The organism is Rhizorhapis sp. SPR117 (assembly GCF_021742065.1).
Map to the genome: position 1 here is coordinate 1 of NZ_JAKKIE010000005.1, position 57,671 is coordinate 57,671.

A 57,671-nucleotide genomic window follows, 5' to 3' on the forward strand; every position below is an offset into this window, starting at 1 on the left:
ATCGCTTCAATCCGGCGAACCGCCAGATTTATCGCACGAGCTTGAATCCAATGAATATTAATTTTGAGTCGGACTCTCAGCAATGCTGAGACGCCGTTTGCGCGGATATGTAGAGGACACGCTGCGTCAGGCTGGGTTCAAGCCCGTAGGGAGCGGTATCTGGTGCGCAACTTTCAAGGCCACGTAATTCGCATCGAGGTGACATCATGCAGATCGATCTCACGCCATTGACCGAACCCAGCGGTGATTCGCTCGCAATTGAGATCGTCGAGCGCAAAGGCCTCGGTCACCCCGACACGATCTGCGACCATCTGACCGAAGCGCTGAGCGAGGAGTTGTCCCGCCTCTATCTCGCGGAGGTCGGCCGGATCATGCACTATAACGTCGACAAGGCCCTGCTTTGGGGCGGCTGTTCGACACCGGCATTTGGCGGTGGCCGGGTAACGCAGCCGATGGAAATATATCTGGCAGGGCGCGCCGTCAGCCAGTGTGGCGGCAAAACCATTCCCCTTGACGATACCGTTCGCGCGGTCGTGGAAAAGTGGTTCGAGCAATGCATTCCGGCGGTGGAGCCGCGTTCGCACTTGCGTACGCATTGCCTCGTCCGCCCCGGATCCGCCGACTTGGACGTGCTGTTCGAGCGCAATGCGGCCGGCGCACCGGCTCTCGCCAATGATACCTCGATCGGCGTGGGCTTCGCGCCTCTCAGCCGGCTGGAAGCGACGGCGCTTGCCGCTGAGCATGAGCTTGGGCGCATGGCTGCGGGCGCGCATCCCGAAATCGGTCGCGACATCAAAATCATGGCATTGCGGCAAGAGGAGCGGGTTCGAATAACCGTCGCTTGTGCGTTCGTTGATCGCCATATTGGCGATCTGCAGGCCTACATTGAGGCAAAGGAGTTGGTTTCCGACGCTGTCAGCCGGATTGCTGCCAGGCACGGGATGCGGGCGATGGTCTCTGTCAATACCGCCGACGATCCGGACACCGGGGGCCTTTACCTGACCGTGCTCGGTACATCGGCTGAAAGCGGTGACGATGGTCAGGCCGGCCGGGGCAATCGCGTAAATGGTCTTATCACGCCCTTTCGCCCGATGACGATGGAATCCGTTTCGGGCAAGAATGCGGTGTCGCACGTCGGGAAGCTCTACAATATCGCCGCTGGCCTGATCGCAGACCGCGTAGCCAGACTGGACGGGGTAGATGAAGCCCATTGCCTGCTCGTCAGCGCCATCGGCCGGCCAATGACCGAGCCTCAGACAGCATCCGTCCGCCTCCGTGTCGCAAAGGGCGGCAATCCCGAAGACTATCGCATCGCCATCTCTGCAATCGTCGGTGATGAGTTGGCCCGCTTGTCGACAGCCACAATCGATCTTGCATCAGGGCGGCTTCGGACAGGTGACTGGCCGCTGCGCCGGTAGGACTGATGCGGCAATAGGCCCTTTTTCGTGGAGGGCGATGCCCAGCTGTAATCCATGGGGATTCGGAACGTCTAACGCTCGAAGCCTATCAATTGACAGGAGACCGTGATGAGCATCAGCATGAAACGAGTGAGCGCTTGGGCATTGGGACTGGCGATTGCGAGTGGTTCGCCGCATGTGGCGCAGGCTCAGGATGCGCACGCGGGACATCATCCAGTCGAGGCGCCGGCTACCACCCCCTCCCCAGCACCTGCCGGCAAGCCCGATGGTCCTATGGGCGGCGCCCCCGCTATGGGAGGGCAACATCCTATGATGGGCGGCCGCGACATGCCGATGCAAGGCATGATGGGTGGCCAGACCATGCCGATGTGCGGAATGATGGGCGGCGGCATGAAGATGTCCGATCGCATCAACGAGCGCATTACGACCATGCGCAGCGAGCTTGGAATCACGCCGGCACAATCGCGAGTCTGGGATGCCTACGCGAGTGCCCTTCGCGCCATTGCGACGAATATGGACAGAATGCATGACGAGATGATGTCCATGCCTCAGGGCGCGGCACACCTCTCACCGCTTGAGCGGCTTGACCGTCACGACCGCATGCTCACACAGGCGCAGAACTCCCTCCGGACGCTGAGGCCGGCATTAGCCGGACTTTATGCCAGCCTGTCCGACGCACAGAAGCAGAAGGCCGATGGGTTGCTCGTCCCCGGCTGCGATATGGGACGTGGAATGCCGATGGGTGATATGAAGCCTAGCATGCCAATGGACGGCATGAAGAAGCAATAGCCATGTCAACGGTGCTCTACCTGCTGTTTTGGGCAGCGCTGTTCTTCGTGTTCATGCGGTTCGGTTGCGGCGCCCATATCATGGGCCACGGGCGTCATGGCCAACATCGCCGCCGTAACGAGACCGAAGACAGGTTTAACGAGCCAGCAATGGCGGTTGACCCTGTGTGCGGAATGACGGTCGCCACGCCAGGCGCCAAGAGTACCGTCCATCGAGGCATGGTCTATTATTTCTGCTCCGTGACATGCCGGGACAAGTTCGAGGCCGATCCGCAGGCCTATCTGGGCAAGCCGGGCGCAGTAGAGCGCGACGGCATGCCTCACCGGCATGGAGCGTGATATGGCGAAAACTGACATTCATCTGCATGGCCCGCGCTATCCCCTGATTCCCGTGGTAACGTTCGGCCTCAGCCTGAGCCTGTTCCTGGTGATTTCCTATGTCCTGTGCGTGATCGGATATCTTCTGTTCCCAAGCTTGGCGATCAACCATTCATCGCTAGCGCTCTTCCTTCCGGGCTTCGAGTTGCTCAGTTGGAGGACTTTCTTCCTTGGTCTTGGCGAAAGCTTCGCCTGGGGCTGGTATGTCGCGCTGATCTTCGGGCCGCTCTACAACTTCTTCGCGTGGCGATAGGGGGTGGGAAGTGCCGCAGGGCTGGGAGCCAGGGGAGATCTGACATGGCCATGAATGACGAAAAGAAGAAGCGGTTGAACAAGTTCGACATCGCCTACTTCATCGCAATCATCTTCGTCGTGCTGATCATTCAAGATTTCTGGGCGGGCCAGGGACATGTAAAAACGATCCCCTTCAGCGAATTTCGCGCGCTCGTCGAGAAGAACGCCGTCACCGATGTCGTCATAGGGCCGACGACGATCACCGGGGCATACAAGGGCGCCGGTGATAAGGGCTCCGGTGACAAGGCTGCCGCCAATGGTGCGAGCAAGCCCCAGGAGCAGCACTTTACCACGATACGCGTCGATCCGGGAATTGCAGACGAGCTCCAGAAACGCGGCATCGTCTATCGCGGCGAGACGCCGCCTGGGTTTCTCTCAAGTCTACTGTCGTGGATCCTGCCAACGGCGCTGTTCGTGCTGGCGTGGATGTTCCTGCTGCGACCGATGGCGTCGGGCGGACAAGGCGGCTTGATGGGCATCGGGCGCAGCCGCGCGAAGGTTTACTCCGAAGAAAATGTCAAAGCGACGTTCGCCGACGTGGCCGGCGTCGATGAAGCCAAGCAGGAACTTTCCGAGGTCATCGGCTTCCTGCGCGATCCTGAGACATATGGGCGGCTCGGCGCGCGCATTCCCAAGGGCGTGCTGCTCGTGGGACCGCCAGGCACCGGCAAGACCCTGCTCGCGCGCGCCGTCGCCGGCGAGGCGCATGTGCCCTTCTTCTCGATCACGGGCTCGGAATTCGTCGAAATGTTCGTTGGCGTCGGCGCGGCGCGGGTCCGCGACATGTTCGCACAGGCGCGGCAGCAGGCACCGGCGATCCTCTTCATCGACGAACTCGACTCACTCGGCCGCGCGCGCGGCATCGACTTGCCCGGGGCCGGGCATGACGAGAAAGAGCAAACACTCAATCAGTTGCTCGCGGAGATGGACGGATTCGACCCGAGCGCGGGCATCATCGTGCTTGCCGCGACCAACCGGCCGGAGATTCTCGACCCAGCGCTGCTGCGTGCGGGCCGCTTCGATCGCCAGGTTCTGGTCGACCGTCCCGATCGCAAGGGGAGGATCGAAATCCTCAACGTACATCTGCACAAAATCCGCACCGCGCCGGACCTTGATGTCGAAGCCGTGGCGGGCCTGACTCCCGGGTTCACCGGCGCCGACCTCGCCAATCTCGTGAACGAGGCAGCGGTTTTTGCTACCCGCCGTGGTGCCGAGGCGACGACGCTGGAGGATTTCACGCAGGCATTCGAACGCGTCGTTGCCGGCATCGAGAAGAAAAGCCGGGTGCTGAGCCCGCATGAGCGCGAAACCGTGGCCCACCACGAAATGGGCCACGCGCTGGTGGCGATGAGCTTGCCGGGAACGGATCCCGTGCAGAAAGTCTCGATCATTCCGCGCGGTATCGCCGCGCTCGGCTACACTCTACAACGTCCGATCGAGGATAGGTTCCTTGCAAACCGGAGCGAACTGATGAACCGCATGGCCGCCCTGCTTGGGGGCAGAGCGGCGGAGGACCTCATCTATTCCGATGTGTCGACGGGCGCCGCCGATGACCTGCAGCGCGCAACCGATATCGCGCGAAGCATGGTGGTCAGGTTTGGCATGGCGCCTGAACTCGGCCAGGTTGCCTATGAGCCCGAAACAGGCAGTTTCCTGGTCGGCCAGACCCCCGTCTGGCGTCCCAAGGCCTATGGCGATGGCACTGCGGAAGCGATCGACGAAGCCGTCAGAAAGCTGATCGATCAGGCGTTCGCCATCGCACGCGAAATCCTCGAGTGCAATCAGGCGCTGCTGGAAGGGAGCGCGAAAGTTCTGCTCGCGCATGAGACACTCGGACCTGCGGATCTCGAGCATCTGAAGAAGGACCTCAAGTCGGCCTCTATGGCAGGTCGGCAGACGCAGCCGGCGCTCAATGCCGTGTCGGTGAGTTGATCTTGCCCGATGCGCAAGGAGGGGCGCCGGGTGGCGGCCTCGACCGAACAGAGCGACGCCGGCTGCTTGGCATAAGGGCTTTTGCAGATAAAATTGATCCCGCAATCTACGCGAGTTTCAGCTCGGTCGACGCGAACTCGCGAACCCAGTTCGAGGGGCGAAAGCCCCTTCTTGCCCGCGAACTGCTCTTTTTGAAGGAGTGAAGAAATGACAACAGGATCACGGCATTTTGACCATGCGGTTCAGCAGGGTCACCTCTGGCTAGGAGATCTGGAAGCAGAACTTGGCGACGTGGATCAGGAACACACTTATGCTTTACTACGTGCCGTCCTTCACGTTCTACGCGACCGCTTGCCGCCTGCCGAAGCCGTTCAATTCGGCGGGCAGCTGCCTAACCTTATCCGCGGGATCTATTATGAGGGATGGCACTTTCAGTCTCATCCAACGCGTCTCCACTCGATGATAGAGTTTGTGGAGGCGGTAATGGCCGCCATCGCACCGACGAAGCTGCGTCACCCGAGGCGTGCTGTCGAGGCGGCACTGACAGTCATCGGTCGCCATGTCTCGCGCGGCGAGATCAAAGACGTACAAAGCTGCCTGCCCGAAGACATACGCGCGAACTGGTCCCCAGCTCCCGCCTCTGGGCGGACCACGGACTGAATTCACCACACAATTTCACGTTCGCGTGCCCAATGTTCCACGCATCGACTGGCGTGAACCTGACGTCGGCACCAGAGGATCCCGAAACCAAGGCACCATTCAAGGGGATCAACAGATATGACAGCGGCGTCAGCTGGTATTGATGGCGGTCGTTGCCGGCGGAAACGAAGATCTACGAGGACTGTGCGAGATCGGACGGCGAGTTGAAGGAATCCTTGGCGAGCCATTTGAGCGGTATCGAAACCACTGGCCCCAACATCGGCACCGAACCCACTGCACCGAAGATCTCTTGGGGGTCGGCTTAGCCTTTGGCGGATTCGAGCAAGCCGTCAGGGACTGTGTTTTGGGCGGTTTCAAGGATCCTGACGCGCTCGAACCTGCCTCCGGCTGCCGGAATTGCCAGGAGCGCGCGGATTTCCTCGCCGGACAGAGTCTCATGCTCCATCAGAGCTTCTGCCAGGCGCTGAAGCTCGACCCTACGTTCGGTGAGCAGTTTGCGCGCCCTCGATTCCCCCTCTTCGATGATGCGCCGGATCTCCTCATCGATGATACTCGCAGTGGTTTCCGAAACATTGAGCCGAGCGCTGCCGCCGCGGCCGAGGAAGGTGTCGTGGTCGCCGTCGCTGTAACGCAGCGGACCGAGCCGGTCGCTGAAACCGAACTCGGTGACCATGCGCCGCGCAAGGATGGTGGCCTGGCGGATGTCGTCACTGGCGCCGGTGGTGATCCTGTCCTTGCCGAAGGCCAATTCCTCGGCGACGCGCCCGCCGAACATCATGGCGATCTTCGCCTCCAATTCAATGCGAGCAAGGCCGTAGCGGTCGCGCTCCGGTAGCGACATCGTAACGCCAAGGGCGCGGCCACGGGGAATGATCGTCACCTTGTAGAGCGGGTCATGGCCGGGGACATGCAGCGCAACCAAGGCGTGACCTGCTTCGTGATAGGCGGTCGTGAGCATTTCATCGGCAGTCATCGCCAGGGAGCGACGCTCGGCGCCAAGCAGGACCTTGTCCCGCGCCGCCTCCAGCTCGGCCCTCGAGACGCGTTCGGCGCCGGATCGGGCCGCGAGCAGCGCGGCTTCGTTGACCAAGTTGGCGAGGTCCGCTCCGGAAAAGCCCGGGGTCGCCCGCGCCATGATACGCGGGTCCACATCCGGCGCCAGAGGAACATGCCGCAAGTGGACACGCAGAATTTTTTCGCGGCCGCCGACGTCGGGGGCGGGTACCACCACCTGACGATCAAAGCGGCCGGGCCGAAGCAATGCCGGGTCCAGAACGTCCGGGCGGTTTGTGGCAGCGACGATGATAACGCCCTGATCACCGTCGAAGCCGTCCATTTCGACCAGCAGCTGGTTGAGCGTCTGATCGCGCTCGTCGTTGCCGCCGCCCATGCCCGCGCTCCGATGACGCCCGACAGCATCGATCTCGTCGATAAAAACGACGCAAGGCGCACTCTTTTTCGCCTGGGCGAACAGATCGCGCACACGGCGCGCTCCAACCCCAACGAACATTTCTACGAACGCAGACCCGGACATCGAGAAAAAGGGCACGCCCGCCTCTCCAGCCATCGCCCGAGCGAGCAGGGTCTTTCCGGTTCCGGGCGGCCCTGTAAGCAGACAACCTTTGGGAATCTTTCCGCCGAGCCGCTGGAACTTCTCCGGCCGCTTCAGAAATTCAACGATTTCGCTTAGCTCGAACTCTGCTTCATCGATGCCGGCGACGTCCTTGAAGGTCACGGGCGGTGCATCGGCGTCGACCTGTTTCGCTTGGGCTTGTCCGATGCCGAACACGCCGCCTCCGCTCTTGGCCTGGCGCTTCTGGGACCAGATCACATAGCCCGCGATTGCCACAAGCAAGAGCACCGGCAGCAACAAAAGGCTGAGCCAGCCAGTGGAGATCGGCTCGACGTCGCTCCGGGCAGCGGTTATTCTTACGCGATGATCGAGCAACCGCGGGATGAGGCCTGCATCCTGCGGGACGGTCGTTTGGAAACGCTTTCCATCAGCCAATACACCCTTGACCATGCTGTCGGAGATCACGACCTCGCGAACGTCGTTCCTGTCGATGCGATCGATGAAGTCCGAATAGGCAATCTCAAGATCGGGCGCGACCTTTGCTGCGGGGATATTGGCAGCAGGGTTGCTCACCAGGGCTGTGCTCCAACCGGCATCTGCGACGGCTTGCGATCGCGCCGCGGGGACATAGGCAAGGGTTGAAATGAGCAGGGCGAAGACGATGCCAACTCCTGAAACAGCCAATCTCGGCATAACGTCTGCTCCCATTCGGGCCAAGCGAGCACGCTTCACCAACATATCAATGACGCGACGGCGGCACCCGGCTTACACTTCTTGAGTGTACGTGAAATTCCGTAGATTGATGGAATTTGCCTGGATGGCTTGCGGTTCGACATTGCTTCCTCCATTGAGCCGCCGCGCACAGCCGGAGCAGCTGCACCGCGCGGTGGCCATTTCCCTGACGAATTGACCTTCAGCGAGACGCCAAGGCCAAGAACGATCAAGGGCACTTCAACAGCCTTGGAATGTCGACTTACCCGTTGGCGATCCGGAGGGGGTTCACGCCAACGCTCCAAGAAACAAAGCTTCGCCCCCTCAAGCCTGTCGAGCGGCGACCCGACTCAGGCGCCGCTTACGAAGGGGAATGTGGTCGAACCTTTTGTAAGGCCGCCGCTGCGCATACGTCCTGCAAGTCAGATTGCCTCTTGTCTGACCGGCGGGGGCTGATCGCTTGATTGCGATGTCGCAGCGACAAGGTCCAGGATATGCCCATCGATAGCCAGTTTGAACGCCTTGCCATCGCGCTTGCGATTGGCTTGCTCTTCGGTCTCGAACGTGGCTGGACCCTTCGCGAAGTACCTGAAGGAAAGCGCGCGGCAGGTCTCAGAACCTATGGCCTTTCGGGCTTGCTCGGAGGTATCAGTGCTCTTGTCGCGTCAACCGCTGGAGCGATTTTTCTCAGTTTTGCATTCCTGACGTTCGGACTGATCACTGCCGCGTTCCAATATCTTGAAGCGCGGACCGAACAAGGCTTCAGTGTCACCGGCACTGTTGCCGGACTTTTGGCATTCCTGCTCGGGGCCTATGCAATTCTGGGCGAGATGTCGGTAGCAATTGCATCGGCAGCGGCGGCGACGGCCATGCTCGCATTCAAACAGCCCCTCCATGCGTGGCTGAAAATGCTGACTTGGCCGGAGATCCGTGCATTCGTCATCCTCGTCGTAATGACCGCTCTTGTTGCGCCCATCTTGCCTGACAAGCCGATCGATCCATGGAACGCGATCAATCCGACCGAGATATGGCGTTTCACCATCCTCCTCGCCGCCGTTTCGTTTCTTGGCTATTTCGCGATCCGAATCTTCGGCGAGCGGGCCGGCCTGATCGTATCCGCGCTCGCCGGCGGACTGGCATCGTCAACCGCTGCCGCTCTGACCTTCGCGAAGATGGCAAGGACCCATCCGGACGCCTGCTGGCTCCTTTCCGGGGCTACGCTGATGAGCTGTGCCGTCATGATGGCACGGGTGATCGTCGTCGTCGGCATCGCCAATCCGGCGCTGCTCGGCCTGCTCATGCTGCCGCTGGCCATATCGGGCTCCGCAGTTTTCATCCTGGGCGCCATTCTTATTTTGCGAGCCGGCAAGCGCAATGTGGAGCGACCGCAAATCGCAATGACAAGCCCGCTGGAGCTGGGGACCGCCTTGAAGCTCGCCGGGCTTATCGCCGGGGTCATGCTTATCTCGAAACTTGCAGCGCAGTTCTCCGGTCCCGCCGGCATTTTCGGGCTGTCGGCGATTTCCGGATTGGCCGATGTGGATGCGATCAGCTTGTCCTTGTCCCGACTGTCCAAAGGCGCGCTCGATCCGCAAATTGCCGCAATCGGCATCGGTCTGGCGGTCACAGCGAATACGTTGACCAAGTCCTTTTTGGCTGCACTGACCGGTTCGCCGAAGCATGGGCTCATCGTGGGAGGGGGAAGCGCAGTGGCGCTGATCGCAGCTGGGGTAGCCCTCTTTCTGGCGATTGGCTGACGTCTGTCATAGATGCTGATGGTCGACAGCGCCGCCGCAGGCGCTTCGAGCTGGTTTCTATCGAAAGAGGCTTGTTTAGCACGTTGATTTGGTTGATAGTTTTCAACGATATCCGGCATTTATCATCGCTCAATATCGCTGTCAATCGCTGCTCATCGCTCCCCAATGTGCCGTATTGACGCGACCAGCCTTCTGCGGACCACGTTTCATATGGTCACGACCACGCTTCGCAGATTTGGACTGTTTAGCCTTGGATATTATGCACCACCGAATTGCGGCGCAAGGCATCGTGAGTTAGCCAGCCATTTGCTAGAGGTTTTCATCTATTCCAGGCCTCCCGCCACGCTGCAAACTCGCTCGGCCTGACCTGATACCGTGCAAAATTGCCTTCATGGAGGCTCAGGAGTTCGTTTTCGGCGGTCTCACGGAATTGCTCGCGCTCGGCCTCGTCGATCTTTTCGTGCGTCCAGCCCTTCAAGTGCGCAGTGGCTCGCTTCTTGTCCATGCGACCTCCGATCACCGCACGGATTACTTCGCGCAGTGCCTCGCGGTGTCGCAACCGGAAGGGATCAGGCTCACCGAGTGATTGCTGGACGGCAGCATAACGATCGGCGGATCGTTCATAGGCCCAGATGAAAACGTCCTTCAGCAATTCGACTTTGTTCAGTTCGTAAATTCCGAGCACAGCGTTGGTGTAAGCCTTGCGCGGCACCCCTTCGAATGAGAGCGGCGCGAGATTGCTTTTGATCAGGGGCATGTTTGCAGACAGACGCGACACCCGCTTGTTCACGTCATCGAAGGGCTGCAAGTAGGGAATCTGCACCATCACGAAAAAGGCCTGCTCGAACGGATCGGTGATCGCGGAGGCCGTGGCGAGAATCTGGTCAAAGCACTCTTCGATCTGCTGGGGAACCTCCAGTGGATGAAAGACCGAGCGCTCGATCCCGACGCCGATATGGCGAAGGCTGCCCGCCGCCTGCGGGTCTGCCAGCAGGTTGTTGGCAAGCAGGGCGTGAAGGTTGAGGACCGTATAGCGGTTGAAGCCGATTTCATCGACCTCGCCGATCAGAAACTCGATCGCATCCTTGTGATTGAGGATCATCTGCGCTTCGAGTCGCTGTTTCCCTTCCGCCTCTTCGCCAAAATCAATCAGGCGCTTGGTATCAAGCAGCGAATAGGTATTGCCCTCAAGACGGCTTGAGTTCCAGGACAAGTCAATCAACAACCTGTTCAGGATTTGCCTGGCGTATGTACCGGCAGGCTGCTCCGCGATTTTCGGGGTGCCGACTTCTCGTAAATGCGTCCGTTCGGCCGCCGAGAGATAGAAGCTCTCATTGGGGCGGTACGAATCCAGAAAGGCGCGATTATAACCGACAGGCTTGCGGGCCTCGACGGCCTTGCGGACATAGGCGCGGATGCCTTCACCTTCTTTGGAAAGAGGCAAGAGCGCTTCGCCTTCGGCTTGGGCTTCTGCCCTGGCCGTCGCCTCGCCCGCAGCTTCTACAATTTGCGGCACAAAATAGCGTGCCGCGCGGCCTTCGCCTTCCATGATCAGGCGGCCGTCATCGACGAGGGATTTGAGACGATATTGCAATGTGCGGCGCGGCGGCGCATTCTTCAGTGCATCGGCGATCTGCTGCACCATTGCCCCTTCGGAATGAAGGGCAACGGCCAGTTCGATTGCCTGCAAATCTTCTTCTTGAATGCGCCGTACCACGATCGTCCTCTTAATTGCGCGCAAAACCTTATACGCAACTAAGCCGCATATACGCGCAACTTACAAGCCGTAAGCGCAAAAATGTGTTGCGCGTAAGCCGCCTAATTTGCGTGCAAAGCGCTGCGCGCAAGATCCAGGCTCAGACAGCGGATAGTAACGTCACCTCCACTGCGCCCTACTGGTCATGCTTGCGCAACAGGGTACCTTGCCCCCGTTGTCAGAGCCCGGCGCGTTGCAGAAGTTCCACTTAACCGCTCTGACACGCGGGCATTCTCGCTGTAACGGTTCGCTGTAAGAACTTGCGCGGAGCCACGTCCTTGAGAATGTCAATCCCCGTGATCCCGAAGACCCGCACATGCAGATAAAACCAGGACTCGCCAACCGGACAGCCATCGCCTACTTGCTGAATCACGATCCGGGCGAAGCATCGATTTCGGCGGATGATGGCGCATGACGGAGGCGCATCCCGACGCGGGGAAGCGGTTGGATCCATCGAAGCTCGTCGATGTCGAGGGGTTGATCCGCGCTTATCATGACCGGGTCCCTGATCCGGGCAACGCCGACCAGCGTGTGACGTTCGGCACTTCCGGACACCGCGGCTCGGCGCTCGAACGCAGGTTCAACGAGGCGCATATACTGGCGATTGCCCAGGCCGTCTGCCTGCACCGTGCAAGGACCGGCATAGACGGCCCCTTGTTCCTGGGGATCGACACGCACGCTTTGTCGGGGCCGGCGGCAAGGACCGCGATAGAGGTATTCGCGGCGAATGAGGTGACCGTCGTGGCCGATGCGCGCGAGGGCTTTACGCCGACGCCTGTCATCTCTCATGCGATTCTGTCTTACAATCGCGGGCGTACGAGCGGCCTTGCCGATGGCGTCGTCATCACTCCTTCACACAACCCGCCTGAGGATGGCGGCTTCAAGTACAATCCGCCGCATGGCGGGCCCTCGGAGCCGGAAGTGACGGGCAGTATCGAGGGCATCGCCAACGCGCTACTCGACGCCAAGCTGGGCGGCGTGCGACGTATGTCTTTTGACCGGGCATATCGTTCATCCGCGTTGTCGCGGCGGGATTTCCGCTCGGCTTATGTTGACGACCTCGCCAACGTCCTCGACTTCGAGGCGATCAGCGCCTCGGGCCTGCGAATTGGCATCGACCCCCTCGGCGGCAGCGCCGTCGATTACTGGCCTGCCATCATAGACCGCTATCGGCTCGACGCTTGCCTGGTCAGCGACACCGTCGATCCCCGCTTCGGTTTCATGCCTGCCGATCGGGATGGCCGCATCCGAATGGATTGCTCATCGCCCTATGCGATGGCGCAGTTGCTCGACCTCAAGGACCGCTTCGACATATCGGTGGGCAACGACCCGGATGCCGATCGGCACGGCATCGTCACCGCCTCGCAGGGGCTCATGCTTCCGAACGACTATCTCGCTGCCTGTGTCGCCTATCTGTTCACGAACCGGCCGCTGTGGCCGCGCGAAAGCGGCATCGGAAAGACGATGGTAACGAGCGCGCTCATCGATCGGCTGGCGGCGCAGCTCGATCGCCCCCTCGTCGAGACGCCGGTCGGCTTCAGATGGTTCGTCGATGCCCTACTCGAAGGCAAGCTCGGCTTTGCCGGGGAGGAAAGCGCCGGAGCGACCCTGCTGCGCAAGGATGGCTCGGTGTGGACAACCGACAAGGATGGGATCGCGCTCGGCCTGCTCGCCGCGGAGATCATGGCAAAGACGGGTCGCGATCCCACAGCGCTCTACGCTGAGGTGACCGCCGCGCTTGGAAAACCCTTCTACCGGCGCACCGACGCTCCGGCGACAAGACGCGAGAAAGAGCAGCTCAGGCGGCTGACGCCGCGCAGTTTCGAGGCCGGACAATTGGCTGGCGAAACCGTGATCGCTGTCGAGAGCGCCGCTCCATCCGGCGGTGCTCCGCTGGGCGGCATCCGTGTACGAGCCGCCAGCGGTTGGTTCGCGGCGAGGCCCTCTGGTACCGAGGATATCTATAAGATCTACGCGGAAAGCTTCCGCGGCCTCGACCATCTCGATCAGATCGAACGCGAAGCGAAGGCGATGATCGGTGCCGCGCTTGCAGAAGCGGTGGTTCGTCGCTGACGAAGTCGAAGAAAGAGGAGGACCGCGTGACAGACGGCGCCGCATTCGCCAGCAGCAACGACGATCGCTGATCCAGGCCACCTCCAGCGGCTATCGGTGCGCCGTGAGGGGACCCTATCGGTAGCGCTATACGAAGCAGGGGTAAGATTTTTCTGTATCCCCCCGAGCTAGCCCGTGCCCGCGAGGGCTGGTGCAACAGGATTCCCATATACTGGATCCTGACTGTAAGTTTCGTTCCATCGGCACGTCTTGAATCATATCCCCGTCGGGAAGGGATCTGCGAATGGAGGTTATCATGTCGAGCCGTGTCAAAAAGAATGAGGCGCCTGCCAAGCAACCGGAGTCGGCGGGCTGCTGCTGCGGCAATAAGCAGACCTCAAGTCCCTCGGAAATCAGCGCACAAGAACTGGGCGTCACGAAAGATGCGGCGGTGAAGCACAACCAAGGGTGCAAATCGACCGGCTGATTCTGTAGGCTGGACAGTGCGACGCCGCCCTTTGCGCGCCGTACCATTCTGTTCGAGGGGTCGCACGCCCCCCTTGGCCCCTCGAACACCTGTGGCCTTGCTGAAATCAGCTGGCGAGCCACCACAACAACGGAGCCTTGCCTTGCCAACCGTCACACTTGAAGCCCGCGGGCTGTTCCAATGCCTTGATCATCTCGGGGTCGAAAAGCAGCTTTCAAAACGCGCTGGGGTGCTCAGCGCTGAAGCCAATCCCGCTTCCGAGAGCGTCACGGTCGTCTTTGACGAGACGCTGACAAATGTCGGCGAGTTGCGCGGCGTCATCAATGACTGCGGCTTTCACTGCGGCGGCCGTCTCGTCCCCAGGCATGTCTGCGCCCACGATGCCATGGTGACCCCGGATGGCGACAGCCAAATCCGCCCAGCGGTCGCGTCCGGCCACGTCCACCATCACCAACCGGGCGCTGTCGTCGCTGCTCCCGAGGAGGGTCCGCATGCCGCGCCGATGCACGACGCCATGGCTCATGAAATGGGTCACGGGGAGGGGATGGACATGGGGGCGATGGCGCGCGACATGCGCAACCGGTTCTTCATCAGCCTGATCTTTAGTCTGCCGATCTTCGGACTGTCGCCGATGGGGATGGATCGCCCGTTGCTGACGCCGCCCTTCGGCCTCGACCTCAACTTCACCTTGTTCCTGCTGGCGAGCGCGGCGATCCTCTACCCCGTCTGGCCCTTTGTGGTCGCAGCGATCCGTGCGCTGCGCAATGGCATTCTCAATATGGCGGTGCTCGTATTGCTGAGCGTCGGCACCGGCTATCTCTTCAGCGTCGGCACAACCTTCCTTTTCGAGGGCCAGCAATTCTACGAAGCCTCGGCGGTCCTGCTCGTTTTCATTCTGCTCGGCCACTGGCTCGAAATGCGGGCACGGGCCGGAGCTTCACAAGCCATCCGCGCATTGATGGACCTTGCGCCACCGATGGCGACGGTGCTGCGCGAGGGCAAGGAGATCGAAGTGCCCACAGCCGAGGTGCTCCTCGGAGATGTCGTCCTGATCCGGCCGGGAAATAAGATACCGGTCGATGGCGAGATCCTCGAGGGTAAGTCGGACGTTGACGAATCGATGCTGACGGGCGAGTCGATGCCGGTCTCGAAAGCGCCGGGCGACGCGGTTATCGGCGCCACGATCAATCGCAGCGGCAGCTTCCGCTACCGAGCGACAAAAGTCGGGGCGGACACCGCCCTCGCCCAGATCGTCAAGCTCGTCCAGGAAGCGCAAAACTCCAAGGCGCCTGCGCAGCTGCTCGCCGACCGTGCGTCGCAATGGCTGGTGCTCGCCGCGATCATAATCGGTCTTGCAACGTTTGCCAGCTGGTACTGGGCGCTGGGTTCCACCTTGCTGTTCGCGCTGACGTTGACGATCACTGTGTTCGTGATCGCCTGTCCAGATGCGCTCGGTCTCGCCACCCCGATGGCGGTGATGGTCGGCACCGGTCTTGGCGCGATGAACGGCATCTTGTTCAAGAATGCCGGCGCGCTCGAGGATGCGACCAAGCTCGATGTGATCATCTTCGACAAGACCGGAACGCTCACCATGGGTCAGCCCAAGGTCGTCGATGTGGTGGCGGCTGCGGAGTATACGCAGGACGAAGTTCTCCGCATGGCGGGGGCGGTTGAACGCAACTCGGAGCATCCGCTTGCCATCGCGATCCTGGAGCGCGCATCGGGCATCACTTTGCCGGAAGCCCGCAATTTCGCCAACCGCGAAGGCAAGGGCGCGGGGGCCGAGGTCGAAGGCGCTTCCGTTGTGGTCGGGAACCGTCAGGTAATGGAGGATGAAAATATTGCATTGGGCGCACTCGCCGAGCCCGCCGAACGATTGAAGGGCGCGGGGCGCACCGTCGTCCATGTCGCGCGCGGCGGCGAGATTCTGGGGCTGATCGCGATCGCTGATGCACCACGCCCGACCGCGAAGGCGACAGTCGCCGCGCTGCGCGAGCGCAAGGTCAAGGTCGCGATGCTCACCGGCGATAATGCCGGCACGGCCAAACGGATCGCTGCGGAACTCGGGATCGACATCGTGCTCGCCGATGTCCTGCCGGGTCAGAAAGCCGACAAGGTCAAGGAACTGCAGGCGCAAGGCCAGCGGGTCGGCATGGTCGGCGATGGCGTCAACGATGCGCCCGCGCTGACGCAGGCCGATGTCGGTTTCGCGATCGGCGCGGGTACCGACGTCGCCATGGAAAGCGCGGACGTCGTCCTGATGAAGAGTGATCCCTTCGATATTGTCGGAGCGATCACGTTGTCGCGCGCCACGTTGCGCAAGATGCACCAGAATCTCTGGTGGGCGGTTGGCTACAACATCATCGCCTTCCCGCTTGCCGCAGGCGTGCTCTATCCCGTGCTGCTGAGCCCGGAAATCGCGGCGCTCGCCATGTCGGGCAGTTCGGCGCTCGTTGCCATCAATGCACTGATGCTCAAGCGGACCAGGCTGACCGGTGTCGGCAGCAGCAGGATGCCGACTGGAAAGGCAGCACAGGACGCGGCAGTTCCGGCGACCGCGATGTAGTATGAATTTTGACCCCTCTCCAACCAATTGCGAAACGGTGAAACAATGGCTTCTTCATTTTCTCAGACCAGCAGAAAATTGCCAGCTTCGGTGACACCGTTACGGCAATCAAAAAACCGTCTGCCCCGATCGCCAAGCGAAGCTACAAAACATTTTCCATCCGACCCGCGGCCCAGTCCGGATTTCCCTACACTCGACGAGCTCGTCGATTATCAGCGGGATTTCATAGAGCGGACGATCCTGTTCTGGGATACGCTGCGTCAGCGGGCAGACAATATGCTCGAACATGAGCGCGCCGGCCTGCCGCCGCTCCTCGATTTCCAATATGAAACGCTGCTCGACGCGCGCCATTTCGAGCAACCGGCCAATTACGCTCTTCTTCGGATCACGCAAATTGACGGGGATTGCTGGGAGGATTGTGTCGATCCTGATAAACCGCCGGTCATCGTCGTCGACCCGCGCGCAGGACACGGCCCCGGCATCGGCGGGTTCAAGCGCGATTCCGAAGTCGGCATGGCCATGCGCGAAGGCCATCCGGTTTATTTCGTGATCTTCTTTCCCGAGCCCGCGCCCGCGCAAACCCTCGCAGACGTGCTCCATGCGCTGCGACGTTTCGTCGAAGAAGTCGCGCGGCGACACCCGGACAAACCGCCGATTACCTATGGCAACTGCCAGGCCGGGTGGGCAGTGACATTATTGTCCGCCGATTGTGAGGGCTTGGTTGGTCCTGCGGTTTTGAACGGTTCGCCTCTGTCATACTGGGCCGGCGAATCCGGCATCAACCCGATGCGTCTGGCGGGCGGCCTCCTTGGGGGCGCATGGCTGACGCACTTCATCTCGGATCTGGGCAACGGCCGCTTCGATGGGGCGTGGCTTGCCGAGAATTTCGAGAATCTGAAACCGGAAAAGGCGATCTGGGAAAAATATGCCCATCTGTTCGCCAATGTCGACAGTGAGCGCGAGCGCTTTCTCGAATTTGAACGTTGGTGGAACGGCTTCTACTTTCTCAGCCGCGAAGAAATGCTTGCGATCGTCGAAAATCTGTTCATCGGCAACGCGCTCGAGCAGGGGCGGTTACGCATCTGCGAAGGCGCCTTTGCCGATTTGCGCCGAATCCGCAATCCGCTCATCATCTTCGCTTCCTATGGGGACAATATCACGCCGCCGCATCAGGCGCTTGGCTGGATTCCTGCCGTCTATCGCAACACCGAGGATCTCAAGCAGGCCGGGCAGCGCATCGTCTATCTGACAAATCCTCATGTCGGCCATCTGGGTATTTTTGTTTCAGCGAGCGTCGCGCGTCTCGAGCACCGCGCGATCCTCGAAAGCCTGGAGGAGATTGAAGCTCTGGCGCCCGGACTCTACGAAATGAAGATCGACAATCCCTCCGGCGATCCAGATTGTCACAAGCCTGATTTCAGGGTCCGTTTCGAACCGCGCGACGTCGAGGATCTCAAGAGGGACTATCCGCATGAAGCATTCGAACGCGTCAGACAGATATCCGAGCAGAACGAAGCACTGTACAAGACCTTTGTGAGCCCATGGGTGCAGGCACTGGCCAACCCCTGGACCGCCGAGGCGCTCAAATGGCTCCATCCGATGCGCACGAGCCGCTATTTCCTTTCCGAGGCTTTCAATCCCTGGATGCGCGGTGCCGCAATGTTCGCGGGCGCGATCTCGCAAAAGCGCAAGCCGCTCTCACCCGACCAGCCGTTGGTCCAGCGGGAAAAGGAGGTAATAGGCGCGATCACCCAAGCGCTCGAAAACGCGCGGCAAGCCAGGGACAAGACCTCCGAGCAGATCTTTGGCTGGCTTTACGGCTTTGCTGGCAGCAATCATGCCTAGCAACGCTCACCTCACGCAGCCCCAGCTGCGATCAGCTGCGGGCGATGCCATTCTGGTCATCAACAGCGGCTCGTCGAGCGTGAAGTTCGCGATATTCTCAATCGATGATCCGCCAGCGCGCCTTTGGTCAGGGGCCATCGACCGGATCGGCCTAGCGAATGGCCGTTTTCACGCCGTTGACGCAGCAGGCACGATGGCGTTCGATGAAGCGGTGGAGATCGCTGATCACGACATGGCGCTACGTTTGCTTTTGGAAGCAGTCGATCAGCACACCACAGGCAGGGGTTTGGTGGCCGTAGGGCACCGCATCGTCCATGGCGGCGCGGAATGTGATTGCGCCACATTTGTAACGGAGACGCTGGAGGCGCGGTTGCGCCAGCTCGCGCCGCTTGCCCCGCTGCATCAACCGCATAATCTGGCCGGAATCGCCGCAGTCCGAAGCGCCCGGCCGGCCCTGCCCCAAGTCGCCTGCTTCGATACCGCCTTTCATCATGGCATGCCGCACCTCGCGACGCTGACGGGCTTGCCGCGTGAGTTCCGTGACCAGGGCATCCGCCGTTACGGCTTTCATGGCCTCTCCTACGAATATGTCGTCGATAGGCTCCGCAGCGAGGATGTTGACGTCGATGCAGAGCGGATCATCGTCGCGCATCTCGGCAATGGTGCCTCCATGTGTGCGCTGAAAGGCGGCAGAAGCATCGAGACGACAATGGGCTTCAGTACATTGGGCGGTCTGCCCATGGGGACGCGCTGCGGCGACCTTGACCCGGGCATCATCCTATACTTGCTGGCACAGGCGGACTTGTCCGTCGATCGGATCCAGCATCTCCTTTACGAGGAATCGGGACTGCTGGGATTGTCCGGATTCAGCCGCAATATGCAGGATTTGCTGGCACGGCCTGAAGATCAGGCCGCTGCCGAGGCCGTGGCGTACTTCTGCTACCAGGCGCGCTCACACCTGGCGGCGCTTACCGCCGTCCTGAGCGGTCTCGATCGCCTGATATTCACCGGCGGGATCGGCGTCAACGCGCCCATGGTTCGCGCCAATATTTGTGCAGACCTCGCATATCTGGGCATCGCCCTGGCCCCCGAACGCAACGCGCAGGGCGCACGCGTTATCTCATCAGGTGCCGGTCGTGTCGTTATTGAAGCATTCCCGACCGATGAAGAACAAATGATCGCGCGGCACGTGCGCCGATTACTGGCCACGCTGCCCGCGATGCAGGTGGCGTGAACCATGAGCACCCCTCCCCCACGTCTGCAACGCCTCATCGAGCAGGCAGCTGCACTTGAACCTATACGGGTCGCTATAGCCGACGCCGCGCAATCGGAAGTACTCGAGACCCTGCGCGAAGCGCATGGGCTGGGCTTCGTCGAGCCGCGTCTCATTGGCGATCCGGATGCGATCGCCGCGCTCTGTCGCGATATCGGGTGGACGGCAGCAGCCGATTGGGTGGTCCCTGCCGGTTCGGGCATTGCGGCAGCGGCAAAGGCGGTGGAACTCGCCCGCGAGGGCAAGGCCGATGCGGTGATGAAGGGTCATATCCACACCGACACCCTGATGCACGCCTTGCTCGACAAGGAGTTGGGTCTGCGTGTGCCCGGCGAGCGCGTCAGCCATGTCTTCCTGGTCGATGTCGCAACCCGCTCAAGACTCCTGGGGATTACCGACGCAGCGATCAACATCGCGCCCGACCTCAGCGCCAAAGCCCAGATTCTGCAAAATGCTATCGATCTGTTCCAGCTCCTTGGGGTCGAGACGCCGAAGGCCGCCGTTCTCTCGGCGATCGAGACGGTCAATCCCGAAATCGTCTCGACACTCGATGCGGCGTGTCTGACGCTCATGGCGCAGCGCGGACAAATCACTGGCGCTCTGGTCGACGGTCCGCTCGCCTTTGACAATGCCGTCTCGAGCCAGGCAGCTGCGGACAAAGGAATTGTTTCAGCCGTGGCCGGTGACGCAGACATCCTGCTCGTGCCGGATCTTGTCTCAGGAAACATCCTCGCGAAAAACCTTGAATATCTGGCGGGAGCCACTGCAGCCGGGATCGCGCTCGGATTGGCGGTGCCCGTCGCATTGAGTTCACGCGCGGATCCGGTGCCGGCGAGGCTGGCCTCGCTCGCCGTGGCAGCGCTGATGCACCACCGCAGACCACGAACTCCGTTGGCGCCGCACCCGCCCGAGGCAAGTCTTCACTGCGCGCCGCAGCCCGAGCGTGCCTGCTGTCCGCTTGCGAGATGATCATGTCCCACGGCCCACTATCGCTCCTGCGAACCGGAACCGGAACCAACCCATCGGCGCGGGAGTCCCCTATCCACGCAACACACGTACGCCCAGCGCTCGCCCGGGCAGATGTAGGCGAGCACGTGACGGTTATCGGCGCGGGTCCGGCGGGCCTCGTTTGCGCGATAGCTCTGGCCCGCGCCGGACGTCGCGTCCTCGTGCGCGAGTGGCATCGCAATGTCGGTATGCGGTTTCATGGCGACTTCCAGGGCCTTGAGAATTGGAGCGGCGAACAGGATGTGATGGATGACCTGTGCGCTGCCGGCATCGAGCCGACATTTGACTATCATGGTGTGACCCGGGGCACGGTCTATGATTCCCGAGGCGGTCATTATCAGGTGCAGAGTGCGCAGCCTCTATTCTATCTTGTTCGACGGGGAAGCGACGAGGGTTGCCTTGATCATGCGCTGCTGGGCCAGGCTATTGCGGCCGGGGTGAACGTCAGGTTCGAGGACCGGGCGAGCGACGTCGAAGGAGATGCTGTCCTCGCGATCGGACCGAGACGCGCTGACATCATCGCCGTCGGATATGTCTTTGCGACCGATATGGCAGACGGGAGCTGGCTCGTCCTTGATGAGCGTCTCGCGCCGCGCGGTTACGCTTATCTGCTGATCCACGACGGCCGCGGTACGGTCGCGAGCTGTCTGTTGAAGGGATTCAAGCAACAGGCGGCCTATCTGACGCGAACCGTTGCCTTTTTTCGTGATCGTCTGGGACTGGCAATGAACGCCGCCAAGCCGTTTGGCGGCTTCGGCAATTTCCGGATTCCAAGCTCAGCAGTTCAGGGCGGTCATCCGGTAATCGGCGAGCAGGCAGGCTCTCAGGACGCACTGGCGGGTTTCGGCATGCGCTACGCCTTACGATCGGGTCTGCTCGCGGCACGCAGCATCCTTGAGGGCAGGAGCTATGCCAGCCTGTGGCATCATGAGCTTCGACCGCTTCTTCGCGCCGGCATGGTCAACCGCTTAATCTTCGATCTCATCGGCGAGCGGGGTTTGCCGGCTGTGGAGAAGCGGCTGTCGCATGGCGACGCGCGTCATGCACTCCGGCGCATTTACAGACCCTCGATAGTGAGCCGCCTCCTCTTTCCGATAGCGAAACTCCGCAGCCTCGGGGCATCGCGCGATCCGAGCTGCGATCACATCGATTGCGATTGCGTGTGGTGCCAACACCAGGCCGAACACAATCCCCCTATCGCTGACCTGAACAGAACGGACGGACGATGACGCAATTTCCTCCGATGACCGCTTCGAACGAGGTTCTCGATCTGACCGGTCGGAAGGGGCTGGTCGTCGGCATCGCCAATGAACATAGCCTGGCCTGGTCCGCGGCAGAACATTTCCGAAATGCCGGGGCCGACCTTGCCGTCACCTACCTGAACGACAAGGCCAGGCCTTTCGTCGAACCGCTTGCCCAAAGACTGGCAGCGCCAATCCTCCTGCCGTGCGACATATTACGTCCGGGGCAGATCGAAACAATATTCGAGACGATCAAAAATCAATGGGGCCGCCTTGATTTTGTCTTTCATTCGATCGCCTGGGCAAGAAAGGAAGATCTGCATGGTCGGCTGACGGATTGCTCGGCTGATGGCTTCGTTGAAGCCATGCTGGTATCTTGTCATTCACTCATTACGATGGCGAAGCTCGCCGAACCGCTTATGACCAATGGTGGCAGTATTATGACCATGACTTATGTCGGTGCCGAAAAAGTGATCGACCATTACAACGTAATGGGTCCGGTCAAGGCAGCGCTAGAATCATCGGTGCGCTACCTCGCGCATGAACTGGGCACCAGGAACATTCGCGTGAACGCCATATCAGCTGGCGCCATCAAGACCCGTGCCGCATCCGGCATTGCGCATTTCGACGAAATTCTGAACGGAGCCGTGCATATGGCTCCGCTGTACAGAACGGTGGACTCCTGCGAAGTCGGCCGCACCGCGCTGCTCCTTGCGAGCGACTTCACGACAGCGATTACCGGAGAAGTTCTCCATGTCGATGCGGGATTCCACATCGAGGGCATGGCGTCTCCTCCCAAATGGTTCGACCCGAGTGGATCGGCGTGAGCACTTATGGACACTGAAACCAGTTCTTCAAATCTTGGCGTGGTCGTTTCAGTGCGCGGCAGTGTCGTTGACATCCGTTTCGATGGGCGTTTGCCGCAGATATATTCGGTTCTGCGCGCTGGATCCGACAAACAGATCGTCGTCGAGGTCCTGGCGCAGCAGGATGCACGTCATGTACGTGGCATTGCGCTGACGCCTACACAGGGGCTCGCTCGCGGAATGGTGGTCGAGGACACGGGCGGACCATTGAAAGCACCGGTGGGCAAAGCCGTGCTCTCGCGAATGTTTGATGTATTTGGCAATGCCATAGATCGCGAAGCGGCAGTGTCCGATGTCCAGTGGCGTTCGGTGCATAACGCTCCACCATCGCTGATGCGTCGTTCCACGAAATCCGAAGTATTTGAGACGGGTATCAAGGTCATCGATGTCCTCGCCCCGCTCGAGCGCGGCGGCAAGGCAGGCCTTTTTGGCGGAGCGGGCGTCGGCAAGACGGTGCTGCTGACCGAAATGATCCACAATATGGTCGGTCAGAATGCCGGCGTAAGCATTTTCTGCGGCATTGGTGAGCGCTGTCGTGAGGGTGAGGAACTTTACGACGCGATGAAGCAAGCCGGTGTACTTGCCAATATGGTGATGATCTTCGGCCAGATGAACGAGCCGCCCGGCGCCCGGTTTCGCGTCGGGCATGCAGCACTGACGATGGCCGAATATTTCCGTGACGACGAGCACCGCGATGTGTTGCTGCTGGTGGATAATATCTTTCGCTTCATCCAGGCAGGCATGGAGGTGTCCGGCCTGATGGGCCAGATGCCGTCGCGGCTGGGCTATCAGCCCACCATGGGCACCGAACTGTCGGGGCTGCAAGAGCGTATCGCCAATACCGATACCGGCGCCATCACCTCGATACAGGCGGTCTATGTGCCGGCCGACGATTTCACCGATCCGGCGGCCGTGCACACTTTCTCGCATCTTTCCGCGTCGATCGTGCTCTCGCGCAAGCGGGCCAGCGAAGGTCTGTTCCCGGCCGTCGACCCCCTGCAATCCAGTTCCAAGATGGCCACACCAGGCGTGGTCGGCGAACGGCATTACCGCCTGGCGCGGGAAGTCCGGCGCACGCTGGCACAATATGATGAGCTCAAGGACATTATCGCCATGCTCGGCCTGGAGCAGCTTTCGCCGGAGGACCGCAACGTCGTAGCCCGAGCCCGCCGGCTGGAGCGGTTTCTCACGCAGCCCTTTTTCACGACCGAACAATTCACAGGACTCAAGGCTAAGCTTGTCAGCCTCGAGGACGCGCTGAACGGCTGCGAGCGCATCTTGCACGACGAATTCAAGGATTATCCCGAAAGCGCTCTCTACATGATCGGGCCGATCGACGAGGCGAGGACAAAATCGCAGCCAGAGCATGCCGCTCGGTCATGAAACTCAAAGTCCTCCTGCCCTTCGAGATCTTCACCGAGAAAACCGGCGTGTCGCGTATCGTCGCCGAGACGCATGATGGCTCGTTTGGTATTCTGCCTCGCCGACTTGATTGCGTGGCGGCGCTGGCACCCGGAATATTGACCTATGAGTCTCCATCGGAGGGTGAAGTATTTCTCGCGGTGGACGAAGGAGTACTCGTCAAGGCTGGTCCGGACGTGCTCGTATCGGTGCGCCGCGCGCTCGGCGGAACCGACCTTGGTTGGTTGCGCGAAGCAGTCGAGCAGGAGTTTCTGAGCCTCGACCAGCAGGAGCAAAGCCTGCGCTCGATGCTGGCAAAAATAGAAAGTGACCTCATCCACCGCGTGGCGAGCATTCGGAATGACTGAGCCGTCCCAAAAGAGGCGCGCGACGCCGAAGCGATCGCTCAGCCAGGAGGTCGGCTCGAAAGCGGCGCGAAAGCTCAAGGCGCGGCGCAATTCGGGGCAAGGTGTCTGGTTCGGCTTGGGAATGATGGGGCTGATCGGCTGGTCGGTGGCGATTCCGACGCTGCTGGGCGCTGCGCTCGGGCTGTGGCTGGATCAACGATATCCGGGAAGGCATTCCTGGACCCTGGCGTTGCTGGTCGCCGGGCTTGTTATCGGCTGTTTCAACGCCTGGCATTGGGTAGCCAAAGAAGAAAAGGAAATGCGGGAAGAACAGGACGACGATCATGCATGAATTATTGGTTATGGCATCACCTTTGCTTGCCGGCCTCCTGCTCGGTACGTTGTTCTTTGGCGGCCTTTGGTGGACGGTCAACAGGGCAATTTTGTCTCAACACCCGGGACTTTGGTTTTCGGGCAGCATGCTGCTGCGGACCAGCATCACCATGGCGGGGTTCTATTTTGTCGGCCGCGAAGATTGGGCGCGGTGGCTGCTGTGTCTCCTCGGTTTCGTCCTGGCGCGACTTGTCGTGAAGGCGCTGTCCGGCTTGTCAAGACGCGCCCCGACCGGTTCGGTAGCGGAGATCCGCTATGCGCCTTAGCCCCGATGATATGATCTTCTGGCAATACGGGTTTCTCAAACTCAACGGCACGATTGTGTCCACATGGGGCCTGATGTTCGTGCTTGCCATCGGCTCGAAACTCATCACGCGGAAGCTCTCCACCGGTCCGCATCGATCCCGATGGCAGAATCTGCTGGAAATCATTGTCACGAGCATCGAAAAGCAAATCGAAGATGTCGGCCTCCGGCATCCGCAAAAATATATCGGCTTTCTGGGCACGCTCTTTCTGTTCGTGGCGTTGGCCAGTCTCTTCACCATCCTTCCCGGCTACGAACCGCCGACGGGGTCGCTCTCGACCACGGCGGCTCTCGCGCTCTGCGTGCTGGTGGTAGTGCCGTTTTCCGGAATCAAGGAGCAGGGGCTGGGTGGCTACCTCAAATCATATCTCGAACCGACAGTCATCATGCTGCCGTTTAACATCATCAGCGAACTGTCGCGCACATTGGCGCTGGCCGTTCGTCTGTTTGGTAACATGATGAGTGGGACGATGATACTCGCCATCCTGCTGACCGTCACGCCGTTTATCTTCCCGGTCGTCATGAGCGCACTTGGTCTGCTCACCGGCATGGTGCAGGCCTATATCTTCAGCATCCTGGCTACAGTCTACATCGCGGCCGCCACACGCGGCCGCACGGCCACACCCGAACCAACCGATGAACTTTCGGTATGAAGCACGATTACACATGGAGGCATTATGGATAGCATGACGCTCATTGCCATCGCTTCAATCGTCACCGCCGGGCTGACGATTGCGCTCGGGAGCATCGGGCCCGCGCTCGGTGAGGGCCGCGCCGTCTCGACAGCATTGAGCTCGCTCGCGCAGCAGCCCGATGCCGCAAGCACCATCACGCGCACCCTTTTCGTTGGCTTGGCGATGATCGAGTCGGTTGCGATCTACTGCTTCGTGATCTCGATGATCCTCATTTTCGCAAACCCGTTCTGGAATCACGTCATCGCGCAAACCGCGGGGAAGTGATCGATGCTCATCGATTGGTTCACTGTCGGCGCGCAAGCCCTCAACTTCCTCATCCTGGTGTGGTTGCTGAAGCGCTTTCTCTACAGACCGATCCTCGACGCCGTCGATGCGCGGGAAAAACGGATTGCCGCGGAACTCGCTGATGCTGACGCGAAGAAGGCCCAGGCCCAGGAGGAGCGCGACCTGTTCCTCCGCAAGAACGAGCAGTTCGACCAGCAGCGTGCCGCAATCATGAACAAGGCGATGGACGAGGCGAAAGCGGAACGTCAGCGGCTTCTCGAGGAGGCGCGCGCGGTAGCTGATGCCCTGAGTGCCAAGCGACAGGAGGCATTGCGAACCGAAGCCCATAATCTGAATGACGCCATACGCCGCCGAACCCAACAGGAAGTGTTCGCCATCGCGCGAAAGGCGTTGACCGATCTCGCTGCAGTCAGCCTCGAAGACCGCGTGACCGAAGTGTTCGTCCAACGACTGCGCGCGATGGACAGCAAGACAAAACAGGCCTTTGCGAAGACATTCGAAACAGTGTCCCGAACTGCGCTCTTGCGCAGTGCATTTGACTTTTCCGCAGAGCAACGCGCCGCAATCCAGCAAGTGGTCGAAGAGGCCTTCTCGGCCGATGTTCTCTTGCGGTTCGAGACCGTGCCGGATGTTGTCAGCGGAATCGAACTCATCGCGAATGGACAGAAAATAGCCTGGAGTATCGCGGACTACCTCGCTTCGATGGATAGGGCCGTTGGCGAGCTTCTTCAAGAACAGGATGTAGCCAACGTCAAGGCTGCACCGAACACCAGGATTGAAATCGCATCAAAGGCCGGGGCGCCCGATTCTGAAACGCAGCACTCATGAGAGCCGAACCTGAAAACTTGCAGAATGCATTCGACGCCGCATTGACCGGAATAGGTCGGGTGCGGGAAGCATTCACACCGCAACTCGTATCAAAAGAGACAGGAACGATCACCAGCATCGCCACCGGTATCGCCAAAGTGGCGGGGCTTCCGGAAGTCAGTTATGAGGAGCTGGTAAGCTTTCCCGGCGATGTGCTCGGCATGGCGTTCAACATCGACGAGACTGAAATCGGCGTCGTCCTGCTCGGCACTTATTCTCATCTGAACGCTGGCGACGAAGTTCAGCGTACGGGCCGGGTCATGGATGTCGTTGTGGGCGATGGGCTGCTGGGTCGCGTCATCGATCCGCTTGGCCGGTCACTCGATGGCAACGGACCGGTGGTCGCCAGCGGTCGCCTGCCTATCGAACGCTCTGCGCCGCACATCATGGACCGCGCGGCAGTAACCATCCCTCTGCAGACCGGGATCAAAGTGATCGATGCGCTCATTCCGGTCGGGCGCGGTCAGCGCGAGTTGATTCTCGGTGACCGCCAGACGGGCAAGACCGCCATCGCGATCGACACGATCCTCAATCAGCGCGACCAGGATATGCTGTGCGTCTATTGTGCGATTGGCCAGCGTGCGTCCGCCGTCGCCAAAGCGGTAGCAACCCTGCGCGAAGCGGGGGCGCTTGACTACACCGTCGTCGTTGTCACCGAAGGCAATGACCCGCCCGGTCTCGCCTTTATCGCCCCATATGCCGCGACCAGTATAGCAGAACATTTCATGGAGCAGGGCCGCGATGTTCTGATCGTTTATGACGATCTCACGCAGCATGCCCGCGCTTATCGCGAATTATCGCTTCTGTTGCGACGCCCGCCAGGGCGCGAGGCCTTTCCCGGCGACATCTTTTACATTCACGCGCGATTACTCGAACGCGCGACGCACTTGCGCGAAGAACTCGGAGGCGGCTCTCTCACCGCGCTGCCCATCATTGAAACCCAGGCAGAGAACATTTCCGCCTACATTCCGACCAACCTCATTTCGATCACCGATGGGCAGATATATCTTTCGCCATCGCTGTTCGAATTGGGCGTCCTGCCTGCAGTCGATGTCGGCAAATCGGTCTCGCGCGTCGGAGGCAAAGCACAACGTTCAGCCTACCGCGCCGTGGCTGGAGATCTCAAGCTTGCCTATGCGCAATTCGAGGAACTTGAGACCTTTGCCCGCTTTGGCGCTCGATTGGATGAAGCCACCCGCAAGACCATCGAACATGGACGGCGTATCCGCGCCTGCCTGCAGCAGGCGGAAGGCGCGCCAGTGTCAGTGCCGGCGCAAATCGCTGTCTTGCTGGCAGTGACCGCCAAGCTTTTTGATACCGTCGCGCTCGATCAGATGCCCAATGCCGAGCTCGCCGTCCAGAAGGCGGCCGCGAACATCCCCGCTCAAGTGTGCGCGCGATTTGAAAGCGCCGGCAAGCTGAGCGACGAGGATCGCGCAACCATCGTTGAAATCGCCAGACAGGCCGTTGCGCCTTTCCAGGCCAGGCCGGAGGGCACTTCATCGCGGCCCGCCGCGGAAGGAAGGGACCGGTCATGAGTGACACCATAGAGAGCCTGCGTCGAAAGATGAGCAGCGCCGGCGATCTCCAATCCGTCGTCCGGACAATGAAAGCCTTGGCCGCATCGAATATCGGCCAATATGAAAGATCGGTTCGTGCGCTGGCCGATTATTATCGGACCGTAGAGTTGGGATTGAGCGCCTGGTTTCGGGAAAACCGAATGGCGCCCTCGATGACGGAAAGAAATGTACCCAATCAGGCCGATGCGGTCGGCGCCGTCGTTTTCGGATCGGACCAGGGACTGGTGGGCCGGTTTAACGACGTTGTCGCCGATCATGCGATCAAGACGCTTGACGCTCTGTCGGGCAAAGCCCAGGTCTGGGCCGTTGGCGAGCGTGTTCATGCCCGTCTCGCGGATGCGGGCCTATCACCGATTGGCCTCCTCGCTGGTCCGAATTCCGTCCAGGGCATCACGTCGTTTGTCGCTCAGATTCTGATTGAAAGCGAAGTCCGTCAGGTCAACGGTGCGCATACCAGCCTTTTCGTGGTCCATAACCGGCCCCTGTCCGGCGCGCTATACGAACCGGTTAGTCAGCGTCTGTTGCCACTCGACGCACAATGGCAGCACGATCTGGCCAGGGTGCGCTGGCCAACCGGAAATTTACCCGAGATCGTGAGCGGCGGCACCAGGACTGCCAGCGCACTTGTCCATGAATATCTGTTCATCTCGCTCTTCCGGGCCTGTGCCGAATCCCTCGCCAGCGAGAATGCGAGCCGACTGGCGGCCATGGAGCGGGCCGACAAGAGCATCAGTGAGTTGCTGGCGCAGTTGCACGGCACATTTCAGCAGTTGCGCCAGACTGGCATCGACGAAGAACTTTTCGATGTGATTTCCGGCTTCGAGGCGCTGGTCCGACCGGGGCAACCGCAACGGCGGATGGATGGAGAGGAAGGTCAGATCCAAGGGCTATCCGATGGGGGAAGAAGGCGGGAACGCGCACCGGAACCGGAAAAGAGACATTCGGTGTGAGGCCTCGGACTGCTCACCGTCGCTCATGCTTGCGGCAAGTTGCTGACCGCATGATTTTCCGCTGGGATGCGCCGCGGCGAAGAGCGCCCTGCACAAACGAATTTTGACTGCCGGTTCGATCATTCGGCTCCTTGCCGTGATGTTGCTCTGGGCGGGCTGTTTTCCGCTCATCACAATTGGTCTTGACCTGGCGCCTCACGTCGCCTTTGCGGCCATGCGCGCTGCAATCGCAGGGCTGAGCCTCATTCTGCTGGGCATTTTGCTGCGGCGGCCCCTACCCCACGATATTCGCGCCTGGATTTTGATCGTTATAGTGGGTTTCGGCTCCACTACCCTTGGGTTTCTGGGAATGTTCCACGCCGCCGAATATGTTTCGCCCGGTATTGCGACTGTCATCGCCAATACGCAGCCGCTTCTGACCGCGCTTCTCGCCCACACCATCTTGCAAGAACGGCTCACCTTGGGCGGCAAGGCCGGCCTTGCAATAGGACTGCTTGGCATAGGCGCAATTGCCTGGCCCTCCATGTTTTCGGCCAATATGCCTGATTACCGCCTCGGCATCGCCTTTGTTGGTCTTGCGGCGGGCGGAGTAGCGATAGGCAACATCGGCATCAAACGTCTCACGGGCCAAGTCGATGCCGTGATCGCGATGGGCTTCCAGCTGGCAATCGGTGCCATCCCACTAGCGCTTCTATCATTTATGACTGAAGATATGTCCCGAATTTCGTGGTCTCCCGCGTTTATCGCCATATTGCTCAGCTTGGCGATATTGGGAACCTCCGCCGCATTCTGGCTCTGGTTTACGACGTTGGAACATGTCGGCCTCACCCAGGCGAATGCCTTTACATTCCTGGTCCCGATGATCGGCTTGGCAATCGGCGCCACCCTGTTCGGGGAACGCCTCGGATGGACACAGGCAGCCGGTGCGATCCTGATACTCGGCGGTCTCGTCCTGGTGCAGCGCGCTGCCGCTGAAGAACGGACCAGCCGAGCCCAGCAGGATTATGTGGAGGGGCCGATGTCCGAATAGACCTCCATATCGCTTGAGGTGCTCACAACGTTCCGTCCCGCTAGTGTGCCGTCAACAAGCGCCAGCGCGCGGCGTATACCCACAGCCTCATCACAATTCTCTTGTCCGTGCCCTTCGAGTTTTCTTAATTTCTCGCGAAATATCGGAGCATACATCGTGATAATCTGGCGAGTTGTTCTCGGGTTGTTTTCGTCAGCCATCTGGGCACCTAATATCGGACTCTTCTTGTTGCCGCACCGGACAGCTCCAGCCTGTTGGCGTTAGCCAGATATTTGGCGTTCCTCGGAAGAGACGCTCCAGATCACTTTACATTACGATCTCTCGATAAATCGAACGGCCTGGCATTCCTGTCGTGAGCCCCGTACTTCCATCTTTGGGGAACAGCCACCCCATTCCATATCGTGACAGACCGGAGCGACTCGCTACCCGCGATTGCCCCATGTCTATGCCCCTTCGACGGGTATCGATGCTTCCCTGGCTACCGCGGATATCGACGAAGCTATGATATCCTCGCTGTAATGAAGAGACCGCAGCCGCGTCCATCAGAGTGAGGTTGTTCCGCAACTTTTCACGGTGGCGGTCGATCGCTTTGAGGGAGGCAAGATGTGAACCGGAATACTGACCACCGATCGAACGGCGATGGATGGCGAAGGGCCGTCGTCTTCATAGCCTTTGCGGCGATCGCAGCGTATTTTCTCCTCTCAGAGCATAGGGTCCATGCGCTCAGCATCCTCCCATGGGCTTTGATATTGTTCGCTTGTCCCTTGCTCCACATGTTCATGCACGGAGGACATGGCGGCCACGGCGGTCATGGTGATCACAGTGACCAAAATGGCAGCAGGGTCGATGCGGGGCTGAAGCCGGATCGTCATGGCGTGCATTCGAGTGCCGAATCCAGCCCCCATCGTCATTAAAGAACAGGACAATCCAGCCATGCACAGTGACGCGCCCGCCTATGGACTTTGGGGACTGGTAATCCTCAATTCCGCGATCTTCATCTTCTTCGCATTCAGCTTCTTCAAGCCTCAGACCAAGCGCGACTGGCGCTCTTTCAGCGCGTTCAGCGCTTTCCTGGTCGCACTCTTTGCCGAAATGTATGGCTTCCCGCTAACGATCTATCTGCTCTCGGGGTGGCTGCAGAGCCGCTATCCAGAAGTGAACTGGTTTTCGCATGATGCGGGGCATCTGCTCGAGGAGCTGTTCGGGTGGCGAACAAATCCGCATTTCGGCCCGTTCCACATTTTGAGCTTCCTGCTGATTGGTGGCGGCTTCTGGCTGATTTCGAGCGGCTGGGCGCGACTCTATCGAGCGCAAAAGAACAATCTACTCGCGACAGAAGGCATCTACGCTTATGTGCGACATCCGCAATATGACGGGTTCATCCTGGTCATGCTCGGCTTCCTCTTCCAATGGCCAACCTTGCTGACGCTCGCGATGTTCCCGGTCCTCGTCGTCATGTATGTCCGGCTCGCCCGGAGCGAGGAGCGCGAGGCACTTGCCACCTTCGGTGCGGACTATCGGGCTTATATGGACCGCGTTCCAGGCTTTATTCCGAGACTTTCACGTTCGCGGCCAAGCGATGCGTCTTCCAAGTCCCCGCCGAACCGCCCCCTTTGAGGACCAAACTCCGGCAGCCATCCTTCAGGAGATACCAATTATGCGAAGCGTTGGCAGGGTGCTGGTGGCCGAACCCTCACAATAAGCGGCCTGAGCCCCGAGACGGCCAATCGCGCGGCGGCACTGCATTCCTGGCGTACACGATCCGCGTGCAATCAGAGATTTGAGGACAAGGTATGAGCAAGAACAAAAAGGAAGAGGCCCCGCTCGACTATGGCGAGCAACTCCATTCGCTCCAGATCGGGCTCAGCGCCTTGCAGCGGCAGGTCATCGCTGACGGTCGCAAGTTGCTGATCATCCTCGAGGGAAGGGATGCGGCAGGTAAAGATGGGTCGATCAAACGCATCGTCAAGCATCTGAGCCCGCGCGAAACGCGCGTGGTGGCGCTGGGCCCGCCTTCGGACCATGATCGCAGATCCTGGTATTTCCAGCGCTGGACCAGCCATCTGCCCGCCGCCGGTGAGATCGTTCTGTTCAACCGCAGCTGGTACAACCGCGCTGGCGTCGAACGGGTGATGGAATATTGCACAGACGCCGAATATGAGGAATTCATGGCGACAGTGCCCATGTTCGAGCAGCTTCTTGCCCACTGCGGGATCACATTGGTCAAATATTATCTGGACATCTCAAAATCGGAGCAGAAAAAGCGCCTCGCGGCACGACGGAAAGACCCCTTGAAGCAGTGGAAAATCAGTCCGGTAGACGATGAAGCCACCAAACGCTGGAATGCCTATAGCACTGCCCGCAACGAAATGCTGGCGCGCACCCACAGCATCGCCGCCCCGTGGACCATTGTTCGGGCCGACGACAAACATCACACGCGGCTTTCGCTGATCAGCGATTTGCTGACCCGCCTCGGCGAAGCATCGCGCGCCGATTACGGCCTGCCGGATCCCAATTCCGTCTTCCTCTATGATAGCGCTGCGTTGGAGCAAGGGCTCATCGCACCGTGACGGTCAACCCAGTTTCCACTATCCGAAAATCCTGTGCGGACGTTGGAGAACGCGAGGCGGAGCGACTGGCCATGGTGCTTGCGGCCGAACATGCAGGAATTTGCCATGTGCTTTTCGGCCGAAGCTAGCCTGTCAGCCGCAGCCTTGTTGCTTCCGGCGGGGGCGGTGAGTGTCTACAAGGCCTATCGCACCGACCGCCGTTATCTTGCCATCTGCGCGCTGCCCTTTCTGTTCGGCCTCCAGCAGTTGTTCGAGGGGATGGTGTGGCGAGCGGGGGAGGCTGGCGACATGGCCGCAGTGGGTCGCTATTCGCTTGCCTATATGTTCTTCTCGTGGCTGGCGTGGCCCGTATGGGTGCCGGCTGCAACCTATTTCGTTGAACCTCCTCGCCGACGGCCACTCTATCTCGCCTTCACCATCTTGGGCGCGATCCTCGGCGCGGGGCAATATTTGCCTTATTTCGCTCACCAGAGCTGGCTCACGGTAACTTTTCTCCCGCATGTCATTGTTTATGGCGGGATTGAACTGTTCGATTTCATATTCGTGCGAGAACTTACCTACACGATATATGTGACGGCCGTCATTATTCCGTTGCTCGTCTCCTCCAAGCCGGAAATCCGGATATTCGGACTGCTGGTTGGCTTGGTTCTGGGGATCACCTATGCCTTCTTCAGTTACGCATATGTTTCGGTTTTCTGCTTTGGCGGGGCGCTCATGTCATCTTACCTCGTCGCCATGATTTTCTGGAAAGCACGCCAGCCTGAAGAGGCCTTCGTTGGCGCGTGCCTGAACGATGGGCCGCCATGCAAGTAAGACATGTTCGGTCGTCGAACCGCAGGACGGGCACACGGACAGATCAGCTTGACGGAACTGATTGACGCCGATCGTCACCTTGACCCTATGCCGCCGGTCAGGAAGCTGTTGCCCGCGAACTTGGCGAAGCACGTGCAGCAGAGATCGTGGTCGTGACACTTGGTGGGGAAGGCGCTTCTATCGCGAACAAGGACGGGAGTCGGCGGCTCGCAGCACGGCCGGTAACCGCCCGGAGCCCGGTCTCCACTGGCGCCAGCTTCGTGTCCACAGCAACGGTGGCGTTGACTCAAGGACAGCCGCTCGACGCCGTTCCTATGGCGTTGCTGCCGGTGCAGCCGCCTTGTCGTCTTTGGGTCGAGCGGCTTTATTCGGCTCTCCCACAGCGCATCGCTACCGATGGATAATTCGCGCCAGATTGGCGAGTTGCAAGACGTCGAGAGAGACAGGCATGATCATGGCCGGTTTGCCTGCGGTCCGATGGAAGGAAACTGACTGTGATTAATGTCGGTGCTATCGACCCTCTTGGTCTTGGTTACGTCGCGGTCGAATGGGCAATTCGGATCATAATGTTGGTGATCGTGCCGTTCCGCCGTTCGCCCGATGCCGCGCGCGGCTGGCTGCTTCTCGTCTTCTTCCTGCCGATCCCGGCGCTCGTTCTCTATCTGATAATTGGTCGCCCCTCCTATCCACGCTGGCGGAGGCAACGGTTTGCCACCGCCCAAGATCTGCTCGCAAGAGCATCGCGCGAAATCAAACATTCGCAGCATTGCTGCCGGCCAGAACTGCCGGAACGCTTCTTGCCGGCCGCCCTCCTGATCGAACAGCTTGGCCAGTTTCCGACGCTCGGCAGCAACAGCGTCGAATTTCTGTCGCACTATGACGGCGTAGTCGATCGATTGATCGCCGACATCGAGAACGCTTCCGACCATGTTCATATCCTGATGTATATCTTTGCCGACGATCTCACCGGCGGGCGAGTGGCCGAAGCGCTGCTGCGGGCGGCTGGGCGCGGCGTCGCATGCCGGGTGCTGATCGATGCGCTTGGCTCGCGTCCCTGGGCACACCGCCTGAAGCGGCGCCTCGCATCTGGCGGCGTCGAGATTGAACGCGCACTTCCCGTCACCCTCTTCCAGCGGCGCTCGACGCGGGCTGACCTGCGCAATCACCGCAAGATCGTCATCATCGACGGGCGCTATGGCTATATCGGCTCTCAGAATCTGGTAGCGGCGGAGTTCTCGCCAGGTCTGGTCAACAGGGAACTTGTTGCGCGAACCAGCGGACCGGTCGTACTCGAATTCCAGGCGGTGTTTGTCGCCGACTGGTTCCTCGAGACGGGGCGCGTACTGGACACTCCAGAGCTCTTCCCTCATCACCATCCGCGCGCCGGTGTTGTCGCCCAGTTGTTACCCAGCGGTCCCGATTATCCCGTATCCGGCGCCGAACGGCTGATCGTAGCGCTCGTTCATGGCGCCCGCCACCGCATCGCGATCACCACACCCTATTTCATTCCCGACGAGGCCTTGCTGAAAGCACTCCAAACAGCCGTCCTGCGCGGCGTCGAGGTGAGACTCATATTATCGCGCATTGCCGACCACCCCTTCGTCAGTCTTGCCCAGCGCTCCTATTATGACGAACTGCTGCGCGCTGGTGTCGCAATTCACCTTTTCCATGATGGTTTGCTCCATGCCAAGCACATCACCATCGACGACGAAATCGCCGTTATCGGTTCAAGCAATATCGATATTCGTTCCTTCCTGTTGAACGGCGAAGCCAGTTTGATCATCTACGATAAAGTTGCAACTGCGGGCCTTCAAGCCGAACAGGCGCGTAACATTGCGAGAAGTGACCGCTTGGCACCGGAGCAATGGAGCCGGCGTCCATTGCTGGCAAAGACTGTCGAGAATGTCGCCCGTTTGGTCAGTCCTCTTCTATAAATCAGCGGACCGACTGCCAGTGAGCTGATAATTTATGGCGTCCGGTCCCATCCGACTGGCGATGCACTTGCTTGCTCCGCCTGCATTCGCTGTTCGCCATACCGCGCGAATTCAGCCAAGCTCAGCCCGGCCGGAATGAGGGAAAGATAGGTCACTGTAATCGTGCCCTGCCGTCTGGGGTGAGAGGCAGCACCCCAGAACTTCCCCGAATCGACAACGACAGGCAAGGCCGGTGCGCCCAACCTCTTGTAGAGCAGATCGACGCCGCGTTTGAACCGGATCGGCTCGCTCGGGTCCCGGCGCGTGCCTTCTGGAAAGATCAGCACCGATCGCCCGGAAGCAAGCGCGGCTGCGCCTTCCGTCATCATGGTGCGAAGCGCCGAAGCACCTTCGGACCGATTTATGATGATCATCGGCGAGCGGCGCAGGAACCAGCCCAGCACGGGGATTCGCAGCAGCTCGCGTTTTGCGATGATCGCGACATCGGGAAACAGCACGAGCGCCGCCATCGTCTCCCAGGTCGACTGATGGTTGCAGATGATAAGGCAGGGTTCGGTCGGAACATTGCCGCGCCCTTGTTCGACGAAATCGAGTCCAACGATCCAGGCGAGTTCGACAAGCACTCCGCGCGCCCAGATCCGCGCGAACTTCCGGACAAGCCGTGGCGGCGATCCGGCAAGCCACAAGAGCGGAATCACTGGCGCGAACAGCGCTGTCCACAGCGCCCATGCGAAATCGAAGCTGCGGGACCGGAGCGCCTCCACAGCATGGCTCGCGCCGTCGTTCCGCCGGGCGCGTTGTTTGCCGGAATTCCTGCGCCATCGATCGAGTTTACGTGTCACGTCCATGTGCCTTTATCGACGACCTGGCGGACGTCCGCGTCTCCAGGCGCCCGGATTTATCGCATTCGTGCAGACAGCGATCCGCAGGCTGCGTGCCGTGACCTTGACCTATTGTGCGGTCTCGGCGCGGCTGGTCGAGGTGTCAGCTCCGTCTCCAGACGCGAGCGTCCGCTCGACCTCGGCGACATGGCGGACCGTCGCCACGAAGCTGTCCGGATTGAGCGAGATTGAATCGATGCCCTCCTGCACGAGAAAGGCCGCGAACTCGGGATAGTTGCTCGGTGCCTGTCCGCAGATGCCGACCTTGATTCCGGCATCATGTGCCTTGGCGATCGCTTCGTGGATTAGGCGGGTGACCGCTTCGCTGCGTTCATCGAACAACGGTGCGAGATCGCCCGAGTCGCGATCGACGCCGAGCGTCAACTGGGTCAGATCGTTGCTGCCGATCGAAAACCCGTCGAAACGCGTTGCGAACTGTTCGCCGAGGATGACGTTCGACGGGATCTCGCACATCATGTAGATTTCGAGGCCGTCGTCGCCCCGCGCGAGGCCATTCTCCGCCATCACGGCCAGCACGCGATCGGCCTCCGCGGGTGTCCGGCAGAAGGGCACCATGATGATGACGTTGCGAAAGCCGATGTCCTCGCGAACGTGTTTCAGCGCGCGACATTCGAGTGCAAAGCCTTCGCGGTAGCGTTCATCATAATAGCGCGAGGCACCGCGGAACCCGAGCATCGGGTTTTCTTCGCTCGGCTCGAAGGCGGCTCCTCCCAGGAGATGGGCGTATTCGTTCGTCTTGAAATCGCTCAATCGCACGATCACGGGATGCGGGTGGTAAACTGCGGCGATCTTGGCGATGCCGAGCGCGAGCGTCTCGATGAAGAACTCAGCCGGGTCGGCGAACCCCGAGGTCAACGCGCGTATCTGGCGCAGCTCGGAAGCGTCGGTCACGCGTTCGGGATGTAGCAAGGCCATCGGATGCGCCTTGATCGCGTTGCTGACGATGAATTCCATGCGGGCGAGCCCGACGCCTTTGGCCGGCAGACGCCACCAGCGCAATGCGGCGGCCGGACTTGCGAGGTTCACCATGATCGCAGTGCGGGTATCGGGAATCGCGGAAAGATCGATGTCTTCGGCTTCGAAGGCGAGCACGCCCTCATAGACATGGCCGCGATCGCCTTCCGCGCAGGACAGGGTAATCGCCTGGCTCTCGGTCAGCACGTCGGTGCCATTGCCGGTGCCGACGATCGCCGGCACGCCGAGCTCGCGGCTGACGATCGCCGCGTGGCTCGTTGTGCCGCCGTGATCGGTGACGATGCCAGCCGCGCGCTTCATCACCGGCACCCAGTCGGGATCGGTCATCTCGGTGACGAGGATCGCGCCGTCCCTGAAGCGGTCGATGTCGGCTGGGCTGCGGATGATGCACACCTCGCCGGTCGCGATCGCTTCACCGATCGCCGAGCCCGTGAGCAACGTCTTGCCCTTCTCTTGCAGCCGGTAAGTCCTCAGTCTGGCGGTCTGGCGGCTCGACTGGACAGTCTCGGGACGGGCCTGGACGATGAACAATTCGCCGGTTTCACCGTCCTTGGCCCATTCCATGTCCATCGGTCGGCCGTAATGCTCTTCGATGAGTACGGCCCAGCGCGCCAGTTGGAGTACCTCTTCGTCCCTCAGAACGAAGGCCGCTCGCTCGCGACGAGTCGTGTCGCGGAACGTGGTGCGCGCGCTGCCGCCCTGGGCATAGACAAGCTTGCGCTCCTTCTCGCCCAATGTGCGCTCGATGATCGGGCGAAGCTGGGGATCATCGAGCAGCGGCTTGAAAACGAGATACTTATCGGGATTGACGCTCCCCTGAACGACGGTTTCGCCCAGCCCCCAAGCGGCGCTGACCACGACCGTTCGCGGAAAGCCCGTCTCGGTGTCGATCGAGAACATCACGCCGGATCCTGCGAGGTCAGACCGAACCATGCGCTGCACGCCGATCGACAGTGCGACCTTCAGATGATCGAAGCCCTTCGCCTCACGGTAGCTGATAGCGCGATCGGTAAACAGCGACGCGAAGCAGCGGCGGCAGGCATCAAGCAAACCGCGTTCACCGCGGACATTGAGAAATGTCTCCTGTTGGCCGGCGAAGCTGGCGTCCGGCAGATCTTCAGCCGTCGCGCTGCTGCGCACTGCTACGCCCAGTTCATCGACGCCCGCTGCACGTGAGAGACGCCGATAGGCGTCGCGAATCGCCTCGGCCATCACCGGCGGAAACTCTGCTTCCAGAAACAGACGGCGGATTGCCTCGCCCGCTTCATGCAGTGGCGCCTGTCCCGCCTGGAAGGCGGCAATTTGCGCGCGCAAAGAGGGTTCGACGCCGTTGGCAGCGATATAGTCGCGAAAGGCCTGCGCGGTCGTGGCGAACCCATCGGGGACAGCGAGGCCGGCGCGGCGCATGGTCCGCACCATGTTCGAAAGCGACGCATTCTTGCCCCCGACCGTGGCGACATCGCCGGCCGCCGGGTCATCGAAGCCGAGAATATAGATAGGTTCCGCGTTCATGGTCGCCTCCTTGCGACTTTCATCCCTTGCCAAATCACCGCGACCGCGGCGCCGGTCTTCAAGCCGGCGTCGCGGCGCTCCGAAGCGGTGTCAGGGTCGCTGCAACTCGACAATGTCATGGCGCATGACTGTTCCTGATACGACGCTGGCGTTGGCAAAATGCTCGTCGATGACCCCGTGTATCCGCACAGTGCCGACTTGAGTCCGCTGAAAGATCGGCGGTCCCTTGGGGCCATGCGGATGCTCAGAGACACGATAAACGGTGAGCTCCTGCCCGGCCTCAGCACCATCGGCGCTGCCGGTGCAGACGACAAGGTCATTGCCCACGGCGCGAACAACGGTCCCGCGCATGAAGACGCTGTGGCCGATACTCGGCGAGTGACTTTCGCCAGGCTGGGCGAAGCCGCTCGCCGGGACAAGGGCGAGGGCGGCAGCTGTGAGGATGGCGGGTAGAAACTTCATCGAAGACCTCTGTACGTTGGGGATGCCATGCGGCGAGCGAAACCTGATGCCGCTCTCCCGCCGCCCGGCCGAACACCGGGCGGCGTTCATTAGGACGATGGCCCACCCCGATCATTACAGCGGACAGCTTCTCCGCATCGTCGCGTAATGGTTTGCGCGCTTTGCCGTCTAACAGACGGAGGCCCGTGATGGTTGAAGAACCCGGAAAAGACGCACGACGTAAAGCAGCAGAGCCGTCCGAAATGGACGCGGCGGTCCGCAGGGCGCTGGTCGAGAGCCACCGCGATCTCCTCAAATTCTTGCGCCGCCGTCTCCGCAGTCATGACGAGGCCGACGACGTGTTGCAGCGCTTCGTGCTTAAGGCGCTTCAGCACTCGAACGACCTGCGCGACGTCCGCACGGTTCGTGGCTGGCTCGGACGCGTGCTGGCGACGACGATCATCGACCATCAGCGCGCCGCGGCAACGCGGCGACGGCGCGAGCATGGCGTGGATCCCGTTGAACTCGCCAATATGGCCGAAGCGCTGATCGAACCCGACGAGGAGATCGACGACGCGATCTGTCAGTGCCTGTACAAGCTGCTGCCGACGCTCAAGGCGGAATATGCCCAGGTCATCTGGCGTGTCGATTTGCTCGGCGAGCCTCGGGACAGGGTTGCCATCAGTCTCGGGGTCACGCTCAACAATGTCACGGTGCGGCTGCATCGCGCGCGGCAGGCTCTCAAGCTGCGGCTCGAACAGATGTGTCACACCTGTGTCATTCACGGTTTCCTCGATTGCCAGTGCGGCGATGGCGAGCGTTTGCGCCAGCTGCGCGAAGCCCCATGACGATCCGCTGCGGCGCGTGTGTAAGGAATCCGGTCGTCCACCGTCTGTGATTAAGCCTCGTCTTGGCCGAGAAGGATGATGACTGATGCAGAACTTCGTTTCGTCACCGGGAACAGCGCGTTCCTTGCCGCTTCTTTCGCAGCTGCTTCGTTCCATGATCCGGACCGGACAGTTGACGGTCATCGATCATCGGGGAAGATCGCATGAATTCGTCGGCCATCGTGTCGGCCCCCGCGTAGCGGTACGCCTGCACGACCCGAAACTGCCGCTGCGTCTCGCGCTCAATCCCTCGCTCGCGTTCGGGGAAGCCTATATGGAGGGAACGCTGACGCTAGAGCGGGGCTCGCTGCACGACCTTCTCCATCTGGCGATCGATGGGCTGGAGGCGTTCGATCGCCACCCGATCCAGCGCTTGCGTGCGAGGATCGGCCGCAACAAAGGCCCGCGCAACCATCACCGCCGCGCGCGTGCCAACGTCTCGCATCACTATGACCTCTCCGGCGCGCTCTACGAGCTGTTTCTCGATTCCGACCGCCAATATTCCTGTGCCTATTTCCCCAACGGCGACGAGACGCTCGAGGAAGCGCAGGCCGCCAAGAAACGGCATCTGGCCGCAAAGCTGCTGCTCGAACCCAGGTGCGAGGTGCTCGATATCGGTTCGGGCTGGGGCGGGCTCGCGCTCGCGCTCGCGCAGTCGGCGAATGCGAATGTGACGGGCGTCACGCTTTCGACCGAGCAGCTCGCGGCGGCGCGTGCGCGCGCCGAGGCAGCCGGCCTCTCCCGCCAGGTCCGGTTCGAACTCAGGGATTATCGAGAGGAGATGGGCCTGTACGACCGGATCGTCTCGGTCGGTATGTTCGAACATGTCGGGCCGTCGGATTATTCCACCTTCTTCAAATCGGTGGCCCGCACGCTCAAACCTGATGGCGTTGCGCTCATCCACTCGATCGGGCGCATGGAGCCGCCCGGAGGCGCCGACCCCTGGATCAGCAAATATATCTTCCCCGGCGGCTACATCCCGGCATTGTCCGAAGTGGTGGCAGCAGTCGAAAGGGCAGGTCTCTGGATCACCGACATCGAAATCCTGAGGGTGCATTATGCCGACACGCTGCGGCACTGGCACGATCGGTTCCAGGCACGACGCGCGGAAGCAGCTGAGCTCTATGACGAACGTTTCTGCCGCATGTGGGAATTCTATCTTGCGGCTTGCGAAATGCTGTTCCGACAGGGTCCGCTGATGGTGTTTCAGGTGCAACTGGCTCATCGTCGGGACGCGGTCCCGCTGACCCGCGACTACATCACCGATTACGACCGCCGCGAGACAGCCGAAGTGCCGTTGCAATTCCGGCAACGCGCATGAACGGCTACCACTACATCTGGCTATCATGGGCGCTGGTCTTTCTCCTGGCGTTCATCCTGATCTATGTCTCGTATCCTGAGCACCGGGCGCTGATGCTGCGGGCAGCGCTCGGTACCGCGCCCTTTGGCTTGAGCGAGCCGCTGTTCGTGCCGGTCTACTGGAACCCGCCAAGTCTCTTCGACCTCGCGCAGAAGACAGGCTTTGACCTGGAAAGCATCATCTTTTCGTTCAGCATCGGCGGGATCGGCGCGGTGCTCTATAATCTGGCGGCACGGCGGGTAACACGCCCGGTTCCGCCAATTGGACCGCACCGGTTTCATCGGCTGGCGCTGGCAGTGCCGGTTCTGGTGTTCCTGCCGCTCGTCGCGCTGGGGTGGAATCCGATCTATCCGGCAGTGATCGCAATGGCGACCGGGGCGGGAGCCGCCGTTCTGTGCCGCCCGGATCTCGGCGCCAAGACGCTCTATGGCGGTCTGCTTTTCCTCGTCCTCTACGCCATCTTCATGATCGGCCTTCGGATCAGCGCTCCCGGCTACATCGAGCATGTCTGGAACCTACCGGCACTTTCGGGCCTGCTGCCTGGTGGAATACCGCTTGAGGAATTGTTGTTCGGCGGCGCGTTCGGTCTCTACTGGGCGAGCGTCTATGAGCATCTGACCTGGACGCGACCTCTACCCGTAGCGAATCATGGACCTGCGCGGGTGAATTTGAAGGGGCGGACCTAGAGCATGATCACGTTTGAATGACGACGCAGTCAAGTGGAGATATCACCATGGACTTCAACGCAATGCGAGCAAAGATCGCCGGTGGCAATGGTTTCATCGCCGCGCTGGACCAGAGCGGTGGCTCCACGCCCAAGGCGCTCGAGGGCTATGGTGTCGAGGAAGGCGCGTGGAGCACCGAAGAGGAAATGTTCGGGCTGATCCACAAGATGCGCAGCCGGATCATCACTTCTCCCGCCTTTACCGGCGAAAAAGTGATCGGTGCCATATTGTTCGAGCGAACCATGGATGGCGAGGTGGGCGGCAAGCCGACGCCACAGGCGCTGATTGAGAAGGGCGTGGTTCCCTTCATCAAGATCGACAAGGGCCTGGAAGCCGAGGTCAACGGCGTTCAGGTGATGAAGCCGATGCCCGAATTGGACGCGCTGCTTTCACGGTCGAAGGCGCTGGGTGTCTTCGGCACCAAGGAACGTTCGGTGATCAACCTGGCCAATCGCGAGGGCATTGCCGCTGTTGTCGCGCAGCAGTTCGAGATCGGCAGGCAGGTAATCGGCGCGGGTATGATGCCGATCATTGAGCCCGAAGTGAACATCAAGAGCCCCGAACGCGCCGAATGCGACCAGATCCTGCTTGAGGAAATCCTGAAGAATCTCGACGCACTGCCCGCCGGCGAACAGGTGATGCTCAAGCTCAGCCTGCCGGTGAAACCCGCCCTGTTCGATCCGCTGATTGACCATCCCAAGGTGCTGCGGGTGGTTGCGCTGTCGGGCGGCTACAGTCGTCCGGAAGCCTGCGCCGAATTGGCGAAGAACCGGGGCGTCATCGCCAGCTTCAGTCGCGCATTGCTCGAAGACCTGCGCGCTCAGATGAGCGAAATTGAATTCGACACGGCGCTCGGTGCTGCAATAGATGAAATCTACAAGGGATCGACTCAGAAGGTCAGCACCACGACGGCAGCGTGATCGCCTTTTGACTGCATCGTCATTGCGAGGACGGCAGGTCCGCGGCAATCCAGAGCGAGGTATGGCGTGCTGGATTGCTTCGCGTAGTTTATCCTGAGCGCCTGCAAGGCAGACGAAGGGCTCGCAATGACAAACGCTTCAGTCAAACATGATCAACGTCTAGACGCTCGCACCGGCGAAAGAAAAGGCGGCCAACGGCAATGCTAGTTGCAAGGGTATTCCGCGTCATTGGGGCGGCGTTCCATCTCCTGGTCGTTGCCGCGTACGAGCGCGTCCGCGGCATCGCGGCCGACCGCTCGACGCTCCCCAATCGACTGCGCGCGACCTTCGAACGCCTGGGGCCCACCTTCATCAAGATCGGTCAAGCTCTCAGCCTGCGCCGTGACCTTTTGTCCGACCGCTACATCGCGGCGTTGAGCAAGCTTCAGGCCGACGCCAGACCATTCCCACCGGCTGCCGCCCGAAGTGAGATAGAGACCGGCCTCGGCAAGCCGGTCACCGACCTGTTCAGTTCATTTGACGAACTCCCGCTTGCCGCCGCCTCGATTGCGCAGGTGCATCGTGCCCAACTGCCAGAAGGCCGCGACGTGATCGTCAAGGTGCGACGCCCGCAGATCAGATCCCAGATCGATCGTGACATGCGCGCTCTAATATGGCTGCTGCGCCTGCTCTGTGCCCTGTCCTCCCGAATCGCGCGCTTCGAGCCAGCACGCCTGGCGCACGAGATCTGGACAAACCTGCGCCGCGAGACCGACTTCCGGCTCGAAGCGCGAGCGGTTCGCCGTTTCGCCGATGCCTTTGCGGATTGGAAGACGGTCCACGTCCCGGGGGTCTTCGATGATCTCATCACTGAAACCGTGCTTGTGCAGGAATTCTCCACGGGCCGCCTGCTCGGCGATGCGGGACTGGCCGACGCAGGACCTCGTTACGCAGCCAATCTCGTCGACATCTATTTGCACCAGATCTTCGTACTGGGCTTCTTCCATGGCGATCCCCATCCCGGCAACCTCTTCTTCATGGACGATGGAGCAATCTGCTTCCATGATTTCGGGCTGACCGGTCAGCTCGACCAAGCGACGCGACGGCGGCTGGCGCTGTTCGTTCAGGCCTTTGTCCACCAGGATGCCAGCTGGATGCTTGACGCGGCAACCGAACTCGGGCTGCTTCGCGTCTCGGGCGAACGGCAGGCATTCATCCGCGGCATTGAGGAACTCCTGACCGAATACGCGTCGCTCCCGATGCAGCAATGGTCGATAGCAGACCTGTTCCTTCGTGTTTCCCGGCTCGGCAATAGGGAATCGGTGCTGCTGCCATATTATCTGATTGTCCTGATGCGAGCCCTGTTTCTTGTCGAACACGCTTTGCATACGCTGGACCCGGCGATGAATGTTCTCGACACCCTCGTTGAAAAGGGCAACGCGGCAATCAAAGCCCTGGTCGAGGGTCCGTCGACTGCAGCGCTTTCGCGACTGAGCTTCGAGGCCGGCCTTGCGGTTCATGACCTGCCGGGCGCCGTTGCCGCGTGGCTATCCGAGGCGCGGCGCGATGGATTCCATCCCGCGCTTCAGATCCATCTGCCGCAGATCGAGCGCACCGAAGCTGGTCTGGAACGTACGGGAAACCGGCTCGCGCTGGCTCTCGTCACCCTTGGACTGTACATTGCCTCGTCGCTACTCATGCAGCATAGCATTGGCCCGCGCATTTTGGGCATGCCGGTGCTCGCTCTGTTCGGCTATTTTCTCGCGCTATGGTATACGCTGCGTCTCTCGCGCGCGATTGCCCGATCCGGGCGCCTGTGACTGCTCCGCCTCCACATTTTATTCCGTGGCGGTTGTTGACTCCCCAGTGCCAGGAAAGTAGTTGGCATCGCGAATATAATCGTATTCGGTGGGAGCGTTCTTCAATCCCGTCACCGCGTTCGGGGCGTTTCGCGGCCGAACTGATTGGGTTCGGTCAGGGTTGCGGGCACAATCGCTGCGGCCAGCGTTTCGGCGGGAGCCTGCGCCGCAGCAGTCCTGGTGAAGGTAGACAAGTCTAATACCAATGCGCAATGATCATGACCCATGGGCCCATTGGCGCAGTCCGAGGGACATGATGCGCCATGGCTGATCGACGAGCTTGTTCCAGGCGTAGCAGCAGTGGCCGACGATATCGTCGTAGGATTTGAAGATGCGGTTCGACAGCCAGTTATCGCGCATGAACTGCCACACGTTTTCAACGGGGTTCAACTCGGGGCATCTTGGCGGAAGCGGTATCAGCGTGATGTTCGGCGGAATGACCAGTTCGGCAGAGCCGTGCCATCCGGCTTGATCGAGCAGCAGCACTGCGTGAGCGCCCGGCGCGACATGGAATGCGATTTCCTCAAGATGCATGCTCATCGCCTCGCTGTTGCATCTGGGCATGACGATGCCGGCAGCCTTGCCTTCAGCGGGGCAGATCGCACCGAATATCCATGCGGAAGATCGTCGCTGATCCTTTGGTGCTGATGGCCTCGTGCCGCGCTTGGCCCAGCGCCGGGTGAGTTTGGTCTGCTGGCCGACGCGGGCTTCGTCTGCCCACCACAACTCTACCGCGGTTCCTTTCGGAAGCCGCTTGGTGATTTGCGCCAGACGGGCCGCGAACTCTTTTTAAAAACGGCAATATCGTCGGCCTTCTGGCCACGGTGCCGGGGCCGCGCCGAAAGCTTGCGGTAGCCCATCGCGCGAAGCTCCCGTCCAAGTGTATGTCGGGTGACCGACAGCTGGAACTCATCGTGGATCCACAGGGCCAGATCGCATAGCCGCCAGCGCACCACGCCATGTGCTGCTGGGATCGGTCCGGCCTCGACAATCTCGGCGAGCCGCGCACGCTGCTCGTCATTCAGGATAGAGGACCGGCCAGGGGCCTTGCGCGTCGCCAGACCATCAGGACCACCTTCGTTGAAGCGCAGGACCCAGTCGCGCACAATCTGCAGCGTCACGCCGGCAACCTTCGCCGCTTCGCTCCGGCTCCCGCCGTCCAGGATCAATGCCACCGCTAATAGCCGCCGGACCTGATCCGCATCGCCGCATCGTCGGGCAAAGCCACGCAAATCCGCCGAGGTGTAGTCAGTTCGAACCCCAATTGCTGCCGCCATCACAAGCCTCCGTGTGCCTGCGCCAACGAATCATAATCTCAGCAGTTTGGGAATCCCCGACGTGAGTCAGCCTCTCCGCGCACTGGTATAAGAAAAGCGCCACCATCGTTCCAGAATCGTGGGTAGCAACATCGTGCAACCGCCGATCATCGAACTCTCTTTTCTTCTTGGTCCATGCAAATGTTCCGCTCTTCCTCCTCCTCACGCACATCGCCGACAAATTCGATCAGGAACGCCGTGCTGAGGCCGAACATGATCAGGCCGTTGGCGGCGACGACCGCGGAGAGAAGCCGGACATCCTCGGCGAGGATGATGTCTCCGAAACCCAATGTCGTGAGTGACACAGTGGCGAAATAGAGCGCCGGCTCAAGCGAGCGGAAGGCGCCGAGCCACAGGAACAAACCCGCCCACAGCCAAGCCGCGAAGGTCAGTGCGGCCAGCATCCAGATCGTCGCGGCCGCGAGCATCAGCATGCTTGCCAGCCGACTGCTCCGAAAGCGCGGAGGGACGAGCCGGTCAGACGCGGCGAAGGCCGCCGCAACAAAGCCTGCCTGCGCGATCATTGTCACCGCCACCACCAGCGCGCCGAGCAGCAATTGTGCGGCAATACTCATGTAGCCCTCCTTCGACTTGGATCGAGACAAAGCCGCAAGATCGCTTCGGCGAGGCCAAAATCGTGAGCGATGGGCGATGATCACTGGCTGCGTTCATTTGCGGACTCGATTTGTTCCTGTGGTCGGGTAAGGACTTCGACCACCCATGTTTCCAAAAGTTCCCATTGCTGGCACCAATAGCTTGCCGCCGCTCTCCATTGCACGACAAGGGCGCGGTCACAGGACCGGCCGTGGCGGAATTCTCAAGGCGTCAGTCGGACTCTGACCTCAATCTCAGCGCCATCTGTCGGAAATGAGATACCGCCCGTCGTCAGGCGCGCACCATTGACGGTGAGTTCCACGTTTCCGCGGCCCAGATGATCGGGATCTTCGACCTGCACTGAAATCGTACCGGTGGGACCGCGCAAAACGGCTCGGAAGCCGCCCCACGAAGGAGGAATGGACGGTGCGATCGTCAGGCGTCCATCTACAAGCCTCAAGCCCAGGATGCCCTCTGCAGCAAGACGCCACGCCCATCCTGCAGCCCCGGTATACCAGCTCCACCCGCCGCGCCCGCTATGGGGGTCAGCGGCAGCGATATCGCCCGCGACGACGTAGGGTTCGAGCGCATAGCGTTTCGCCTTTGCCTTCTCGTCCGAGCGTCGAACGGGATTGATCATATCGAAGATGGCGAACGCCTTGTCGGGCTCCCCTTGCTGGGCAAACGCCATGCCGAGCCAGGCCGCGGCGTGTGAATATTGCCCGCCATTTTCGCGAATGCCCGGCGGATAGGCCTTGATATAGCCTGGATCGCGCGCTCCCTTGTCGAAGGCCGGCCAGAGGAGGCGCGCCAGCTTGTGTTCCGGACTCACGAGTTCCCGCCAGGCAGCGTCCAATGCCTGCCGCACGCGTCCTGGCTCGGCACCGGCGAAAGCGGCCCACGACTGCGAAATCGAGTCAATCCGGCACTCGTCATTGCTCGCCGAACCGAGCGGATGACCTTCGTCATCATAGGCGCGCCGATACCAGGCGCCGTCCCATCCGGCTTCTTCGGCGCGTTGTCGCAGTTCCCGCGCCCGCTCAGTCCATCGCGACGCGCTCATTTCTCGTCCGGCGCGCCTACTGACATCGGCAAACAGGTCGGCGGTCACCGAACCGAACCAGGCGAGCCAGATGCTCTCGCCGCGGCCCTCGCGGCCCACCCGGTCCATTCCGTCGTTCCAATCGCCGGCGCCCATGAGCGGCAATCCGTTGGGGCCTGCAGTCAGCCCATGCTCGAGAGCCCGTTCACAATGATCAATCAGCGGCCGCAGGACGCCCGCCATATCAAATCGGGCGTAGCGGTTTTCCTCCTCGGGTTTGAGCGGTGGCGCATCCAGGAACGGAATCTCTTCATCCAGGATGGTGAGATCGCCCGTCGCCTGCACATAGGTGCCAACGGCGTAGGGCAGCCAAATGAGGTCGTCCGAACAGCGTGTCCGCACTCCTCGATCCGAGGGCGGATGCCACCAATGGAGGACGTCGCCCTCCGTGAACTGGTGCCGGGCGCATTGGAGAATGTGCGCGCGGGTTCGCGCGGGTTCGGTATGAAGCAGCGCCAGCACATCCTGCAACTGATCGCGAAAGCCGATCGCGCCGCTGGACTGATAGAAGCCGGTTCGGGCCAGCACACGCGACGACAGACTCTGATAAATGAGCCAGCGGTTCACCATGAGATCGAAGGCAGGATCGGGCGTGGAAATTTCGACAGCACCCAGGATTCCGTTCCAGTGGTGCTCAAGCGCTTGCAGGGCCTGTTCGACCAAATGAGGCTCGCTCCAGCGCCGTGCCAGTTCTCTTGCTAAGGTGTGATCTGCTCCCTGCCCGAGGACGAAGATGATTTCCTCGCTCGCGCCCGGCGCGAACTCCAGATGAACCTGATAGGCGGCACACGGATCACCTCCCGCCACGAGCTTGCCGCTCAAGCCCCAGCGCCCGAGTGCGGCCGGATCGGATGGATCGCCCTCTCGCCCGAGAAATTCGCGCCGATCGGTTGTGAACCCATGCGGAGGTCGGCTCGCGGTGAGAAATGCCACCCGTTCCGCGAAATCCTCGTTCCAGCGACTCATCGCAAGAATCGCCTGCGCGGCTGGATCATAGTCACAAACGACATGGGGCCGCGCGATGCTTGGGAGCGCTCCCAGCAGCCATTCGGCATAGTAAGTCGAAGTGAGACGCCGATGTCGGTTTTCGAGATTGCGGAGCCGCAACCGGACGATTTTCACCGGAGCGTCCAAAGGAACAAACACCAGCATTTCCTGGTCCAGCCCATGCGATTTCTGCGACCATCTCGTATAGCCGGCTCCATGCCGCACCTGACAGGCCGACGAATGCCCAGCGGGCGCAGGCGTCACGGTCCAGACCGATGCGGTTTCCTCATCGCGCAGGTAGAGGGTCTCGACAGGCGGGTCCGACACAGGATCGTTTGTCCAGGACGTCAGGCGGTTCTCGCCGCTGTTGACCGCCCAGCTGAAACCTCCGCCGGCTTCGCTGACCAGACTGCCGAACTCATCGTTGGCGAGGACATTGCACCAGGGTGCGGGGGTGGCTTCGCCGGGCTCAAGGTGGATGACATATTCCCGGCCATCCGGCGTAAATCCGCCGAGCCCGTTGTCGAAGCGAAGCTCCTTGGGACGTTCCAACGCGTCAGCAGTCTTGCGATCGGGTGGAAGCGCTGCCGAAAAGCGCGGCAGCTGCGAGGGCGGCTCTAGCGCCTGCGACAGCTGGTCCTCCAGTGCCCCCTTCGCCTCATCAACGACCACGCGGGCAACGCTCTCCAGCAGGTTGACTTGATCCGATCCAATCTGATCACGGAAAAGGAGATGAATGCCGCCTTTGCGGCCAAGCATTTCAGTCGCACCGACCTGCCGGAGCAGGGCGACAACGTCGTCCCGGATCGGCTCGACATATGCCGACCCACCGGTCTGGAGAATCACGAGATCGACCTGAAGCCCGTGGCGTCGCCATAGCTGATGGCCGCCGATCACTTGTTGCGCCAGCAAGCCGCCGGTACCTGCGGTTCGCAACAGCAAGATCGGGAGGTCGCCAGAGAGCGCCATTCCCCAAAGGTGCGGTTGCCCTAGGCGGTTGCCGCTGAACGCGGCAGCGTTGCCCCGCAGTGCACCATGTGGATAAACAAGGAGCGAGGCGAGCGCCTGAAGCGCCGGCAGGCTAGCGGGCGCAATTTGGGCACGCTCGAGGGCGCGCGCGCTTTCCCCCAGGGCGTCCGGCAATGCCCAGTTGACCGCGGCAAGGGTCGAATAGCGCTCCGCCAGGTCAACGGCCCTCTCACGGGTTGCGGCCGCCACGGTGAGGAAGCAGAGTTCACGCGTCTCATAGGGCTGTAGAGTAACCCCAAGCTGCAACGCCATGATCGGGTCCAAAGTCCATCCCGCAGAATTCGAAAGGTCCATGCGCGCACCCGGCGGGGAGCGCAGATGGCCGTTTCGTCCGACAAACCGGCTGCGGTCTGATTCATAGCCCAACGGCTGAATCGGACCCTGGGCGTCGACCGCAAAATGCAGGAGCAAGGGTGGCGTCTCATGCGGTGCGCGGGGTCGGCGGCGGAACAGCAATCCGCCCAGATGGGCGATATATTCGCTGCCAACAAACAACTTGCTGAAGGCGGGGTGCCGCTCGTCGTCCATCGGCGCACCAAGAACGACTTCGCCATAGCTCGTCAGTCGCAGCGTCCGCGGATGTGCGCTTTCATTGACCAGCGTGAGGCGCCGAACCTCGAGGTCGTCGCCCGCGATGACCGCAACCTCAAGGTTGAGCGCAATCCCGTGATCGCGGCGGTGAAACTCCGCCATATGGGGATGAAACGTGACACGGTACTCGTCGGGTTGCATACCGGTGGGCTGTCGTGCCGCCGACCACAAGGCACCGCTCTCATCGTCACCCACATAAATCCAATAGCCGTTGGCATCCCGCGTGCCATCGGCAACGAACCGCGTGAGCGCGTTATGATGCCAGCGCAGGCCGCCGCCGCCAGCTTCCGAGATCCAGCTCGACAGGGGCCCGTTTCCCAGCAGGTGAACCTGCGGAAAGGCTGTGGCCGGCGGTGGTGTCCAGGCGGCGGGAATGCGCAGCGGCGCCCCTCGCCCGAGCGGACGGTCGCGTTCCTCGAGCCGCTCGATCTCAGCAGGGATTTCGCGCGGCACTCGCTCGCTAAGGAGCAGCGAAACCGTCCGCGTTCTCGGATCCGCGGTGAAGCGTCGAACGAGAATATCGCTGAGCAACACATTGCCGATTGAACTGAGAATCATCCCCTGGTGGTGCGCCATATAGGCGTGGACAGCGGTGAATTTACCCTGCGACACCCGATCGGACGTGAAATCGAGTGCCTCGAAAAGCCCGTAGCGTCCGCAGGCTCCAAGCCGGGCGAGTTCCTTCAGATTGGCCACAGCGTGAGTTGGTGCGATGGGCAAGCCAAGAGCGGACGCATAAGGTGCAATCACCATATCGCGACCAAGTCCCCGCTTCAGGCCAAGCGCTGGCACGCCGAAGGCCTGGTATCGATAGTGATGCTCGGGATCTCGCGCGGAATATGCGGACTCAGAGATACCCCAGGGAAGTCGGTGGCTTTCCCCATAGCGTCGCTGGATTTCAACCGCGCGCCGTTCACTCTCGCCGAGCAGCGTGTCTATCCTCGAACGAAGCAACAGGCGCGGCATCAGATATTCGAACATCGAGCCGTTCCAGGAGATCAGCAAGAGCCCGCCATCTGAACGCGTCAGGGCACGCCCAAGATGAAACCAATGTTCAACAGGCACATCTCCCTTGGCGATCGCGAAGAAGCTGGCAAGGCGAGCTTCCGATGCAAGAAGGTCATAGTAATGGGTATCGGCCCGTCCGGAGCTTACATTATAACCGATCTGGAAGAGGCGGCGCTCTTCGTCATAGAGGGGCTTGAATTCCATGGCATAGGCGAGCTCGCGCGCTTGATCGGCAAGGCGGATCAGGTCGCTGGCGGATGTCGAGCCTGTTTCGGCATCGTTCCACATTGAACGTGACTGATAGCGCAATCTGTCGAGAAATCCGTGCAGATCACGTAGCAAATCTATTGGCGGAGATGCGGCAGAGTTGACTGCTTCGGCCAGCGCATGCTCGAGTTGCGGAATGCGGCTCTCGCAAAGTTCGCGGAGCCCGTTTGTCCAGTTTTCCGGCGTTTGTTTCAGCGATATGATGCGAGCGCGCAGGTCGCTTGTCCATTGCCGCAGGGCCTCGCCGTTCCATGCCTCGGCCGTCTCGTCGAGCAGGTCGAGCACATCGGCGAGACCGTCCCAGCGTTGGGATTCCAGGCGACTATCCTCGCTCGCATTACGCAGCGCCGCTGCATAGGCAACCAGACAGACTGCGAGATTGCCGCTATCGACGGTCGAGACATAGTGCGGCTCCAGCGGTGCCAACGTCCTGGTGTCATACCAATTATAGAAGTGACCTCGATAGCGCTCCATTCGGGCGAGCGAATCAAACAGGTTGGCGGTCCTCGCTGCCAATTCTGTCCTTCCCAGGTAACCCAGATCCCAGGCGGTCGCGGTCGCGAGTAACAGCATGCCGATATTGGTCGGCGACGTGCGATGGGCGATATCCTCGTGAGGAGCCCCCTGGTAGTTGTCCGGGGGCAGCCAATTGTCCTCGGGCCCGGCAAAGGTCTCGAAATAGAACCACGTTCTGCGCGCGAGCATCCGAAGGAAAGTTACGTCGCCACGAGTGAGCGGTTCGACCCCTTCCTTGCGAAGCCGTCCGATGAACAAGGTGACTTCGGGCGCGAGAATCCAGATGATGAGGAGCGGCAGCGCTGTGAGAAGCGCGCCTGGCCGCATCGCTGACAATGCCATGGCAAGTCCAATGCTGATCGCCGGGCCGGGCCACATCTGCCGCCAAATTCCCGCTCGGGTGTGATGCTTGTGGAGACGCGCCGCCTCATGGGCTGCGGTCGTCCATTCCAGCATTTTGCGACGGGTGATGAGGAGCCGCCAGAGCGTGAGACCGATCGCACGCAGCGACAAGAGGGCTTCGTGAGGAAGGTAGACAATGGCAAGAAGCCAGCGTCCCGCCTGGTCGTGAAGTTGCGGCAGCAGGCCGCGCGCCGACCCACGCCGCTGGCCGCGCGCGAGCCCACTGACCAGATCGGCGAATAGCTGTCCGGCCGGTGTGAAAAAGACAAGCAAGGTCCAGAACCAGGTTTGTCCTGGCAGTACCAGCCACCCCGCCACGGCCAGGAGGAATGTGGCTGGTGCCACAAGGCTACGGCGGAGATTGTCAGCGATTTTCCAGCGATCGATGCTCGAGAGCCGGTTCGCGACCATTGTTCCATCAGCCGCGGGGACCTTGGGAGCAAGCCATGGCAAGAGCTGCCAGTCCCCGCGAAGCCAGCGGTGCAGGCGCCGCGCATATTCGAGATAGCTGCGCGGGAACCCTTCGTAGAGAACGATATCGGTCGCAAGCGCGACCCGGCCATGTGCGCCCTCAAACAGATCATGGCTGAGAATGGCGTTTTCGGGAACGCGGGCGTCAACGCTGCGATGAAAGGCCTCTACATCATAAATGCCTTTCCCGACAAAGATCCCGGCCCCAAACAGGTCCTGATAGACGTCCGAGACCGCGCGGCTGTAGATGTCGATGGACGTATCGCCCGTGAACAGGCGCGCGAACAGCGTTCGCGAACCACTCTGCGGCGATATCTCCACCCGCGGCTGGATAATCGAATAGCCGCTCGTGATCACACCTGTCGCAGGGTCTATCTGTGCCCGGTTGAGCGGGTGCGCGAGGGCGCCGACCAGGTTGGACACCGATCCGGGCGGCAGGATCGTGTCCCCATCGACGGTGACGACGAATCGAACACCCTTCGGAATGGGGCGGTCGCCGACATGCAAGGAAAAAGCCGAAGAGTCGCCTTCCACCAGCATGCGGTTGAATTGTTCGAGCTTACCGCGCTTGCGCTCCCACGCGAGCCAGCATCCCTCAGCCGCATTGTAACGTCTTGGCCGCAACAGCAGGTGGAACGGTCCAGCCCCGGCATGTGAATGGCGCGCGTTCAGTTCCCGAACGCGTTCTTTCAGTGCGCGTTCGATGTCGCCATCGAGAGCCGTGCGCTCTGTCGAGGCGTCAGCGAGGTCGGCAAGCAAAACGACCTGTAGCATCGGATCGAGATTGGAGAGCCAGTGGGTCTCCATTTGTTCGACGAGGCTCGGTATTTCATTCGCACGCGCAACGATCACCGGAATTACGATCAAGGTCGGGCAATCCTGCGGCAAACTCTCGCTGCAATCGAGCTTGTTCAGCACGCGCGGCGGGAAAATCCGTGTGATCGCCCAGTGAAGCAGAGTGATTGCCAGCACCGACGCCGGAATGAGCGCCAGGGAGAGACCGCCGAGCCAGCCAGGAAATTGGGAATCGATCCACCACAGATAGGACGCGGGGAGAAGCAGGGCACCGGCCCAAAATACGGCGAGCGCTGAGAAGTAGAACAAGCCGGGGTTTTGAAGCGCCGCGTTTCGCCACCGCTGAGCCAAAGGCAGGCGCGTGCCGAGTTGACGCTGGAACGCGGCGCACCCATCTCCGACGAGCCAATAGCCGACGTGGCCTTGCGGCAAGTCGGCTCGCGCCGCCTTCGCCGCATCGACTGCGCTCGCCGCCACGTCGACTTCTCCCTTGGCGGCGTGGCGCGCAAGATCCTCGACGACGCGTCGATAGCGGTCGCGGCTTTGAAAATCCATGCGCTCATAAAAGCCTGACGGATCGGTCCGAAGAATTTCTTCGACGCAGCTGACCTGATCGAAAAAATCCTCCCAGGAAATCGCCTCGATGAGCCCAAGATTGGCGATCGCGCGTCCGACCTGCTCCGTCGCCTCGAGCGAATGCGGCTCGGTCGCCCATCGTGAAGGGCGAAACGGCATGGTCAGACAATCGCAAAATATTTGGGTGAGCGTGGAAACGAGAATCTCGACGCAGGCGATGCGAAGCATCGTGGGGAAAGCCCACAGTTCAGCGATCGATAGCGGTGATTGTCGCTGATAGCTCCGCAGAAATCGGACCAGAGTCCCCGAGGAGATCTGCATTCGGGTGAGCCGCAGCAGGTGATGCGCGAGCACAAACACCCGGGGCAAGGCTGCCTCCTTATCGTCAGCCAATGCAGGCAACCGGCCGTAGAAGCTTGCAGGAAGATCCTGTTCGATCTGCCGCAGCGCACGGTGCACCTGATAGTCGTTGTCCAGCAGCCATTCGGCAGCCTTGCTCGCTTCGGGAGCCGCGGTAGTGCATGCCAGACGCGCATCATGCAGCCATTGAGCGACTGCACCGACCTGGGACCAGGCCGGAATCGGTCGCGGGCTGTCGGTCGAGATCCGATGCGTCTGGCTCAACTCCTCAGCCGCTTGCAGGAGCGCCACAGATTCCGGTGAAACGTCTGCCACTATTGGGCGAGTTGGCTGCGTCCCGAAGGCGCTAGACTTGGGCCCTCAAGAGTGTGTTCTGCCGCGTTGATCTGGAAGTTTGGGCGAATAATCAGCACGGGGCATGGAGCGTGCGTCGCAAGATATTCGGTGACGCTGCCACACGCGACGTCGCTGAGGTTGCTGTGGCCATGCGATGAAACGACGAGAAGGTCCGCATTGTGCTGCATGGCGAGACGCCGCAGCCGATTACGCGGATCACCATCTATTTCCACGACGGCCCGCGCAGCAATACCGTCATGCCAAAGCCGGGTGCGCAGCTTTTCCAGATAGCTGCGCGCGCGCGCCTCATTGTGATCCATGAGCTTGCTGCAAAGCTCGCCCGCGCCCGCCTGAGGCAGATTCCGGTCGATGGTTTCGACTTTGGGAACAACGTGGGCGAGGATCAGTTCGGCTCCCTGCGCGCGCGCCATGCTCACGGCAACCGGCAGCACGCTTTCTGCTTGAGGAGAGCCATCGAGCGGGAGGATCAGCCTTCGATAGGTGACGGTCTCGGCACCATCCGCCTCGCCGGGGATCAGTAACAGCGAAGCCACGGCTCGCTCGAGTATCTTCTGCACAGTGCTCCCCAGTCCTGTGGAGCCTTCTGACTCATGGCTATGCGTCGCCAATGCCAGCAGTGCCCCGGCATGGTCCTGCGCCCAGCCGTTGAGTTGCCGGGCGGGGGATCCGGTTAGCAGCAACCGGCCGATGCCCCCCCCCCGGCCGCCTTCTTCCGCGATGATCTGGTCGAGTCGCTCGCTGCATTCGTTCAAATGAAGATGCCACTCAAGAGGGTCGGCAGGGAAGTCGGCATTGCGCATCGTTTCTAAAACGTGCGCAAATGTCACCGGCAAGCCGAATATGGCCGCCAGCGCCAGCGCATGCCGCGCAACGACGTGGCAGTTCGAATCATCGTCGAGGCAGGCGAGAATTTCGGAGCGCTGTTTTCCAGCCTTCCTCACGGCTGGCTCACTTCCGGGAAAGAAGACTCGGAGCGGCGCGTTTTCTGGGCTGCCATTGGTTTGGGAATGTGGCATCGGATCCTCCTTCCAGGTGGCAAAATGTCGACTCCAATCTTCCAAGCAGGATCAATCATCTGAGCGGCAAAGACATAGGTATGATCCCGTATTCTTGGGGCGCTAGGCACGATCTCCCATGGCCCTCAAATCGAAAGCACGACACGAAGAGCGCGGCCCGCAACCTTAACATAGACGCGCTGCTCACATTCAAATTACAGTCCCGGCGGCCGTGACGACGCCGGCGAGATGCCCATCCCTCCCCGCGAGCATCGAAGGCTCCATTGAGACGATGAAGCTGTCTCACAGGCGGTCTTTGGCGGACGACGACAGACGAGCGTTCAACACCGGCGCACATTTTCCGGAGACGGTGGTTGCCTGTCGAGCTATCCTACCATCACGGCCTGGAACCCACCATCTCCAAATAGGGCAGCTATCTTGGACCCAGGACCGTATCTTCTCGCGGCGAACTGCGAGCGGAAGTCCGACGCTGTTGGTGAAAACAATAGAACCAAAGCCCCCTTGCCTCATGGCGACTTAACCCGAAGGGACTGATCTGGCATCATTTCGTCCTGCACGGGGGATTATGTAAAACTGAACAGTGCTGGGAGAGACATCATGGGCGCATTTGGATGGGGACTCGCCGCGATTGTGATCGTTGCGGTTTCATGGATATTCTATCGGTATTTTGCACCGAAGACCTGGCGGGAGTGGGCCGGCGCAGGTCTGGTGCAGGCGTTCATAATTGCTCTGTACGCCGAAATGTATGGTTTCCCGCTGACGATCTACTTGCTCGTTCGTCTGTTCGGTCTCGACCGCGGATATGTCAGTGCGAGCTTATGGTCGACGCTCGTCGGCGTCGGTGAAACCGGCATGCTGGTGGCGATGATACTGGGCTACAGCCTCGCCTTCATCGGAGTGGGCCTGTTCATCCAGGGTTGGCGTGACGTCTATCGTGCTCGGCAGCAGCA

Annotated in this window: 45 protein-coding genes and 1 pseudogene (1 of these 46 running past the window's edge); 37 read left to right on the top strand and 9 right to left on the bottom strand. The window is 60.8% G+C overall.

The features are described from left to right. Positions 1-206: 206 nt before the first annotated feature. The 6 genes from L3X40_RS03200 to L3X40_RS03225 all read left to right on the top strand — a co-directional run bounded on the left by L3X40_RS03200 (position 207) and on the right by L3X40_RS03225 (position 5,470). The gene (locus tag L3X40_RS03200; protein ID WP_237364349.1) at positions 207-1,418 is read left to right on the top strand and encodes a methionine adenosyltransferase; all 1,212 of its coding nucleotides are present in this window, start codon (positions 207-209) and stop codon (positions 1,416-1,418) included. Positions 1,419-1,526: 108 nt separating this feature from the next. Then, entirely contained in the window at positions 1,527-2,207 is a 681-nt protein-coding gene (locus L3X40_RS03205; protein ID WP_237364350.1) for a Spy/CpxP family protein refolding chaperone, read from the top strand. Positions 2,208-2,209: 2 nt separating this feature from the next. Next, positions 2,210-2,545 carry a YHS domain-containing protein gene (locus L3X40_RS03210; protein ID WP_237364351.1) on the top strand — a complete coding sequence of 112 codons (336 nt, stop codon included), beginning with the start codon at positions 2,210-2,212 and terminating at the stop codon, positions 2,543-2,545. Position 2,546: 1 nt separating this feature from the next. Next, positions 2,547-2,837, top strand: a complete 291-nt coding sequence (locus L3X40_RS03215) for a DUF5676 family membrane protein (RefSeq protein ID WP_237364352.1) — start codon at positions 2,547-2,549, stop codon at positions 2,835-2,837. Between the two features lie 74 nt (positions 2,838-2,911). Further along, positions 2,912-4,810: an ATP-dependent zinc metalloprotease FtsH gene (gene ftsH, locus L3X40_RS03220; RefSeq protein ID WP_237364353.1), complete on the top strand. Its 1,899-nt coding sequence runs from the start codon at positions 2,912-2,914 to the stop codon at positions 4,808-4,810. Positions 4,811-5,017: 207 nt separating this feature from the next. Next, positions 5,018-5,470 carry a DUF2267 domain-containing protein gene (locus L3X40_RS03225; RefSeq protein ID WP_237364354.1) on the top strand — a complete coding sequence of 151 codons (453 nt, stop codon included), beginning with the start codon at positions 5,018-5,020 and terminating at the stop codon, positions 5,468-5,470. A gap of 301 nt (positions 5,471-5,771) precedes the next feature. Here the strand turns inward: L3X40_RS03225 and ftsH (L3X40_RS03230) are convergent, their stop codons facing one another. Then, entirely contained in the window at positions 5,772-7,736 is a 1,965-nt protein-coding gene (gene ftsH / locus L3X40_RS03230) for an ATP-dependent zinc metalloprotease FtsH (protein WP_272907916.1), read from the bottom strand. A gap of 512 nt (positions 7,737-8,248) precedes the next feature. Between ftsH (L3X40_RS03230) and L3X40_RS03235 the strand changes: the two genes are divergently transcribed. Continuing rightward, complete coding sequence (locus L3X40_RS03235) at positions 8,249-9,511, top strand: MgtC/SapB family protein (RefSeq protein WP_237364355.1); 1,263 nt, start codon at positions 8,249-8,251, stop codon at positions 9,509-9,511. A gap of 319 nt (positions 9,512-9,830) precedes the next feature. Here the strand turns inward: L3X40_RS03235 and L3X40_RS03240 are convergent, their stop codons facing one another. Next, positions 9,831-11,228: a Fic family protein gene (locus L3X40_RS03240; protein ID WP_237364356.1), complete on the bottom strand. Its 1,398-nt coding sequence runs from the start codon at positions 11,226-11,228 to the stop codon at positions 9,831-9,833. 450 nt (positions 11,229-11,678) lie between these two features. Here L3X40_RS03240 and pgm point away from each other — a divergent pair, with 450 nt between their 5' ends. The 24 genes and pseudogenes from pgm to cls all read left to right on the top strand — a co-directional run bounded on the left by pgm (position 11,679) and on the right by cls (position 35,774). Further along, positions 11,679-13,340: a phosphoglucomutase (alpha-D-glucose-1,6-bisphosphate-dependent) gene (gene pgm, locus L3X40_RS03245; RefSeq protein ID WP_237364357.1), complete on the top strand. Its 1,662-nt coding sequence runs from the start codon at positions 11,679-11,681 to the stop codon at positions 13,338-13,340. Positions 13,341-13,635: 295 nt separating this feature from the next. Then, a complete protein-coding gene (locus L3X40_RS03250; protein ID WP_237364358.1) occupies positions 13,636-13,806 on the top strand; it encodes a hypothetical protein in 171 nt (56 codons plus the stop codon). Positions 13,807-13,948: 142 nt separating this feature from the next. Next, a complete protein-coding gene (locus L3X40_RS03255) occupies positions 13,949-16,372 on the top strand; it encodes a heavy metal translocating P-type ATPase (RefSeq protein WP_237364359.1) in 2,424 nt (807 codons plus the stop codon). 90 nt (positions 16,373-16,462) lie between these two features. After that, entirely contained in the window at positions 16,463-18,217 is a 1,755-nt protein-coding gene (locus tag L3X40_RS03260; protein ID WP_237364360.1) for a DUF3141 domain-containing protein, read from the top strand. Beyond that, positions 18,210-19,451: an acetate/propionate family kinase gene (locus tag L3X40_RS03265; protein ID WP_237364361.1), complete on the top strand. Its 1,242-nt coding sequence runs from the start codon at positions 18,210-18,212 to the stop codon at positions 19,449-19,451. Before L3X40_RS03260 ends, L3X40_RS03265 begins: the two co-directional genes overlap by 8 nt. A gap of 3 nt (positions 19,452-19,454) precedes the next feature. Further along, positions 19,455-20,459, top strand: a complete 1,005-nt coding sequence (locus tag L3X40_RS03270; protein ID WP_237364362.1) for a bifunctional enoyl-CoA hydratase/phosphate acetyltransferase — start codon at positions 19,455-19,457, stop codon at positions 20,457-20,459. A 125-nt stretch (positions 20,460-20,584) separates the two neighbouring features. Further along, positions 20,585-21,727, top strand: a complete 1,143-nt coding sequence (locus L3X40_RS03275) for an NAD(P)/FAD-dependent oxidoreductase (protein WP_237364363.1) — start codon at positions 20,585-20,587, stop codon at positions 21,725-21,727. Next, positions 21,724-22,566 (top strand): enoyl-ACP reductase FabI, encoded by an 843-nt coding sequence (gene fabI / locus L3X40_RS03280; protein WP_237364364.1) that lies wholly within the window; start codon positions 21,724-21,726, stop codon positions 22,564-22,566. The genes L3X40_RS03275 and fabI overlap by 4 nt, the downstream gene beginning before the upstream one ends. Positions 22,567-22,572: 6 nt before the next feature. Next, the gene (gene atpD / locus L3X40_RS03285) at positions 22,573-23,988 is read left to right on the top strand and encodes a F0F1 ATP synthase subunit beta (RefSeq protein WP_237364365.1); all 1,416 of its coding nucleotides are present in this window, start codon (positions 22,573-22,575) and stop codon (positions 23,986-23,988) included. Further along, the gene (locus tag L3X40_RS03290) at positions 23,985-24,374 is read left to right on the top strand and encodes a F0F1 ATP synthase subunit epsilon (protein WP_237364366.1); all 390 of its coding nucleotides are present in this window, start codon (positions 23,985-23,987) and stop codon (positions 24,372-24,374) included. Before atpD ends, L3X40_RS03290 begins: the two co-directional genes overlap by 4 nt. After that, positions 24,367-24,705 (top strand): AtpZ/AtpI family protein, encoded by a 339-nt coding sequence (locus L3X40_RS03295; protein WP_237364367.1) that lies wholly within the window; start codon positions 24,367-24,369, stop codon positions 24,703-24,705. The genes L3X40_RS03290 and L3X40_RS03295 overlap by 8 nt, the downstream gene beginning before the upstream one ends. After that, complete coding sequence (locus tag L3X40_RS03300) at positions 24,698-25,012, top strand: ATP synthase subunit I (protein WP_237364368.1); 315 nt, start codon at positions 24,698-24,700, stop codon at positions 25,010-25,012. Before L3X40_RS03295 ends, L3X40_RS03300 begins: the two co-directional genes overlap by 8 nt. Continuing rightward, the gene (locus tag L3X40_RS03305) at positions 25,002-25,703 is read left to right on the top strand and encodes a F0F1 ATP synthase subunit A (RefSeq protein ID WP_237364369.1); all 702 of its coding nucleotides are present in this window, start codon (positions 25,002-25,004) and stop codon (positions 25,701-25,703) included. The genes L3X40_RS03300 and L3X40_RS03305 overlap by 11 nt, the downstream gene beginning before the upstream one ends. A 24-nt stretch (positions 25,704-25,727) precedes the next feature. Then, a complete protein-coding gene (locus L3X40_RS03310; protein WP_237364370.1) occupies positions 25,728-26,009 on the top strand; it encodes a F0F1 ATP synthase subunit C in 282 nt (93 codons plus the stop codon). A gap of 3 nt (positions 26,010-26,012) precedes the next feature. Continuing rightward, positions 26,013-26,858 carry a F0F1 ATP synthase subunit B family protein gene (locus tag L3X40_RS03315; protein ID WP_237364371.1) on the top strand — a complete coding sequence of 282 codons (846 nt, stop codon included), beginning with the start codon at positions 26,013-26,015 and terminating at the stop codon, positions 26,856-26,858. Continuing rightward, positions 26,855-28,435 (top strand): alternate F1F0 ATPase, F1 subunit alpha, encoded by a 1,581-nt coding sequence (locus L3X40_RS03320; protein ID WP_237364372.1) that lies wholly within the window; start codon positions 26,855-26,857, stop codon positions 28,433-28,435. Before L3X40_RS03315 ends, L3X40_RS03320 begins: the two co-directional genes overlap by 4 nt. Beyond that, entirely contained in the window at positions 28,432-29,427 is a 996-nt protein-coding gene (locus tag L3X40_RS03325) for a F0F1 ATP synthase subunit gamma (RefSeq protein ID WP_237364373.1), read from the top strand. The genes L3X40_RS03320 and L3X40_RS03325 overlap by 4 nt, the downstream gene beginning before the upstream one ends. A 103-nt stretch (positions 29,428-29,530) precedes the next feature. Continuing rightward, a complete protein-coding gene (locus tag L3X40_RS03330; RefSeq protein ID WP_237364374.1) occupies positions 29,531-30,457 on the top strand; it encodes a DMT family transporter in 927 nt (308 codons plus the stop codon). Between the two features lie 605 nt (positions 30,458-31,062). Next, the gene (locus tag L3X40_RS03335) at positions 31,063-31,371 is read left to right on the top strand and encodes a DUF2933 domain-containing protein (RefSeq protein ID WP_237364375.1); all 309 of its coding nucleotides are present in this window, start codon (positions 31,063-31,065) and stop codon (positions 31,369-31,371) included. A gap of 19 nt (positions 31,372-31,390) precedes the next feature. Further along, complete coding sequence (locus L3X40_RS03340; RefSeq protein WP_237364376.1) at positions 31,391-32,074, top strand: methyltransferase family protein; 684 nt, start codon at positions 31,391-31,393, stop codon at positions 32,072-32,074. Between the two features lie 176 nt (positions 32,075-32,250). Then, positions 32,251-33,027 (top strand): polyphosphate kinase 2, encoded by a 777-nt coding sequence (gene ppk2 / locus L3X40_RS03345; protein WP_237364377.1) that lies wholly within the window; start codon positions 32,251-32,253, stop codon positions 33,025-33,027. 105 nt (positions 33,028-33,132) lie between these two features. Further along, positions 33,133-33,840: a DUF6629 family protein gene (locus L3X40_RS03350; protein WP_237364378.1), complete on the top strand. Its 708-nt coding sequence runs from the start codon at positions 33,133-33,135 to the stop codon at positions 33,838-33,840. A 116-nt stretch (positions 33,841-33,956) separates the two neighbouring features. Next, a pseudogene (locus L3X40_RS03355) lies at positions 33,957-34,244 on the top strand (PfkB family carbohydrate kinase); the annotation flags it as partial. A 90-nt stretch (positions 34,245-34,334) separates the two neighbouring features. Further along, positions 34,335-35,774 (top strand): cardiolipin synthase, encoded by a 1,440-nt coding sequence (gene cls / locus L3X40_RS03360; protein WP_237364380.1) that lies wholly within the window; start codon positions 34,335-34,337, stop codon positions 35,772-35,774. A gap of 32 nt (positions 35,775-35,806) precedes the next feature. On the opposite strand, the gene L3X40_RS03365 is transcribed toward cls, so the two are convergent. The 3 genes from L3X40_RS03365 to L3X40_RS03375 form a co-directional block, all read right to left on the bottom strand. After that, positions 35,807-36,616 carry a lysophospholipid acyltransferase family protein gene (locus L3X40_RS03365; RefSeq protein WP_237364381.1) on the bottom strand — a complete coding sequence of 270 codons (810 nt, stop codon included), beginning with the start codon at positions 36,614-36,616 and terminating at the stop codon, positions 35,807-35,809. Between the two features lie 108 nt (positions 36,617-36,724). Beyond that, positions 36,725-39,163, bottom strand: a complete 2,439-nt coding sequence (ppsA, locus tag L3X40_RS03370; protein ID WP_237364382.1) for a phosphoenolpyruvate synthase — start codon at positions 39,161-39,163, stop codon at positions 36,725-36,727. 90 nt (positions 39,164-39,253) lie between these two features. Further along, positions 39,254-39,625, bottom strand: coding sequence for a hypothetical protein (locus L3X40_RS03375; protein ID WP_237364383.1), 372 nt, complete (start codon positions 39,623-39,625; stop codon positions 39,254-39,256). A gap of 188 nt (positions 39,626-39,813) precedes the next feature. On the opposite strand from L3X40_RS03375, the gene L3X40_RS03380 reads away from it, so the two are divergent. The 5 genes from L3X40_RS03380 (at position 39,814) to L3X40_RS03400 (ending at position 45,295) form a co-directional block, all read left to right on the top strand. Then, the gene (locus L3X40_RS03380) at positions 39,814-40,452 is read left to right on the top strand and encodes an RNA polymerase sigma factor (protein ID WP_237364384.1); all 639 of its coding nucleotides are present in this window, start codon (positions 39,814-39,816) and stop codon (positions 40,450-40,452) included. Between the two features lie 85 nt (positions 40,453-40,537). Further along, positions 40,538-41,812 carry a class I SAM-dependent methyltransferase gene (locus tag L3X40_RS03385; protein ID WP_445177145.1) on the top strand — a complete coding sequence of 425 codons (1,275 nt, stop codon included), beginning with the start codon at positions 40,538-40,540 and terminating at the stop codon, positions 41,810-41,812. Next, positions 41,809-42,537, top strand: coding sequence for a lycopene cyclase domain-containing protein (locus L3X40_RS03390; RefSeq protein WP_237364385.1), 729 nt, complete (start codon positions 41,809-41,811; stop codon positions 42,535-42,537). Before L3X40_RS03385 ends, L3X40_RS03390 begins: the two co-directional genes overlap by 4 nt. Before the next feature lie 47 nt (positions 42,538-42,584). Continuing rightward, complete coding sequence (locus L3X40_RS03395) at positions 42,585-43,496, top strand: fructose bisphosphate aldolase (RefSeq protein ID WP_237364471.1); 912 nt, start codon at positions 42,585-42,587, stop codon at positions 43,494-43,496. 200 nt (positions 43,497-43,696) lie between these two features. Continuing rightward, on the top strand, positions 43,697-45,295 hold the full coding sequence (locus L3X40_RS03400; protein ID WP_237364386.1) for an ABC1 kinase family protein: 1,599 nt from the start codon (positions 43,697-43,699) through the stop codon (positions 45,293-45,295). 255 nt (positions 45,296-45,550) lie between these two features. Here the strand turns inward: L3X40_RS03400 and L3X40_RS03405 are convergent. From L3X40_RS03405 to L3X40_RS03420, 4 genes are all read right to left on the bottom strand, one after another. Then, positions 45,551-46,611 (bottom strand): IS630 family transposase gene (locus tag L3X40_RS03405; RefSeq protein ID WP_237364387.1). Its coding sequence is split into 2 segments (ribosomal slippage): positions 45,551-46,104 and positions 46,104-46,611, totalling 1,062 coding nucleotides; the frame shifts between segments, so codons are not numbered across the junction. A gap of 146 nt (positions 46,612-46,757) precedes the next feature. Continuing rightward, positions 46,758-47,309, bottom strand: a complete 552-nt coding sequence (locus tag L3X40_RS03410) for a potassium channel family protein (protein WP_237364388.1) — start codon at positions 47,307-47,309, stop codon at positions 46,758-46,760. A gap of 158 nt (positions 47,310-47,467) precedes the next feature. Next, a complete protein-coding gene (locus tag L3X40_RS03415) occupies positions 47,468-55,612 on the bottom strand; it encodes a GH36-type glycosyl hydrolase domain-containing protein (RefSeq protein ID WP_237364389.1) in 8,145 nt (2,714 codons plus the stop codon). A 50-nt stretch (positions 55,613-55,662) separates the two neighbouring features. Beyond that, on the bottom strand, positions 55,663-56,721 hold the full coding sequence (locus L3X40_RS03420; protein WP_237364390.1) for a universal stress protein: 1,059 nt from the start codon (positions 56,719-56,721) through the stop codon (positions 55,663-55,665). 597 nt (positions 56,722-57,318) lie between these two features. Between L3X40_RS03420 and L3X40_RS03425 the strand changes: the two genes are divergently transcribed. Continuing rightward, a protein-coding gene (locus L3X40_RS03425; RefSeq protein WP_237364391.1) for a methyltransferase family protein crosses the window boundary here: on the top strand, positions 57,319-57,671 show its 5' portion. 304 nt of this gene lie beyond the right edge of the window; only the first 353 of its 657 coding nucleotides appear in the window; it begins with the start codon at positions 57,319-57,321; its stop codon lies beyond the right edge, outside the window.

Coding starts and splice junctions, on each gene's coding strand:
- L3X40_RS03295 (WP_237364367.1), top strand. CDS start 24,367: ATGACTGAGCCGTCCCAAAAGAGGCGCGCGACGCCGAAGCGATCGCTC.
- L3X40_RS03210 (WP_237364351.1), top strand. CDS start 2,210: ATGTCAACGGTGCTCTACCTGCTGTTTTGGGCAGCGCTGTTCTTCGTG.
- L3X40_RS03300 (WP_237364368.1), top strand. CDS start 24,698: ATGCATGAATTATTGGTTATGGCATCACCTTTGCTTGCCGGCCTCCTG.
- L3X40_RS03350 (WP_237364378.1), top strand. CDS start 33,133: ATGTGCTTTTCGGCCGAAGCTAGCCTGTCAGCCGCAGCCTTGTTGCTT.
- L3X40_RS03315 (WP_237364371.1), top strand. CDS start 26,013: ATGCTCATCGATTGGTTCACTGTCGGCGCGCAAGCCCTCAACTTCCTC.
- L3X40_RS03420 (WP_237364390.1), bottom strand. CDS start 56,721: ATGCCACATTCCCAAACCAATGGCAGCCCAGAAAACGCGCCGCTCCGA.
- L3X40_RS03310 (WP_237364370.1), top strand. CDS start 25,728: ATGGATAGCATGACGCTCATTGCCATCGCTTCAATCGTCACCGCCGGG.
- L3X40_RS03290 (WP_237364366.1), top strand. CDS start 23,985: ATGAAACTCAAAGTCCTCCTGCCCTTCGAGATCTTCACCGAGAAAACC.
- L3X40_RS03375 (WP_237364383.1), bottom strand. CDS start 39,625: ATGAAGTTTCTACCCGCCATCCTCACAGCTGCCGCCCTCGCCCTTGTC.
- L3X40_RS03200 (WP_237364349.1), top strand. CDS start 207: ATGCAGATCGATCTCACGCCATTGACCGAACCCAGCGGTGATTCGCTC.
- L3X40_RS03235 (WP_237364355.1), top strand. CDS start 8,249: ATGCCCATCGATAGCCAGTTTGAACGCCTTGCCATCGCGCTTGCGATT.
- L3X40_RS03205 (WP_237364350.1), top strand. CDS start 1,527: ATGAGCATCAGCATGAAACGAGTGAGCGCTTGGGCATTGGGACTGGCG.
- L3X40_RS03215 (WP_237364352.1), top strand. CDS start 2,547: ATGGCGAAAACTGACATTCATCTGCATGGCCCGCGCTATCCCCTGATT.
- L3X40_RS03395 (WP_237364471.1), top strand. CDS start 42,585: ATGGACTTCAACGCAATGCGAGCAAAGATCGCCGGTGGCAATGGTTTC.
- atpD (WP_237364365.1), top strand. CDS start 22,573: ATGGACACTGAAACCAGTTCTTCAAATCTTGGCGTGGTCGTTTCAGTG.
- L3X40_RS03265 (WP_237364361.1), top strand. CDS start 18,210: ATGCCTAGCAACGCTCACCTCACGCAGCCCCAGCTGCGATCAGCTGCG.
- pgm (WP_237364357.1), top strand. CDS start 11,679: ATGACGGAGGCGCATCCCGACGCGGGGAAGCGGTTGGATCCATCGAAG.
- L3X40_RS03305 (WP_237364369.1), top strand. CDS start 25,002: ATGCGCCTTAGCCCCGATGATATGATCTTCTGGCAATACGGGTTTCTC.
- L3X40_RS03385 (WP_445177145.1), top strand. CDS start 40,538: ATGCAGAACTTCGTTTCGTCACCGGGAACAGCGCGTTCCTTGCCGCTT.
- ppsA (WP_237364382.1), bottom strand. CDS start 39,163: ATGAACGCGGAACCTATCTATATTCTCGGCTTCGATGACCCGGCGGCC.
- L3X40_RS03340 (WP_237364376.1), top strand. CDS start 31,391: ATGCACAGTGACGCGCCCGCCTATGGACTTTGGGGACTGGTAATCCTC.
- L3X40_RS03380 (WP_237364384.1), top strand. CDS start 39,814: ATGGTTGAAGAACCCGGAAAAGACGCACGACGTAAAGCAGCAGAGCCG.
- ppk2 (WP_237364377.1), top strand. CDS start 32,251: ATGAGCAAGAACAAAAAGGAAGAGGCCCCGCTCGACTATGGCGAGCAA.
- L3X40_RS03325 (WP_237364373.1), top strand. CDS start 28,432: ATGAGTGACACCATAGAGAGCCTGCGTCGAAAGATGAGCAGCGCCGGC.
- L3X40_RS03390 (WP_237364385.1), top strand. CDS start 41,809: ATGAACGGCTACCACTACATCTGGCTATCATGGGCGCTGGTCTTTCTC.
- L3X40_RS03270 (WP_237364362.1), top strand. CDS start 19,455: ATGAGCACCCCTCCCCCACGTCTGCAACGCCTCATCGAGCAGGCAGCT.
- L3X40_RS03320 (WP_237364372.1), top strand. CDS start 26,855: ATGAGAGCCGAACCTGAAAACTTGCAGAATGCATTCGACGCCGCATTG.
- L3X40_RS03400 (WP_237364386.1), top strand. CDS start 43,697: ATGCTAGTTGCAAGGGTATTCCGCGTCATTGGGGCGGCGTTCCATCTC.
- L3X40_RS03250 (WP_237364358.1), top strand. CDS start 13,636: ATGTCGAGCCGTGTCAAAAAGAATGAGGCGCCTGCCAAGCAACCGGAG.
- fabI (WP_237364364.1), top strand. CDS start 21,724: ATGACGCAATTTCCTCCGATGACCGCTTCGAACGAGGTTCTCGATCTG.
- ftsH (WP_272907916.1), bottom strand. CDS start 7,736: ATGCCGAGATTGGCTGTTTCAGGAGTTGGCATCGTCTTCGCCCTGCTC.
- L3X40_RS03225 (WP_237364354.1), top strand. CDS start 5,018: ATGACAACAGGATCACGGCATTTTGACCATGCGGTTCAGCAGGGTCAC.